Here is a 57,671-nt window from a genome sequence, read left to right as displayed (position 1 = left end):
GAAACCGTTTGCAACTCTTCGAGGGACGAGGCGTAAGCGTATTTTGCCGTCCGAACACCTAATTCCCCCGCTGCTAAATCCCGAATGCGATCGCGGTTCATGGTGTAGTTCGTCGCGGCGGCTGTGGGAATGACTGTAAAACCTTGGCGTTCGAGGTCGAGGAGTTTTGTGGTGCGAATCGCTTCGATTTCCGGCACGATGTAATCAGGTCGGTGCTGTTTGACGAGGCGTTCGAGAGCGTCGCCATCGAGCATGGAAATCACTTCTGAAATATCGGCCACTTGCATCGCAGGGGCGTTCTCATAGCGATCGACCGCAATAACTGTATTGCCGAAGCGCTGTGCGGCGATGACGAATTCTTTGCCGAGTTCCCCAGAACCGAGGAGCATTATTGTTTTAGGTAATTTCACGAGAGTTGCAACAAAAAATTTTGAAAGTTGGCAGTTTTCTAGTATATTGGAGCTTTTATTGACACTTTCGAGAAGCGTGGGATAGCATGGGCATACCCAACACCTTATTTCCTTTGTAACTCGATGAGTTCGGTTAAATCTATAGCCAGATCCGTGGTTCCCGCACCGCTTCGACAACTGATCGGGAAAGCCCAAACGCGGTATCGTCGATCGATCAAAACCTTAAGATTTCAAGCCCAACAAATTCGATATATTGGCGACAACGTGGTTTGTCCGTGTTGTAACGGGCATTTCCGAGAGTTTCGCACGGCCGGAGTCGGACAGCGACCCAACGCGCAATGTCCCCGGTGTACGGCCATGGAACGCCATCGGTTGTTGTGGTTGTATTTGCAACAACGAACCAATTTATTTACCGATCGCCTGAAAGTCCTCCACATCGCTCCTGAAAAGATTTTCTATCATAAATTCATCGAATTAGACAATCTCGATTATCTCACTGCCGATCTCGATTCTTCGCTGGCGATGGTCAAAATGGATATTACCGATATCCAATACGACGACAACAGCTTCGATGTGGTGTTGTGCAACCACGTCCTCGAACATATCCCGAACGATCGCCAAGCGATGCGGGAGTTGTGTCGCGTCCTCAAACCGGGAGGCTGGGCGATTTTACAAGTTCCTCTCGATCTCGATCGCGACGAAACCTTTGAAGATCCCAGCGTCGAGTCTCCCGAGGAGCGAGAGCGCCTGTTCGGACAAAAAGATCACGTGCGCTGGTACGGGAAAGATTACGCCGATCGCCTACAGGAAGCGGGATTTACCGTGAAAATCGACCCCTTCGTCCGCGAACTCGACGAGGCGATCGTGAAGCGATACGCACTGCTGCCCCACCACGACGTTTACTACTGCACGAAAACCGTATAAGGGAAAGGCTAGGGCAGCTTCGCGCCGCGATAGCGTAACTCGTGTTTGACTTCATGGCGGCGGGCGAATTGCGGAATATCTCCCGCGTGTCCCATAACCATCACAGTATCTCCGGCATCTAACATTTCCGATTGCGGCGGATGGGTGAAAATTTCACCGTTGGGACGACGCAAGGCGACGACGAGAAAAATGCCTTTGCCGCGAACTTCTAATTCGCCGATGGTGCGACCGCGCAATAGGGAGTTTTTGCCGATCGCCAGTTCGGTAAACTGCAAGTTAATTTGAGACAGCAAGTCGTTGAGGGTGCTTCGTCCTTCTTCTTGTTCCAAAAACTCGAAGACAGTGGGATGGGTGATGTAATTGCTCATTTGCAACGCGCCGATTTCGGCCGGGAGAACGATGCGATCGGCACCGGCTAACTGGAGTTTTTTACCGGTTGAGGGCAGTTCCCCCCGTGCGAGAATGGTGAGGTTGGGATTGAGTTCGCGAGCGGTGAGGGTGATGAAGACGTTGAGGGCGTCGTCGGAAAGGACGGTTGCCAAACATTTAGCGCGATCGATCCCCACAGATTTTAAGACTTCTTCATCCGCTGCACTGCCCAAACGGACTAAATAGCCTAACGATTCGGCCAGTGCCATGCGATCGGGGTCGTTATCGACGATCGCGAAAGGTTTTCGGGCTTCGTGGAGCTTTTTCGCCAGAATTTCCCCCATGCGTCCGAACCCGCAGACGATCGAATGGCGTTCTAAGCGTTCGATGCCTTGAGTTTTGCGGCGGGATTCAAAGGCGCGGTTGATTTCTCCTTCTGTCACCATTTGGACAAAGCCTCCAACGATGTAAACGGCTGAAGAGGTTCCCGCCACGATAACGCCGATGGTAAAGAGTTTTTCGGCTGGGGTTTCGAGAGGTTGAACTTCTCCGTAGCCGACGCCGAATATGGTGATGATGACCATATAAATGGCGTCGATGAGTTCCCAGCCAAACAGCACGTAGCCGAAAATGGCGATCGCGATCGTTAACAGAAAAAAGATCGCGCCAGTTAGGATACGCTGAAACGACTCGTGCATGAGATTTTGGCGAAACGCGGGGTTGAAAATCGGGTAGCGATCGACCTATCGATTGTTAGACCGAACTGGCAAAATAATCTGCCACGATTTTGACAATTCGTCGAGACGCTCGGCCGTCGCCGAAGGGATTGGTGGCGTTCGCCATGCGTTGGTACGCCGTCGCATCGGTGAGGAGAGTGGTGGCTTCGCTGAGAATGCGATCGCTCGCCGTTCCGACGAGTTTCGCCGTCCCTGCTTCGATGGCTTCGGGGCGTTCGGTGGTGTCCCGCAACACCAACACCGGTTTTCCCAAAGCCGGGGCTTCTTCCTGCAACCCGCCCGAATCCGTTAGCAGGAGCGTACAGCGAGCGATCGCCCCTACTAAGGCGGTGTAGTCGAGAGGTTCGGTGAGAAAGACGCGATCGCGATCGCCCAAAATGGCTTTGAGGGGTTCGCGGACAGTGGGATTGCGGTGAAGCGGAAGCAACAACGCAGCATCGGGAACCGCATCGAGAACCTTCAGAAATCCCGTGGCGATGGATTCGAGGCGATCGCCCCAATTTTCCCGGCGGTGAACCGTGGCTAGCAACACGCGATATTTAGACCAGTCCAAACCCGGAACCTCGCAACTGGGTTTTTGCTGGGCGATCGACAGCAGGGCATCGATGACTGTATTTCCCGTGTGGTGAATTTGGCCGACGACTCCCGACTTTTGTAAGTTTTCCACCGCGCGAGTCGTGGGGGCGAAATGGAGTTGCGTCAGTTGCGAAATCAGGCGTCGGTTGGCCTCTTCAGGATAGGGATCGTAGAGGCGATCGGTTCGCAGTCCTGCCTCCACGTGACCGAGAGGGATTTGTTGGTAAAACGCTGCCAGTGCTGCGGCGAAGGCAGTGGTCGTGTCGCCTTGAACGATAACGAACTGCGGTCGAAGATCGCAAAAAATCTTTTCCAACCCTTGCAAACTGCCACAGGTAATATCTGTCAGCGTTTGTTTCGGTTTCATGATATCGAGATCGCGATCGGCGTTCAGGTCGAACAGTTGCATCACCTGCTGCACCATTTCTCGATGTTGTCCCGTCAAGATTACGTGCGTTTCAAAGCGCGAGTCGTCTTGAAACTGACGGATAACCGGAGCAAGTTTGATCGCTTCGGGGCGGGTTCCCAAGGTAATACAAACGCGAATAGGCATTATTTACAGCGTCTAGATCGTGGATAGAGAGGCCAAAAAAAGGCAACTCGACAATTTTACGAAAATTTACGGTTTACATTGTCCCCTGCGCTTCAGAGACAATAGATAAGATAGAAGCATATAAAAATTACAGCGAATCATTCGATCGCGTCCCTAAGAGTAATCGCATCTATGACACAGTCTAAGCGTCCCCCCGTTCCGCCGCCCCCGCCCGGAGGAGGTCGTCGCACGCCACCCCCTCGTCCCCCAGGCCCTCCCAAAACCGGACAGCGTCCGCCCGCGCCCCCTCCCCCGCCCGGTGCGACTCGTCCGCCCGCCGCACCCCCTCCCCCGCCCGGTGCGACTCGTCCGCCCGCTGCGCCTCCTGCCCCCGCACCGCCCACTCAGGCAGCCATGCCGCGACGAGGTCCCGGCCCGAGTCCCGGCAACCCGACAATGCGCGAAATCGTCAAACGCGCTGAGGAAGAAGGCCACTCCGACGTTCACGTCGGCGTTGGAGAAGTGCCTCGCTACCGCGCTCGCGGCGACATCGTCCCCACAGAATGGCCCGTTACCGACCTCGACACCTTCATGAGTTGGATGCGGGAACTGATGAGCGACGAGGAAATCCGTCAGTTTCAAGAAAACCTGGATTTCGACGGTGCGGCAGATTTAGGCTTCGTTCGGGTACGGATTAACGCGTTCGATACTTTAGCAGGGCCGGCGATGGTGCTGCGTTTGATCGGTGCTGAGATTTTGACCTTGGAACAGTTGCGGCTTCCCGAGGTCTTCAAAAGCATCAGCTTAGACTATCACAAAGGTTTGATTCTCGTGACCGGGCCGACGGGATCGGGGAAATCGACCACGATGGCGGCGATGATCGACTACATCAACCGCAACCAAGCCTATCACATCATTACTATCGAAGATCCCGTCGAATTCGTTCACAAAAGTCAAAAATCCCTGATCAAACACCGAGAAGTCGGAACGCATACTCTGAAGTTCTTTAACGCTCTCAAGGCGGCGTTGCGGGAAGATCCCGATTTGATCCTTGTGGGGGAAATTCGGGATAAAGAGACGATGAATATCGCGCTCAAAGCTGCTTCGACCGGTCACTTGGTCATGGGAACGCTGCACACCAACAGTGCGGTGAAAACCATCGAACGGGTGATGGGGATGTTCCCACCTGCCGAACAACCGGCGTTTCGCGTGGCGCTGTCGGAGTCCCTCGTGGCGATTATCGCTCAAGGATTGTGTAAAACCACAGACGGAAAGCGAGCGGCGTTCCACGATATTTTGATCGCAACTGATGCCGTGAAGGAATATGTCATTCAAGGCAAACTTGAAGAAATTACTCAAGTGATGTTGCGATCGGAATTTGACGGAATGACGACGATGAACAAAGCCCTGTTCGAGCTTTATCAACAAGGACGCATTACTGAAGAAATCGCTCTCGAGAAGTCGCCAACGCCGAACGAGATGGCGCAGTTCTTGCGCGGTCGCGTTTGAGTCGAGGAGTGAGACAGCAAACACCGCTTCTCCAGTCGTTTAAAGGGTTGGCATTGTTTACCCCTGGAGGAGATTTAGTGTATGCCATCGATACGCAGAAACGCGATCGATGGCACTTACAGCTCTGTATTGCGGTTCAGGAAATTCTCGGACTTCCCGAACCGCCTCATTTCTTGATGCCGTGTTATTGTGCGACGGTCGATCGCTATCTCGATCCGAGAACGCAAGCGGTGCGGACGATCGCCGAAGTCGCCCCAGCCGTTTGGCGATATCGAGCGGTTCTCAATGCGGTGTTCGGACTCGAGGGGGTTCGATGGGGAGTCGAGCCGATACCGATCGAGCTGTGCAACCCGTTAGCACTGGCGGGATATCGCGAGCAGTTCCCGCAGTTGTGGACGAATCACAATGCGATCGTGCGGGTGGATGCGGCGGGTGCAAATTTCTACCCCAGAGAAGGAGAAGTGGAAGCAGAAGCTGAAGGCTATATTTTTCGGTTGTTTCTGCGCGGTGACAGTCCGACGACGGAAGATACGTTAGAGCGATTGCACCGAACGCTCGATCGCGCCTTGGGACATCCGTACACGCTCAAGCTCATCGATGTGTTGAAACATCCCCAGCAAGCGGAGAGCGATCGCGTGTCGGCGACGCCGACGTTAATTCGTGTCTGGCCCGAACCGGTACGTCGCATCGTGGGAGAACTTGACGATCTCGATCGCATTTTAGGGCTGTTGGGAAACCGTTAAAAACGGAAAACCGGGAACCGGGAACCGCGAAGCAGTGGAGACAGTTGACAGTTTCTTCCTTGCTTCCCCTCTTCCCCTCTCCCCCTCTTCCCCTCTCCCCCTCTTCCCCTCTCCCCCTCTTCCCCTCTCCCCCTCTTCCCCTCTCCCCCTCTTCCCCTCTCCCCCTCTTCCCCTCTTCCCCTCTCCCCGGCTCCTCACCTTATCTGGCGTAGGGTCGATCCCGTGTATCCCGTTCCTAGCCAGAGAACGGCGCGAACGCCGTCGCGAAGGGATTTTTCGATCGGTTCTGGGTGGGAATTCGAGGGAATGGGAACGGTACGAAAACTGATATCGCGACTTCCGAGAACGATTTCGCCGATGGTGTAGGCGCGGCGCATATGGTAGTCCGAGGTGATTAGGTAAATCGAATTAATATTGCGAGCTTTTAACTCGTCGACGAGGGTGGTGAAGTTGGTGACGGTATCGACGGCGCGATAGTCGAGATGCAGCCGTTGGAGGTCGATTCCCGCTTCGGTAAAGACCCATTCTGCATATTCGGGATTGCTACCGCCAGAGACCCACACTTGGAGGTTGGGGTGAGATCGGGCGAATTCGGCTGCGAAGACTTCTCGTTCGGGTGCGCCTCCGAGGACGAGGATAGCTTGGGGGAGACGTACGTAACGGTAGTACGTCCGCAGTCCCCACCAACCGACACCCGCCAGTAGCAGCGACGCGATCGCACCGAAAAATGCTCGAGAGAGCTGTCTTTTGACTGTAGAGGAACCGACGCGGCGTCGCTCTTGTCGAATCCTGGGGGTGTTCCTAACCGTTTTGCGATCGCGATGGCAGTCTATCTGCATAAATTGAATGGCTCGTGCTGAGAGGCGATCGCCCTCATCGATCGCGAACAAATGGGGGATGTCTTTAGCATACGATGCGATCGAACCTCTCTCACCATCGTTTTGATAGCTAGCGTTCCGACAGGGGCGTATAGGCGCGATCGCGCTGACCCGAGTAAATCTGGGTCGGTCGGAAAATGCGGTTTTCTTCGAGTTGTTCTTTCCAGTGAGCCAGCCAACCGGCGACGCGGGCGATCGCAAAAATGGGCGTGAACAAATCGGTAGGAATGCCCAACTTGCGATACACCAGCCCCGAATAAAAATCGACGTTGGCGTAAATGCCTTTTGACCCCAAGCGATCTTCGACGATGCGCTCTAATTCCAAAGCGATTTCGTAGTAGCGATCGCCGCCGAACTTGGCGAACAGCTTTTCGGCTAAGTCTTGCAAAATCGTCGCACGGGGGTCTTTCACCTTGTACACTCGGTGACCGAAGCCCATGATTTTCTTTTTGTTCTTCACGCAGTCGTCTACGTAAGCCTCGGCATTTTCCGGCGAACCGATCTGTTCGAGCATTTCGATAACTTCTTCGTTCGCCCCACCATGCAGCGGTCCGCCGAGAGTTCCCACCGCCGAAGCGATGACGGCGTAAGGATCGGTGAGCGTCGATGCCGTTACCATAGCCGAGAACGTCGAAGCGTTCATCGAGTGTTCGGCGTGCAGCGTCAAACACACGTCGAAGACGTGGGCGGCAAGTTCGTCCGGTTCCCGCTCGTTGAGCATATACAGGAAGTTCGCCGCGTAGTCGAGATCGTCGCAAGGCTGAACCGGATCGTTTCCTTTTCGCATCAGTTGGAACGCCGCCACCATCGTCGGAATTTTCGCCAACAGCCGCACGACTGCGTTGCGAATATACGTGGGATCGTCGAGCGCCCGTCGTGAGTAAAACAGACCCAACGCAGCTGCGGAGGCTTGCAGGGCGTCCATCGGATGGCCGCTTTCAGGAAAACATTTCATCATGTCCCGAATGCGGTACTTAATCCGTCGGTGATATCGAATGTCGTGTTCGAAGGCACGCAGCTCGCTTTGACTGGGTAATTCTCCCCAAATAAGCAGGTAAGACGTTTCTAAGAAGCTGCTTTGTTCAGCGAGTTTTTCGATGCGAATACCGCGATATTCGAGTAGTCCTTGTTTCCCATCAATAAAACTGATGCTGGACTTCGCGGCTGGAATGCCTTCTAAACCGGGTCTGTACAGCTCGACCGACATGGCTCTCCCACTGACTGAATAGAAACGATACTCAGGCTAACTTACCAGAAACTCGGGCAGTGTGTGTTGTTTTACAGAAAATTTCTAGAAACCCAATCTTTTAGGATACTCGATCTCGACGGAGATAGGGAGGTTTTTTACAGTCACTCGTCGCCAGTTCAGAGATGGGGAGGTGATGAGGCTCAGTGATGCAGAAAACTTTTCGAGATCGGGGATTGACAAAACACATAAAATCTGTTTTGGAATTCAAGCCAGATCCCTGGCATCTCCAAGATGCCGGGGATCTCCGGCAGCCATTTACCGATCCGGGATTTTACGGCCAACCCTTTAATATGGGGTTTTTACAGTCACTCGTCGCCAGTTCAGAGATGGGGAGGTGATGAGATGAGGAGAAACGATTTCCTGTGAACTGTTTTCGTTGCTCGCTGTCAATGTTGGGCGAGATTTTTTTTCGATTGCTGGGGAGGTGTATGAGCTGGAGGTTTGTCGCTAGGTGCATTGTTGTAAGCTGGCTCTTCGTAGATAGGCTCTTCGTATGTCGGCTCGGGTTCTTCGTAGATAGGCTCTTCGTATGTCGGTTCGGGTTCGGGAATCGTGGACTCGACGGGATCGGGGGGTGGGGGAAGTGGCGGAGGTGCGACATCTCGAGACCCTTCGTCGGCGATGTTGGCGCGGATGTTAAACTCTTCGAGATCGGTTTGGTAGGTGGCGTCTCGGGCGGTTTCTAGGGCAGCGCGATCGGCGGCTTCGTTACCACTCGATTGGATGACTTCGTATTCGTATTCGCCGCGATCGTTGCGACGGGCGCGAATGACTGCATCTCGCTCGATCGCCTCGGAATCGTTATCTTCGTAGCGTCCTCGACATCCACTGACACAGGTTGTGTCGGAACCGTCGTCTCCGTCGTTGCTGGGAGCCGGTGGCGGTGGGGTGCGATCGCCCTCGGGTTCGGGGTTGGAGGGGGCGGGTTCTCTCGGGTCTTCCTCGACTTCATCGGTGGATTCTGGATCGCCTTCGCCTGCACCGCCGCCGCTGTCAGAATCGCCACTGTCAGAATCGCCACTGTCAGAATCGCCACTGTCAGAATCGCCACTGTCAGGACTGTCTGGCGTCGAACCGTCTGACGAGGGAGAGCTTGCGGGCGGGTTTTCGTCCTCTGAGGTGGGGCGAGTGTCGTCTTCGATCGCGAGACCGGGTTTTGAGCTGTCGTCTGAGGTACTGTCAGCGGCGGACGATGTTGGAGTCGTCGAGTTGGCTTCTGGTGTAGAGGGAGAGCTTGAGGGCGATCGCGCGTCGGTAGAATCGATCTCTCTCGTCTGGGATCGCGCGAGGGAAGTTCCGCCAGAGGATTCGACGGGTGGGTTTTGTGTCGGGCGATCGGAAGGGGAGTCGGTGGGGGCGTCTAGTGTCGGGGAAGCGGTGCGATCGAGAACGATAATTTCGACAGGGTCGTTGCGATCGATCTCCGATCGCGATCGCATCCACCAGAACGAAAGTACTGCGAACACGACACCGTGAAAGAGTAACGATCCGCTCAAACCGTACAGCAAAATTTTCTTGTGGAGCGTGCGTTTTTTTGAATAAAAATCCTGAGTGACTTCGCTCATATTTTCAAATTGTTTTGAGTGGCTTGATTTTTTGAATATCGATTTGAAAACAAGTCGATCTAAATCGTCAGCCTGGCTTTCTTTGCCGAACGAAGGGGGTAAACCTGCAATCCAACTGGTGTAGAAATAACACTCGCTTCGACACCAAACACTAATTTAATGTTGTCTGGCGTCAGAACTTCACTCGAACTTCCCACTTCGACAAGTCGGCCGTCTTTGACGAGGGCGATGCGATGGCTGTAGCGAGCGGCTAAGTTAATATCGTGAAGGACTGTCACGACGGACAAGCCCTGTTTTCGGTTCAGAGAGTCGAGCAAATCTAACAGTTCGAGTTGATAACAAATATCGAGGAAGGTCGTCGGTTCGTCGAGCAACAAAATTTGAGGATTTTGTGCTAACGCCAAAGCGAGAAACGCCCGCTGTCGTTCCCCTCCCGACAAGGCGGAGACGGCGCGATCGGCGAAGGGAGCAATTTGGGTATACCGCATCGCCAGTTCGACCCAATAGCGATCGTCTTGGCTGAGATCCCAATGCCACCAGGGTTGGTGGGGCGATCGGCCCGCACTCACGAGCTGACGCACCGTCATTTCCTCGGGAAGTTCGGCTTGTTGTTGGGGTAAAAACGCGATCTGCTGTGCGATTTGTCGCGGTGTTAACTGCTCGATCGCCTTTCCGTCGAGCAAGATCGCGCCCCGTTCGGGTTCGAGAAGACGGCTCAACAACCGCAGGAGCGTCGATTTTCCCGAGCCGTTCGCTCCCAAAATCGCGAGCCATTCTCCCGGCGTGACGGTCAGCGAGATATCTCGGACAACTGGATGGTTAGAATATCCTCCAGTGAGCTGTCGGGTCGCAATTGACATTACAAAAATCCCGATCGAGAAAGTGGGAAGACCTTTGAGTTTACCGTTAGGAAAACCACTCGGTCTATCGTAATAGGTTTTGAGATAAGTCTATTGTGAAAGGCGCGGTCGGAACCTGTCAATTGCATTGGATTTTGTTAGCTTGAGTTTGAAAGAGCGTCAAACTTCGAGACTTGGCAGGAGAAACGTCGAAATCTAAATTTGTAACGAATTGTAAATTCATTCGGATATTGCCGAACGGCGTTCTCGAGAGAACCCTTTTCGTGGTACAGTATAGCGAGTCGGTTCTGGTGGGGGTCAGCCACCAGAGGTAACGGGGAAAGTTCGGTGAAAATCCGGCGCTGTCCCGCAACTGTAAGGAGATGCAAGTCTCTAAGTCAGGATGCCCGCCGCCTACAACGTAGCTTTGACAAGCATCTGCGAGGTACAGATGGAAGTGAATTCGAGTCTTTTTCGGTTTTTAATGCTTCGCTGGGAGTCCCAGCACTCGCGAACTCTTGAAACTGCCAAGTGTCGGTCGTTTCGGATGGCAACGCCTCGAAAAAATTGCTAAGTCGCACTGGTCGGTTTAACGTCTAAAAGTATCGTTAGCAGTGCCTTCTTCTCGGGCAAAAGATTGCGTCTGAGAGAGCGAGCGATCGCTCTTTTATAGGCGGCGAACTCTGTTTTGTTTGAATTGTTGTAACCCAGATTAACGGTCGATCGTCCGATCGATCGCTCGTTTTTGTTAATAAAAAAATGTCGAAACCTATCCGTTCGATCTCTCCAATTTCTCTTCATTTTCTGAGTGCGAGTACTGCGATCGGAGCCATGTTCGCCTTCAGTCAGCTTGCAGTACTCGCGTTGGAAAAATCTGTCGAGTCGCCGAAACAAGGTTCGGTATCGTCAGAGATAGCATCGGAATCTTCGAGATCGAAACTCAAAGTGCGATCGCAGGATCTCGACTCCGAGGGAGTGGAAACCCAACGGATGGAGATCGATCGCGATCCGTCAAACCTGACGTTACATCTGGCTCAAACCCCGGAATCCGAGATGGAACCCGAGACAGAATCCGAGACGGAACCCGAGACGGAAGAAACCGACGCCGAAGAAGAGATTCCCGAAGTCGAAATCTACATCGATCGCATTCTCACGCAACCGGTGTTTGCACCGTTTCGCCTCGAAGGAACCCTGCAAGATTCCTCTCGTCCGGTGTACGTGGTTCCCCGCGAACAAATCGAAATCCAGAACGCCGTCACCGTACAGGAAGCCTTACGTTTCGTTCCCGGCGTTCTCAGCGACGGAACCTCTGGCGGACAGCTGGGGGCGACGAGTGCTCAGTTTATCCGAGGGGGGGATTCTTCCCAAACCTTAATTCTCCTCAACGGACGCCCCCTCAACGATTTAGGATTTGGCGATTTCGACTTATCCACGTTCACCACCGACTTCGTGGAGCGTTTGGAAGTCGTTCCCGGTGGAAGTTCGACGCTGTACGGTTCCGGTGGCGTGGGGGGAACCATCAACATCGTCAGCCAAGAGCCGACAGAGGAGCCTCAATTTAGCGTTCGCGGCGGGTTTGGGAGTTTCGGCTACAACCAGCAAAGCGTTCGCAGCAGCGGAACCGTTGGTGATTTCGGTTGGGTTGTCGGCTACAACCGAACCTATTCCGAAAATGATTTTCCCTTCGAACTCGAATCGATCGCCTTCGACGGAACCCGCGACAACGCCGAAGTCAACTATAACAACGTCGATGTCAAACTGACCGCCGACATTGGCGATCGCAACCGTTTGACCTTTACCGGGTTGTATCTCTCCCGCGATTTAGGAATTCCTGGCGGCGTTCCCACCGACGCCGGAAGCCTCGGACAGTTCAACAGTCTGACGCCAGACGCTCAGCAGTACACGGAAAACTGGCTGTTCGATTTATTGTGGGAATCGGAACTCAACGGTGACGGCGACTCCTTACTCACTGCTCGCGTCTACACCGACGTTCTCGACTATACCTTCCGCAATCCCAACACCACCCGCGACGAAATCGATCGCACCGCCTTCGGCTTCCAACTCCAGCATAGCTGGCAACTCGCCGACGCTCACAATTTAACTTACGGCGCAGATTTTCGCACGACTAACTCTGAAAATAACACCTTTAGTTTCTTCACGGGGGAAAGTCAAGAAAACTACGACGACAACATCGACCAAGGTGCGCTTTTTGCCCGCTACGAAGTCGATATTACCCCCGATTTCACCGCTCACGTCGGCGTTCGTCAGGACTTCAACAGTCTCGAGAACGGTTCATTTACGTCTCCCAGTGCGGGGGTGTTGTGGCGAGTGACAGATTCGACCCGTCTGCGAGCGAACTACGCCAGAAGTTTCAACGCACCTTTAATTTCAGAACTAGAAGGTTTAGCCTCCTTCAACGTAGAAGGAAATCCCGACTTACGACCGGAACGGGGTAACAGTTTCGATATCGGACTCGACCAAGAAATTGGCGATTTCGGACTGTTTCGGTTAACTTTTTTCCTCAACCACATTTCCGAATTGGTGGCATTTGAATTCGGTTCGCCCACGAGTACCTATACAAATATCGGAAAAGTAGAAACCATCGGTCTCGAAGCAGATTTAAATATCAAGCTCGCTGAAAACTTCTTTGCGTTCGCTAATTTGACCTTGAACGATACGCGAATCCTCGAAGACCAAAACGAACGTATTGAAGGCAACGATTTGAGTTTTCGCGATGGCGACAGTTTCAATTTAGGCGTCGCTTACGCTCGTCCCAACGGGTTTTACACCGGTGTTTTCCTCCATCATATCAGCGAGGTATTTGTGGATAACGCTAATACGGAAACCTTGAGCGGTTATACCACTGTCGATCTAAAAGCTCAAATTCCCTTTGGCGAGAACGTACAACTCAACGCCAGTTTGAACAATTTGTTTGACGAACAGTACGAAGCCTTTCCAGGGTTTCCGGGGTTGAGTCGGAACTTTCAAGCGAATTTGAGAGTGACGTTTTAGGATTTGGCAGGGTGCGCGTAGGGTGTGTCAGAGGGAAAACCGATAACTGTTCGGATTTCACCGTTAAAGCTGACGCACCTTTGAGGGTGTATTTTATCTAGAAGATCCCCGGAATCTTGGAGATTCCGGGGATCTAGAGCGCAACTCCTAAATGGAAACTCGAACAGCAGTTATTGTAATGTTGGGTTTCGCTTTCGCTCCACACAACTTACCCAAAATCTACTAAAGCTGACTCACCTTTGAGGGTGTATTTTATCTAGAAGATCCCCGGAATCTCCAAGATTCCGGGGATCTAGAGTGTAGGCGTACCAACCAGCGGTGAGTTTACCGTCAACGAATTCCGCTTGCTGGAGGATTTCGCCGATGCGGTGTAACTCTTCGGGAGACAGAAAGTTAGGAATCGTAAAAATCACGATCGCAGCCTTGGAAAATTGAGACTTCTGACGGTGGAAATTGCACAGACAACATTATCCTAGGGGAGAACCAATTCGCCCCCAAACGGAAATAAACTGTTCAATTCCACTTCCGACACCAAACCGAACACCTCCGAGGGCGTTTTCACTGGAGATTCCGGCGAAATTGCCGACGGCCAGGCGGTTTTCAGTTCCTCGAACGTGGCGGCGATGGCCGCAGCGATCGCTGGTGTCGATTTGGTCGGCGACCTGTTGGAACAGCATATCAGCATATTGACGCTCTCCCCCCAACCCTAGCGGGTATGGTCGGAGATTCCTGTTTCACTGGCTCATGCCTAGATAAACGAGCCAGCCCGAATACCCCCGGTCAGAACGCCTTCACAGGCTGTTTGTTTAACGTCCACGATGCGCCCCACCGCAGACCTAAGCGAGAATCAAATTCTCTTGACAACACCAACTGGCGATTTTGTGGTTTACCTCCACCACGGGTTTTTCGGGTGTTGCGAACCATACCCTTAGGATCTTAAAGGGAACCTCGAAAAATTCATTATTTGAGTTCAAAATAAAAAAATAAAATGGTCTTTCACATCTCGAAGACCATCTTTTTTATTCTTCTATATTAAGAGGTATTTTCTTGAGAAAAATCATCTATTTTAGAAGTTTTAGAACGAGAATATTCTGTTATTCTTTTTGAGTTTCCCAGAATATATATCGACGGATATTGTAGGCTAGATTTTTCAAGCCAATGTTGGCGTTAGCTCTAATCTTTCCAATTGAACGTAGAAGTTTTCCGCCCATGCTCATCACCCAAGCCCCAAAGACGTGTTCGACCTTAGCCCGGATTTTTGATTTTTGACGATTATTTGACTTTTGCTCTTCACTTAAAGGCTTATTTCTGTAAGCTCTTTCGTGAATTTTACTGTCAAATTCAAGCTGCTCTAAAACCCATTCAATATCTTCACTTCGATAAGCACTATCACCCCAAATTCGATCGTCTAAATTCTCACCATCGATAATTTTACCTAATGCTTTTGAGTCATGAACTGATGCATCTGTTACATGATAACTTCGGACAAAACCAAATTTTACATCGATGCTAATATGATTTTTATATCCATAGTAACTTTGTCCATTCTTTTTAGTCCAACGAGCGTCAAGGTCTTTTTGGGAAAGGCGATGGGGATTTTTTTCCCATCCTTCTGGAGTTTCTCCTTGGCGAATTTTATCATTCTCTTCCTGGCTATTTCTTTGTTTAGGGACTGGCACGAGAGTCGCATCTACAATTTGCCCTTCCTCAGCTTCATATCCTCGATCTCGCAGATAGTCGTCAAATCGATTAAATAGCTCTTCAATTAATCCGTGTTGGGTGAGTTGTTCTCGAAAAAGCCGGCTCTTCGGAGTTTAGGGTGACAGAAAAACTAACTTCACGAGATTTCAAGGGTTTTGGCTCTCGAATTCTCAATTTTTTGTATTATGGTATACATTTATAACCACAAACTCCGAAGACCCAAAAAGCCAAACCGTTTTTGCATCCGGAATTGAGTCTTCAAGACCGAGATGGAGAAATTTCATAAAGGATAATCGATCGTTGGCTTGATATTCTAATTCATCATCGCCAAGATTAAAGAGTTTTTGTAACACAATTAATTTGAACATTAAGATTGTATCCAAGGGTTTACGACCTGCATTACTGAGGCGAGGCTTTTGATGAATTACTTTGAGGATTGGACGAAATTCTTCCCAGGGTATCAATTCATCAATCTGGTCAAGCAAGATTTTTTATTGCTTAGCTTAGCATGGCGATTTTCCCAATCCCAAAAACCTTTTTGACCCATGGCATTATCCTTGATTTGTACTGTTTAATTATCTCATGATTTGAGTCCAATAGTCAATTAATAGAGATGCCCTAAAGACCGTTTCCGGTAAGGCAATTTTACCAGTTTGTTCGTTTCGGCGCTATCCCCTTCTCTCGCTATCGCATTGTTCAGGGGATGCACCGAAACTCACCGCCGCTTCACCACCAACCAAGCCTATTGGCTATGGTTGGAGCGCTGCGACGAATCTTGGTAGACGGGTGCATCTCAGTTTTGCAAAAACATGAGAATTGGAGGCTGAAATCCTTATTCTCTCGTATAGATTTACATTTTTGAGATGCACCCTGGTAGACGAAGCCTCTCGAATCCTGATATTCGATCGCCTCGACAATTTGACCGTCTACGATCGCTGCTTCGTATTCTTCCGCCGCCGTTCTCAGCAAGTAGTTAATAACCTCGAGAACTTAATTCCAAGCAGTCAAACAGCAAAAACAAACGTTTTATTGAATATTCCAGCATTTGAGACACAGATACCATATCAGTTCTTGAGGGTGCATCTCACTTTTGTTATCGAAACTCCACCCATCCTCCCCGCGAGATCGGGGAGGTGCCGAAGGACGTTCGGCGAGTTCAGTCGAGCCGTCGAGTCGCTGAACGCTCACCGTCGAAGCCTCAGTCGAGGTGCGGAGGGGTCATTCTACCAACTTGAGATTCCCCGTTCTTGACGACCTCAGAACCACAAGTTAACCTATGGAGAAATATAGAAAAATACCGTCGAATATTTTGGCATCATGAATAAGACAAAATCGCTTTCAAAAATTTTGCAAAAACCCAGATTTTTTTATCGGCTGGCTCTAGAAGTTGGCTATGTAAATTTTGTATATCGTTATTTATTTCGAGGGCTTTATAAAATTACAAACACTAGCCAAAAAATGAAGCTTTTTAATGATGTGGAAATAACACTGCCTTCGGATAGTCGATTCGGTACAGAGCTTTTTCTAAAAAGAAGTCAGCTCGATTGGGGTAGTGAGGCTTTATTACTTCGTTTTTTAGAATCTGATAAAAGCTTCATTGATATCGGAGCTAATATCGGATATTATAGCTTACTTGCAGCCCCTATTTCTAATACGGTTTACGCATTTGAACCCGATCCAAGAGTTGCCAAACATCTAGAAAACAATCTTTCTCAGTTTCAAAACTGTTATGTAATTAGAGAGGCACTCTATTCTAAGCTGGGGACAATGAAACTCAACTTGCATTCGTCTTCTGAGCTGAGTTCTCTGGTCAGAACAAATCTTCAAGATAACCAAACGGTAGTTGTTAAGCTGAACACTCTAGATAATTTAATGTTGGAATACCCTTCTCTAAAAGTTTCAGGTATTAAAACAGATGCTGAGGGGGCAGATCTTGATATTTTATTAGGTGGCAAGAATCTTCTCATGCGCGATCGACCTTTGGTATTATCAGAAGCATATCCAGATTCAAGGCTGCTCAGGTTTATCGAATCGATCGGGTTTTCCTGTTTTTGTTTTGCCAAGCCTAAAGATAAATTTCATCTTCCCGCAAAATTCATAAAGATTGAGAAGCAACCTGTCAATTACCGTATCAAAATGATTTTCTTAGTTCCTTCTCGACTCTTGCCAGAATTTGAAAAATTGGCATACGATCTAAAACAGTAACTTCAGAACGGGTGCATCTCAATTTCGTAGAACGACCCCTCCGCGCCTCGACTGAGCGCTCGCCGAATGTCCTTCGGCACCTCCCCGATCTCGCGGGGAGGATGGGTGGGGTTCCGGGTGCAAAAGTGAGATGCACCCTTCAGAACTACCATAAAAAACGGGAAAGCCCATCGACTTTCCCGAAAAGAGGAGTTATCCGGTTTTGAGAGAAGAGACTTAACGATTCAAGCAGGCGGCCAAATCTTCATCCGGCGTCGTAATCTTCTGCAAATGGTAGGTTTGCGACAACAACTCGAACACCTTGGGCGAGATAAACGCCGGAAGCGTCGGACCGAGGCGGATGTTTTGAATGCCCAAATACAGCAGCGTCAGGAGAATCGAAACCGCTTTCTGTTCGTACCAGGACAACACCATCGACAGGGGTAACTGGTTCACATCCGTATCGAACGCGTTCGCCAACGCCAGGGCGATTTGAATGGCGGAGTAGGCGTCGTTACACTGTCCCACGTCCATCAGTCGGGGGATTCCGCCGATGTCGCCCAAATCTTTATCGAAGAAGCGGAACTTCCCGCAAGCCAGGGTCAACACCACGCAGTCGTCGGGAACGCGTTCGACGAACTCCGTATAATATCCCCGTTCGGTTTTGGCTCCGTCGCAACCGCCTACGAGGAAGAAATGGCGGATTTTGCCTTGTTTTACTGCTTCGATGACAGTATCGGCGACGCTGAGAACCGCGTTTCGGGCGAATCCGGTGGTGACGGTTTTAATGTCGGCAGCTTTTTCAGTAAAGCCAGCCATCGCTGAGGCGATATGGATGACGGGGGTTAAATCCTGCCGTTGTAGGTGTTTGAGGTCGGGATAGCCCACCGCCCCCAAAGTAAACACGCGATCGCGATAACTGGATTTCGGCGGCATCAAGCAGTTCGTCGTCATGACGATGGGGCCGGGAAACTCGTTAAATTCGCGAGTTTGGTTTTGCCACGCCGTCCCGTAATGACCGTACAGATGGGGATATTTCTGTTTTAGTTTCGGGTAGCCGTGGGCGGGTAACAGTTCGCCGTGGGTGTAAACGTCGATGCCTTTTCCGGCGGTTTGTTGCAGCAAGGCTTCGACATCGGCTAAGTCGTGACCGGAAATCAGAATCGCTTTTCCGGGGCGAGGCGTGATGGGAACCTGCGTCGGAACGGGATGTCCGTAGGTTTCGGTGTTGGCGGCGTCGAGGATTTCCATGGCCACCAGGTTGATTTCACCGAGTTTTAAGGCAATCTGTACCCAATCGTTGAGGTCGAGGTCGCGGCGTCCGAGGGCAGCTAGGGCATCGTAGAAGAAATCGTACACGCGATCGTCGTGGTAGCCCAATTCGGCGGCGTGGTGAGCGTAGGCGGCGATGCCTTTCAAGCCGTAGAGAACGGTGAGTTTCAGGGAGAAGACATCCACATCGCCAGTTCCTTGGCTGATGAAGTTGTATTCGGCGTCTTTGCCCTGTTGGACGAGTTTTTCAAGGCTGTCGGCGGGTTGGAAAATCGCCACGTCCGACCATTCTAAGTCTGCTGGAAGTACGGTTTTGAGGGAGTCGCGGAGTTCGACGGTTTCTCGAATGTATTCGATAAAGCGATCTTCGTCGAAGTTGACGTTGGTGAGGGTGGCGAAAAGGGCTTCGCAGGCGAAATGTCCGGCTTTGGCTTGTCGAACGCCGTGGCGATATGCGGTGACGGCGACTTCGGCTAATCCCCGCAGGGCGTGGGTGAGGAGGTCTTGCAGGGCGTCTACGTCGGGGCTTTTTCCGCAAGCTCCCCAGATAAAGCAACCTTCGCCTCGGGTGGTTTGTTCGCATTGGGTACAGAACACGGTTTTTGTCTCCTCTCGTTCGGTCTATGCTTACTCTACGAAGTGGAGACCTGGGGCGTCTTTGACTTAAATCAAGAGACTGAATTTTCTTAGAAACCCGAGTTCTGTGAAGCGTGAAGAAACAGTTCGCGGTCTACAAGGTTTGCGGTTTGCTGCCAAGAAGGGCGATCGCCTTTTCTAAAACTTTATTACTATTTCGATCCTATCGAATTCAGAATAAAATGCTATCGTCTGAGTGTTTTTTATGCGCGATCGCTATTTTTACGTTTAAGCTGCGATCTATCGATCTTCTTCAATCTCGTTTGATGGTTATGCATTTATGCTTATCGATACCGCTACCATGTCTCTCGTCGTCAGCGTGTCGTCTTTACTTCATGCTCTTGTTTTAATTTTTCTTGGATCGATCGTCTATCGATATCGTGGACTTAAGATTTATACGGTCGGTACAATTTTATCGGCTGCTACTTTTTTGTTTTTTTTGATTCGATGGTTTTATCCGAATCTTCTTGTTCTGCGTTTTTTAGGAAATGTATTTTTGACAACATCTCGCATTTTTTACTTTTTTGGAATTTCTCGATTTATAAATCGCAATGAATTTCAATTTTTATGGGTAATGTTAATTGGAATAGAGATTGTATTGCAATTTTATTTTACTTACATCAACAGCAACTTTTTAGCTAGAAATATCAGCGTAATATTAGTAGTTGGCTTCGTACAAATATTGACTTGTATTTATTTATTTTCAAGTCGTCAAAGAAGTTTTTCAAAAACAGCATATTTTACAGCATTTATTTTGATAATCGATTCTTTCTTTTTGTTTTTTAGAGCGATCGTTATTCCTTTTTTTAATGTTCGACATTTATTTCATTCTAATATTGTTAATGCTACTACATTTTTCTTGATGTTCGTGACCGATCACTTGCGAAATTCTGGTTTTACGATGATGGTTATTCAGCGTTTGTACGGAGACTTAGAAAGTCGAGCAAATCTTGATTTTTTAACACAAACCTTCAACCGAAGAGCCATGAACGGCTATTTGAGTCAAGAAGAAGAGCGCTTTATTAAAAACGATAAAATTTTCTCTTTAATTTTATTGGATATCGATCGCTTCAAGCAAATTAACGACACTTACGGACATGATAGTGGGGATATTGTCCTCAAACATATTTCAAAATTACTCGAATGTCATTTGAGAGAAGGAGATTTCTTGAGCCGTTGGGGTGGAGAAGAGTTTTTAATCCTCTTACCCAATACAGATTGTCAAAACGCCTTTGCGATCGCCGAACGACTCAGGCAATGCGTGGCCAACAATCCTTCAGCAAATGGCACGATCGCTCATACAATTAGTTTAGGAGTGGGAACGTTTCAGCAACACGCTCAAACGGTTAAGGATTTAATAATTGCAGTTGACAAAGCCTTGTATCGTGCAAAAAAAATGGGACGAAATAAGGCGATGATTGCCATTACAGCCAGCGCTTCAAACGCTAATATGAAGGATAATGTTAATGATAATCTGAGCTGTACAGATTAGTCACACAGGTCAAACTAACTTAAGGCGAATCTAATGGACGATCGCACGATTTTTGAAACGGGATTGTTTGAAGGACTTCCCCCGGAACACATAGAATGGATGGCTCAAATCGCTCGACTTCAGAAGTATCGCAAAGGCGAACCGATTTTTTTCGAGGGAGACGAGTGCAAAGGCTTTTTTATCGTAAAATCAGGACGAGTCAAAGTGTTCAAAACTTCTCCCGACGGGAAAGAGCAGATTTTGCACTGGTTCGAGGATGGGGAACGCTTTGCAGAAGTTCCAGCCTTCGATGGCGGAGACTACCCCGCCTCGGCGTCTGCGGTGGAAAAAACGGAACTGCTGTTTTTCCCCAAAGATTCGATCGTTGAGTTGGTTCAAAAGCATCCCACGTTGGCGTTGAACTTGCTGGCGGCGTTGTCGCGACATTTACGCCGTTTCGCCAAACTCATCGACAATCTGTCGTTTAAGGAAGTCCCCAGTCGCTTGGCGGCGTATTTGTTAAAGTTGAGCGATCGCTCGGACAACGCCGATGTGGTGAAATTAGACGTGACGAAAGGTCAGTTGGCGGCGTTTTTGGGGACGATTCCCGAAACCCTCTCGCGAGCTTTTGCGAAACTGGCTCAAGAAGACATTATCGCTGTTGAAGGTGCCGAAGTCACGTTGCGCGATCGCTCCCGTTTGGAACGGTTGGCGTCGGGAGAAAAGCCGATCTGAAGGTTATATAGCAGTCCCAAATGAGTCGTCAAAACTTAAAACACCAGAAAAAACCTTATTCCCGATTCCCGATTCCCCGTTCCCCGTTCCCCGTTCCCCGTTCCCGATTTTGTCAAACAACTGACTTAGAGTTGCTATGGAAGTGCGATCGCAAAAATCGACTTCGGTAATCGACCGCGAACGCCTTTACGGGGACGGTTCACCGCTTGAACGATTTGGAAATCCACCGCCAAACTGCACAAAACATAGGCGTCGTCGGGACTCAAACCGAGAAATCGTTCCAAAATGGCGATCGCTTGCGTCACGGCGTCTTCTAAGGCTTTATCGAGGGTTTCGCCAAACCCCATCACCACCCACTCCTCCGGCGTTTCCGCCAGCGGTGCAGTCAGAGACAAGTTACGGTGTAAATACAGTTCGATCTCCCCTCGCATCGAGGTTTCGATCGCCGTCACGTTCACTTCTCCATCTCCCTGAGCCCCATGTCCGTCGCCGATGGAGAACATCGCCTCGGGAACGAAGACGGGAAGAAACAGTCGCGAACCTGCTTGTAAGAGTTTGTCGTCGATATTTCCCCCATACTCCCCAGGGGGAATCGAGGAACGTACTGTGTCTGTGGCGACGCCGAGAATTCCGAAAAACGGTGTCAGGGGAATTTGGATGTTGGAACCTCGGGGAAATTCAGCGGTTCGGCGTTCTAAATCCAACTCCACGAAGTCCACTCGCGACTGACTGAAGCGTTCGGGAAGAACTCCCCAAGTTCGACGAACGGCGTTAAATCCCACTCGAAGACTCGGTTCGATGGCGTTGAGACGAACTTCGAGAACGTCTCCCGGTTTTGCACCCCGAACGGCGACGGGCCCCGTGAGGAGATGAGAACCGCTGCTGACGATGCGATTTTGGGGGAGATTTTTGCGAATTTCGGCGAGTTCGGGAGGAACGAACGCCTCGGGAGCATTATCGCACAGGTAAAATCCGGTGTAGGTTTCGACGGCGATCGTGTCGCCAGATTCGACGGTTAAGGCGGGGGGAAGATGGGGTGAAAATCCCCCCACGTGGACGGTTTCACAGGTGGCGTTGAGGTGATGTTTTGCCATTGTTTTAATAAATGGTCATGTAGCTGCGATCGGGCCCCGTCGGAAGTCGTATTAACTGCTGTTTTTGTAAGTCCAGTTCGATTCCCAAGGCTTCGAGGGGAATGACGCCGAGTAAGGGATCGCGTCCGCCGGGAAGTTCTAAACAGTCGAAGGTTCCTTCTCGTCCGAGAACTGAAATTTTCGCATCTTGAAAAATACGAGCAGTTTCGAGTCCGGTTGCGGTTTGAACGGCGACTTCTCGGAGAAGTTTTAAACCCAAGGCGGCGATCGCATCAGGAGGTAAACAGAGGGTCGTTGCACCGGTATCGACTAAGACGTCGTTTAAGGTTATCGCTCTCACTCGATCTTCAGGAATTAAGCCATCCTCTGCTTTACCTTGGTCGAGACGATTGACAATTGTTACAGTTGTGGTAACTTGCCCCATTGTTCCTCGATCTAGAATTCTAATCATTTTAACCTCTTTGGAGAATTTTTTGCTGAAAATCTGCGATTTTATTTTAGATTTCTCTCCAATCGTCGATCGCACCGATTTGTTCTAGAGTATGTTCGTATTTTTCTAGGTTTTCCTGCTCTCTATAAAGTCTTGCAGCCCTTTCAAAGTCTGCGATCGCTCGTTCGCGTTCTTGAAATTCGTTATTTAAAATTGCGCCGCGATTGAAATACGCATCGGCGTAAGTGTCGTCGAGTTCTATGGCTGTTGTAAAATCCGATAAGGCTTCTCTAAATTTATTGAATTCAGCATAAGCTGTACCGCGATTGAAATAAGTAAGAGCATCACCAGAATCGAGAGCGATCGCTCGAGTATACGCCTCGATCGCTCCTTGTAAATCTCCCATTTTTGAACGAACTAACCCTAAGCCAAAATAAGCGTTAAAATTCGCACTGTCGAGTTGTAATGTTCGATTGTAATCGGCGATCGCGCCCGGATTGTTTCCCAACTCTCGTTGAATATCGCCGCGAATTAGATAAGCTTCAAAATAGTTAGAGTCGAGTTGAATCGCTTCGGTCACATCGACTAAGGCTTCGAGAGATTCGTCGCGATACTCGTGGCGAATTAAACCGCGATAAACGTAAGGAACGGGATCTTCGGAATCGAGGGCGATCGCTTGTGAGAAATCGGAAAACGCCGCCTCGATATCTCCCTGCTGGTACAAAACAAATCCTCGATAGACATAGGCTTCTGCATAAGTGGGATCTCGGCGAATCGCAGCGGTGAAAGCCTCGATCGCCTCGAGAAAATTTCCCTGTTGGTGATGTTGGCTTCCTCGCAGGTAGTCTTCGACGGTGTCGGTGAGAGACACATCGCTGGCGACGACGAGATTTGTCAACACCAAACTACTGAGGAAAATGAGATTCCCGAAGTATCGTTTCATGGGAGCGATCGCAGGTGGTTTTGCTTCGATGGTAGATCGTCGCGATCGCCTCCTGGGAGGTTTCCCCAGACTCGCACAACTCCAAAATCCACAAAACCCCGGCTTCATCAGAGAAACCGGGGGTCTTCCCTCGAAATCTAAAAACAACCTAAAGTTGAAGGCGAGATTTAATTGGCGTTCGCCGTCGCTCCATCGACCGGCATCGCTTGATTATAGTAAATAACCTGAGTCGGATAAGCAATATCGATATTGCGGGCGTCGAAGGTGCGTTTGATCTCGAAATTCATCTGCTGCTGGGCGTCCATATATTGGTTGTAATCGCTGCTATCGACGTAGTAGACGACTTCGTAGTTGAGGCTGAAATCCCCGTAGGACAAGAAGTGTGCGCGATCGAAGGTCACGTTTTCGGTGGCTTCGACGATCGTTTGAAGAAGCGTCGGGATTTCCTCGAGTTTGTCGAGTCCCGTTTCGTAAGTCACGCCGAGGCTGAAGACGATGCGTCGCGTTTGCATATGTTTGTAGTTGCGAATCCGCGATCCGGTCAGATCGGTATTGGAGAGAACTAGCCGTTCGCCGCTCAAACTCTTCATATGTGTGGTTTTGATCCCCACGTGTTCGACAGTTCCCACGAAGTCACCCACGACGATGAAGTCGCCGATCTCGAAGGGGCGATCGAGCAAAATGGAGAAGTAGCTAAACAGATCTTGCAACAGCCCTTGGGAGGCTAAGGCGACCGCGATCCCCCCAATTCCCAAACTCGCGACCACTGCGGACACATCAAATTGCAGGTTGTCGAGGAGGAAAATCAGTCCGATCGCCCAGACGACAACGCGAATTGCAGGGAGAAGCGAGCTGAGAGTTGGCTCGATATTCGGGTTGTTTGCTTTGATCCCATATAGGATTAGGACGTATTCAATGAGGGCGACGATCGCTCGAATGACGATAATCGTAAACAGAATCGTACAAACGACATCGACGGCGCGATCGAGAATTGGATGTAAATTGAGGTTGGCGATCGCTAAATAAAATACGCCGAGGTAGAGAACGGGAACTAACGCTCTTTCGACAATTTTAAGGAAAGAATTATCGAGATCGCTGGCAGTTTGTTGAACCCATTTCCTCAAACTTTTAATAACGAGCGATCGCACGACTTGAACGACGATAAATCCGAGGACGACAATTCCGACGGCAATGAGATAATCGGCAACTTGATTTCCTAGAAATTGCAGTTGAAAGAATTTGTCTGGCATAGTGGCTTTTTCCTGAATGTCATGAAATTTTAACACTGAAGACTTGCGATCGCTCTGCGATCGATGTCTTTCGCAAGGCTAGAACCTATATCCAGCCTGGATTCTAGCGTTCTCGAATTGGAGTAGCATACAATGCGTATACATTGTTAGTACATCATACACATGATGTATGATATAGTAGAAAGAGCCATTCGGTTAAAAGTCAAGTAAAAGACGAAAAACCATGACTACGACAAAAGATCGGAAACTGACATCTACGTTGTCAATCCAAGGCACGCCGGTCGAATTTACAGAGAAACCTCACACTGTGAAAATCAAGCACTATCTCACCGCAGCAGTTGACTTATTTTTTGACGTTTTAGTTCAAATCGAACGGAATTTAGAAATCACTTGATCGCGTTGTCTATGGCGTGTACGCTTCGTTCTCGACGTCACGCAACGTTTGAACCTATCTCTGAAAACGAATACCGACGCCGGTTCGATCGCATTGCTCGATCGCGATCGACCTCCCTCGTTCGCATCTCAATTGAAAACAGATGAATGTGAGCGATCGTTCCGATACCTCTGACCCCGTCGCTTTTGCCGACATTGCGGGGGCGGCCGAACAGTTAAACGGCATCGCCCACCGCACCCCCGTCTTCACCTCTCGAACGGTAGACAGACGAGTCGGCGCTCGCGTTTTCTTCAAATGCGAGAACTTCCAGCGCACGGGGTCTTTTAAATTTCGCGGGGCGTACAACGCCCTATCAAGAACAGCTCAGTACTGAGCGCCATAATCTCTGATTTGGCTGGTGGTGTAGGGCGCGTGGATTGAGCGGCTCGATGCCGCGAAAATTCACAATCTACACAACTTTTTGTTATAGTGTAGGTATGCTGAACCTGACGTGGGAATTCAAACTCGAACCGACTGCCGAACAAGTTTCAGAGATCGAACACATTCTTGATGTGTGCCGCCATGTCTGGAACTTTGCGCTGCGGGAACGCAAAGACTGGCTAAAGTCTCGCAAGTCTCCTGTAAATGCGTGTTCTATCGTGCAGGAATATATTCTGCTTGCGGACGAACCATTCCCCAGTTACCATGTCCAAGCCAAACGGTTGACGGCAGCTAAGGCTGAATACCCGGCATTAAAGACCGTCAACGCTCAGGTTTTGCAGCAGGTTTTGAGGAAGCTAGATGGTGCTTGGGAATCGTGGCGATTAAAGCGTTCGGGATTGCCTCGGTTCAAGAAGCCGAATCGAATGCGGTCGTTCGTTTTTCCCCAGATGCTCAAAAACTGCATCCCCCTCCGCCCCCCTTAGTAAGGGGGGTTGGGGGGATTAAGCTTCCCCAACTGGGTTGGCTCGAAGTTCGCTGGTCGCGCCGCATCCCGGAGATTTTTCAGGTCAAGCAGGCTCGTATCGTTCGCAAGGCATCGGGTTATTTTGTCCTGTTGAGCCTTCAGGCTGATGTCGAAGTTCCCGATGTGATGCCTCACGGACATCCCGTGGGAATTGATGTCGGACTCGAGTACTTCCTGTCAAGTTCTGACGGCGAACCAGTCAAGCGTCCTCGCTTTTTCGAGAAGCTGCACCGTAAGTTGAAATCGACGAGCGACCCCGCGCCGTCGCACGGCGCTAGGGAACGCGCGAGTTGCTACAACGCAGATTGAAGAATAAGCAAAAGGGTTCTGCTAACTGGCTGAAACTCCAGAAGAAAATTGCCAGAGTCCATCAACGGATTGCCGATACGCGAAAAGACTGGCATTTCAAGCTGGCTCATCACCTCTGTGATGGTGCAGGGATGATTTTTGTCGAAGATCTCATCCCCCCAACCCCCCTTTCAAAGGGGGGCGAAGGGGGGATAGGAATGCTAGGCAAGCATACCCTAGATTCCGGATTGGGTCAGTTTACCAACCAGATTCTGCCTTGGGTGTGTTGGAAACGAGATGTGTATTACGAGAAAGTCGATGCCCGTGGCACGTCCCAGGAATGCCCAGATTGTGGCACCCAAGTTCGCAAAGATCTCAGCGTGCGAGTCCATCAATGCCCGGAATGTGGGTCAACTAAACCTAGGGATGTTGCCGCAGCACAAGTCATTTGTACCCGTGGACAACGGGGAATTGAAAATGCCTGTGGAGTCAAAGCGGCGGGGGCTGAGGTCACTCAGTCTAGCTGGCGGGCTGTGAAGCAGGAAATCTTTGGGGCGACCCAAGGAATCTCCCAGCATACCCATTAGGGTTGCTGGGAGAGGATGTCAAACACCGTAAAAAACCCCGATACCGTGGCGGACGGGGCGAGAACGCCGAGTTTAGGCCGAATTACGTTTCCGTTGGTGTTGCACTACGTTTCAGAAATGGCGGCCGTCTCGGAAGGGGCGATCGCGAGATCGATGTTTTTTCTGTGGGAACGAATGAAGCTTGTTGTCGAACCGACGGGGGCGTTGGCGGCGGCTGCGTTACTCGAAGGCGCGATCGTCCGGCCGAACACTCGTGTCGGCGCGATCGTGACTGGGGGAAACGTGGCGTTGTCTCAACTTCCTCACCTTCTAAGTCTCGCAGGGAAATAGTTTGAAAATTCCGTGGAGACTCAGTTTAGGCGGTTTCGAGCCAATCGAAGATGCGATCGAGTTGGTCGATCGTAATCAAGCCGTACTGCCACAACACCATTGAGAAGGTATTGGGGGAGTTTTCGCCACGACGTAAGGCTAAATCGATCGCCGTGGTGGGAACCGATAAATCGTCTTGTAAAAAGCGGATTAGTTTCGCGAGTTTGTTAAATTTCATTGTTTTATTCCGACCCGTCGTGCAACATTAACACTATGCGATGAATTTTATCTCCAATCTGCGATCGACATAACCTTTAGCGTGTGATCTCGATCTCCCGAGCAGGCGATCGCCCTCAAAGGCTTCCTTCTCTGAAACGGCTCGATCTCGTGCGATCCCCGCACTGTATAGCTTATGGATTGTCAGAGACGGCTAAGGTTTTGATTTGATTTCATCGTTAAGTTTTTTCAATCTCAACGATAATTCTCAACACGATTCGTTACAGAAATCACCAGTTTTTTTTAAACTTTAGATAAAGGATTGTCAATCTTTCAAATGGCGTAAGTAACACCACTGAGAAGCTTGAGAACCACTTCGTAAACTGTCCGCATATTCCGCAAGGAATAGAGCGGTTGCAGATAGGCTGAGGGAAAATATACCCCCATAGCGGTAAGATTCCCATGAAAGACATGGAAAACACCCCAAAACTGCACAGTAGCGGCTGGATCTTCCAAACCTGGATGTCGTTTGTCCTATCCATTTCTGTAACGTCGATCGGAATTTTCTATCTTCCGGTCGATAGCTGGCAGAAAGCCTTTTTAGGGATGGGACTGCTGTTTTCCGTCGGTTCGACACTGAACGTCGCGAAAGTGACTCGCGATCTACACGAATCGAAGCGAATCACGTCCCGACTCGACGAAGCTCGTATTGAGAAGCTTCTCAGCGAACACAATCCGCTGTCTTAGCTCCCTCGGCGAGAAGCCCCGCGCTGTACCGAAGGTCAGCGTCGGGATGATAGCCGAGCGGCAAGGTATAATCGAGATGGTCAACGACCCGCCCGACCGTATCGAACAGACAGGCTAACTTCAAAGTAGAGCTTGGACTCTTGCCGCAGATAGATCGGCAGCTCGGGGAAGCTGTTTCCTTCAACGTTCACGGTATCCGTAAGTCCAAAAGGAGACAAGCGGCAAATATCGACCTGTGGAAGACGGGTTGCTGCCAGGGTAACGCGATGCGTTACGGGAGTCAGGGCTGTCACTTGTGGCAAGTCAAACCTCCAGAGGCTAGGTAAGACGCAGTCTTCGCAGCTCTCGGAGCTTGCATCCGAGAGAACGAAGACCCAAACTGGGTTCGCTCGGTGGCGGCACTGGCCGGTGAAACTGGAAGCCCGTGCTGTATGCGAAGCATCAGCGTCGGGTACTTCACCCGATGGCGATTAGGAAGATGTGGCAAAAGGGCGGTCGTTACACCGCCCTCTTTCAATCGGGATGACTGGATTCGAACCAGCGGCCCCTTCGTCCCGAACGAAGTGCGCTACCAAGCTGCGCTACATCCCGACTTGGGTTGACTATTCTAACACAAACAAGATATCACAAGATCGAAACGGAAGACAGCTTTTTGGAAATCTTTTTTGAAATCCCTGCCATCGATCGAGTCAAACCCCCTTCAACCGGGAACGCTATACGTTGTCGGAACCCCCATCGGAAATCTGAACGATATGACGTTTCGTGCGGTGGCGACGCTGAACGCTGCCGACGTCATCGCCGCTGAAGATACGCGCCATACGGGGAAGTTGTTGCAACATTTCCAGATTGCGACGCCTCAGATTGCTTACCATCACCACAATCGATCGCAGCGGATTCCAGAAATCCTCGATCGCCTGCACCGGGGAGAGGCGATCGCGCTGGTGACGGATGCGGGAATGCCGGGAATTTCCGATCCCGGATACGAGTTAGTAAAAGCCTGTGCGGAAGCGGGGGTTCCCGTGGTGCCGATTCCGGGGGTGAGTGCCAGCATTACGGCGGTAAGCGTTTCCGGTATTGAGTGCGATCGCTTTACCTTTGAGGGGTTTTTACCGACGAAAGGGAAGGAACGCCGAGAACGCTTAGAACAGTTGTCGGGAGAAATCCGAACCCTGATTTTTTACGAAGCCCCCCATCGATTGCGGGAAACGTTGGAGGATTTGGCGTCGGGGTTGGGGAATTCCAGGGCGATCGCCCTGGGGCGAGAGTTGACGAAGCGGTTCGAGGAGATTTGGCGGGGAACGTTAGCCGAGGCGATCGATCTCTATCGGGAACGAGAACCGAAAGGGGAATATACGATCGTCGTGGCGGGGGCGAGTGCAGAAGGGATGGTGTTATCGGAAGAGGCGTTGAAAGCCGAGTTACAGCAGTTAATGGCGTCGGGGTTGTCGCGTTCCCAAGCCAGTCGAGAGTTGGCGCGATCGTCTCAGTTGTCTCGCCGTCAGCTTTATCAGTTAGCGTTGGCGATCGAGGAGTGAACTGGATTAGACGAGGTTGAAAAAATACGCGATCGATCGTGAATTAATCGAGATCCCCAAAGTCCAATATCCTAGCGCGAGGCAACCGCCCCCACAGCTACCGTTCGGACGTTCGGCGAGTTCAGACGTTCGGCGAGTTCAGACGAGCCGCTGAGTTCACAGCAGAATCCCTAACGGCTAGGGTGCGGGGCTTCCCCGATCCCTTTCCCAAAACCCGAACCTCCATCACCGTCGCGCCACCTCGGGAATTTGCTATAACGATCGGTAAGAGGTTTCACGCTCCTCCTCACTACTGCGTTATGTTATGGCTCCCAATCCCCAAATTATCGATGCTGTCGAGCAACTGAACTACCGCGCCACCGTTGGCGACGTAGCCAGCCAAGCCGGACTCGAGGTTAACTTCGCGCAACAGGGACTCCTCGCCCTCGCCTCGGACGTGGGGGGACACCTACAGGTCGCTGAAACAGGAGATATCGTCTATCAATTTCCGAAAAACCTCCGCGCCGTACTCCGCAACAAATTTTTTCGCCTGCGCCTTCAAGCCTGGTGGGAAAAAATCTGGCGCGTGTTGTTTTATCTGATTCGCATTTCTTTCGGAACTCTGCTGATTTTGTCGATCGTGCTGATTTTCGTGACGATCGCCGTTCTCGCCTTTGCCGCTAGTTCGAGTCGCGACGGTGACGGTGGCGGTGGCGGAAGTAGCGATCGCGGGGGGGGTGGCGGCGGTTGGCTGTTCGTACCGCGATTTTGGATTTGGGATTGGTTCTGGTTTTACGATCCGGCAGCGTATCGTTCTCAACGGACGACGCAACGCACGAAACCCTCGAAACGCTCCGAGAAAGACTCCGATCTCAACTTTCTCGAAGCGGTGTTTTCGTTCCTTTTCGGCGATGGAAATCCCAACGCAGATTTAGAAGAACGCCGCTGGCAAGATATCGCGACGGTCGTTCGCAACCATCGAGGTGTCGTCGTCGCCGAACAGATAGCCCCTTATCTCGACGATTTGGGCAGTCAGTTCGATCGCGAAACGGAAGACTATATGCTGCCAGTGTTGGCGAAGTTCGACGGCTACCCGGAAGTCAGTCCCGAGGGACAATTGGTGTATCGCTTCCCCGAACTCCAAGTCACGGCGAAAGAGCGATCGCCTCAGTCTGTCGAACCGTACTTACAAGAACGTCCCTGGCAGTTCAGCCGCGCCAGTTCGGGTCAAATCTTGCTCTCGACGGGACTCGGCGCCCTCAATATCATCGGCGCGTTAATGTTGGGGTCGTTATTGCAAGATCGAGCCTTGGTGGCCGAACTCGGCGGACTCGTGGCGTTCGTCGCCTCGATTTACGGCATTTTGTTAGCCTACGGTACGGCGTTTTTAGCAGTTCCTTTAATTCGCTATTTTTGGATACAGTGGCGCAACGGCCGCATCGGCGATCGCAACGAAGATCGCAAAGCTCGAGCTTTAGCGTTCGATCGCGCGAAACCTCAACTTCAACCCAAGTTAGATTACGCCCGTCAATTCGCCGCAGAAACCGCAGTATCTCAGGAAGATTTGGCGTACACGACAGAAAAAGATTTGCTACAACAGGAGTTCGAGCAGTCCGATAAAATCGACGAAGAATGGCGTAAACGTTTGGAATCGGGATCTTAGATCGACCGAGGGGAGTAATGAGGAGTTAATACTACTTTGGTCGGGTGCATCTCAATGGATGTAAAAATACGAAGCTCTGGGTAGGTTAGACTTCGGCAACGCTGCCGTCCACGGGTGGAACGGAGTGGAACCCAACAGCCGATCGATCGAGTAGGTCAGCTTGTATCCGATGAATTTACATTTTTGAGATGCACCCCTTTGGTTTGTGAATCTTTGCCACGAAAGGATTGTGACTGGCCAGTATTATTAGAGTGCAGAACGACCGGGAGTACTTCAGTTTTCTAACACTGAGGCACTCCCTTTAAGTTAAGTATTTTTTTCTTGAATATACTGCCTTGGCGTTACCCCAACTAACCGTTTAAAATGTCGAGTTAAATGGCTGTTATCTACAAATCCAGTTTGAGCCGCCACATCGGAAGCCGAACATCCTGCCGAGAGAAGATTTTTCGCACGATGAATGCGAACTTGAATGAGATAAGCGTGAATCGACAAACCTAGTTCTTTTCTAAAAACACGAGATAAATAAAAAGGACTCAAGTGAGTTAACTTGGAAACTTCATCTAAAGAAATATTCCAAAAATAAAAAGAGTTGATATACTCCTTAACTTGCTTGACCGCTTTGTGTTCGAGATCGAAAGATGGATGAGTTACGTGAGGATCGGCATATTTTGAAAACAAAAAAGAGAAAGTATTACGAATTAATATTTCTTGCTGAGTTTTGATACTTCCGCAATCTAGGCTTTTATGAAGCTGTTGAATAAGTTGGTAAAGCTTTACATCATTAAAAATCGGTCTTTCAATAAATGGAATTCCTCGTTCTCGATCGACTAGCTCTGATATAATACGTTCGACTGAATTTGCTTTGAGATATAACATTTTGTAAGCACCCTCAACACTCTCATTTGAGTGAACTTCTCCACAGTGTAATATAATGACGGAACCTTCAGATACGGGATAATAAGTTCCTCGATAGTTTAAGTCAGCTTTTCCTCGCTCCATAATCCCAATACAAAATTCTTCATGTAGATGTGGAGGGAACCGGCGAGACTTATAGGAAGCTTTTAAAAGTTCTACAGTTCCGAGGGTTTCGCAATTCCAGAAATTTACAACTGCTTGTTGATTCGGCATGAAACAATAAACTCCATTCAATTCAACCTAGAACAACAATATAGCAATCCTAAATCAATTGTGAATTCTCGATCTAGCGATGACAAGGGTTTAGGTGTCTCGATCTTTTCACGACGCATCTAGGATTGCTATAGTTTCTTTTTGACTCACTGATTTATTTTAATATCAGTGAATCAATATTCTTTACTTTTGAGAATGTATTGATAAAAAATACCAAAATTATCAGTGCATTTGCGATCGATCGTTTTAAGTCCTGCTCGCTCGATCGATGCCAACCACCGAGGAAGATCCAAAAAGTAATCGTATCTTTCAGCGACAGGAGCATAAGCCTTATCTAGTTGTCCTAGACACCACTGATTAATAATGCTGTACCAACGTTCGGCCATTCCATCACCATCGTCTTGAATTGCCTCAGCATCTAAGAGAAGAGAAAATCCAACACGCCGCACGTAAGCTTCTATTAAATTATTGACTAAAAGGGGATGTCCAGAAGGTAGACCCAAATCCGAGTAAAAATCAGCTTCGTTAAGAATTCCCAATCCTTGTCGAGGCTTGAGTGCCTTTGCGATCTCTTGAAGGATCTCGAGTTTGCCAGACCCTTCAAGACCATGATTTCTGCGTTCGTTAGCATCCATACCAGCTACATGGTGAAGAATCAAACTGCATACGACTGCATCTGCTTCTCCAAGCTCTACGGTTTCGACTGGTGCTTGAATTGAAACTAGGGAAACGCCAGGTGGCAGTTTCTGACGAACCTGCTCGTGAACTTCCGAAGCAGGATCTACGACCACTAATTCTCCTTCATCTTCTAAGTTCAGCACGTAAGACCAAAGTCTTCCATCTCCTCCCCCAATGTCTATGACTCGCCACTGACGACGGCTTTGCAACCAATTTCTCAAAATAAGAGCATTGCTGGTGTAAAGTTGGTGCATTAACGTACAACGCGTCCAAGCAGCAAATAAAGAATCTCCGTTAAACTGAGTGTTCCACTCCTCTTTTTGGGCAGGAATATTAAAAATCGAACGTAGCTTCGCTGCTGCCTCAAACTGCTCGTGAGGAGGTAGAGTTAGTAAGTTACGAAAAGCTTGTCCGAAATCGAGAGAGGTTTGAGTGGGTGTTGGATGTATACCGTACATACAAAAGCTCCTAAATTGCTAGTTGTTTTAATTTCTACAAACAAAAGAGTAAAAAAATATCTAATGAAAGCAAAATCAAAAAAAATTCATATCCATTGACTAACCTCCGATCGTTTTGTTCTGAATTTAGATTTAAATTAACATATTTTTTTAAACTATCAATACAAAAAAATGAAATATTTCTAAACAGTTTTTGTTTTTTATGATTTTTAGCTTGAATATTACTTTTGTTAAAAAAGCAATAGACAAAACCAAAGTAAATCATGACTTAAAATCACAACTTAGGCTAAATTAAAATTCTGTTATTTCACCTTCTTGAGGTGTGAAATGCCATTTTGCTAGATCGACTATCCAATATTTCTTCGGTTTGATAATTCCATTAATGTTGTAACCTGCTTTACGCTCCCATTCTCCCAACTCATATTCTGTAGTCACTTCTAATTTGGATAACCCTTTGACATTTTTATATCCATATAATCCAAAATCTAATAGTCTTAATGGATACCCTTGTTCTATCGGCAGAACTTCACCATCAACTGAGTGGATTAACATCGTTCGCCTATTTATTGCACTTTCTAAAGGAATTGTAGCTTCGTAAACTCCCTTTTCCGGTGTTCCTATACTCGTTTGTTTTAAAAAAAGTTTTTCTGGCTCTAATACACCAGCAATTTTGATGATTTCAGATAAAAGCACCCCCTGCCAAGTTCTCCGAATACTCCAATTACAGACACAAACCATGCGACGATTTTCTTCAACTTGAGGCAGCTTTAAAATATCTGTATAAGAAAACGCCATTGTTTTTTGAACGAGACCCGTTATCTGTAATCTCCAAGTTGTTAAATCGATCGAAGTTGGAGGTCCATCTTGATAGTATCGTAAGGAAGAAGGTTTGCGATGTAAATTTTTTGTTGGAATTAGATCGCTCATAGTTAAAACTTGGTAATTTCATTAATTACACATCGAAAGCCGACGAGGTTATCTCTGAGAGATGCTGGATAGTAATCACGACTAGCACATCTCAAAAATTCTTCATTGTGTAATCCACATCCTCCTTTAACGATGTGGTCTTCTTCTTCTTTAGTCCAAAAAATTGGATTGTGTCCTGTCAAATCCCAGTCATAATTGATTGACGCATTGTCAAGACACCATTCAGCTAAATTACCAACTAAATCCAAACATCCAAAATTCGATTTATTTTTGGGATGAGCGTACACTGATGTCGCTTTTCGATCGAGTTCTTCTGGATCGCAATCTATGGCAAAATTAGCATATTCTAAGGTTGGAAGTTCGTTCCCCCAAGGATAAACATAACCGTGTTTTCCTTTACAAACATATTCCCATTGAGCTTCTGTCGGTAAGGTTTTTTCAACGAATTTTGCATAGGCTAGAGCCTCCCACCAACTTACACCCGTTACCGGAAAATCATCTTGATTCCAGTTTCTATCCAACCAGTAGTTAGGCATACTGATTTTATTTTTTTGAATATATTCCCATCCTTTAGAAGTCCAGTATTTTGAATTTTGATAACCTCCTTTTTCGATAAAGGTGCGAAATTGTCGATTCGTTACAGGTGTAATATCGATCGCAAAAGAGTCTAGCGTTACATTTTTTTTGGGTTGCTCTTCTGGCGAGTCATCGCTGCCTCTCAGAAACGTGCCAGATTCGATGACGATCGTTTGATGTAATTTATTCATGAGTTAAGTACACTTGCTTTTCGAGCTGTCATCTTAAAAGAGGCATATTTCCAGTCAGTTTACTGACTTTCTTTTTGTTTCCTAATACTGCAATCCCCAAGTAGCGTAATTCTTCAGTGGGATGTTGCGATATCTTTTGGCTGTAGTCTTCGTAGTTTTTTGTACTTTGAGCGACGTCAGAAAAGTCCACTACAAAAAAATCGAGAAAATCTTCTTCATAAAGCTTATTTCTGATTTCTTTGATTTGCTCTCGATCGGCTTTCAAAATAGGAATGGGAACGGTTGTTATACCAACGTGAATACGACCTGACATATCGTAGAGATCTGAGCCAATAATGCCTTCTATTTTAGCTCCTAAGGTTAGAGACAAAACAGCGGCTGTATTTGCAATCAATCCCGTAGGCAGATCGGCATCTACAATAGTCACACATTTGGTTTTAGATGGTTCTATTTTCATATTTTCGATCTCCATGTTTTATTTTTTAAAAGACAAGCCAAATATCGAAATGAAGTTGAAACTCAACAGTTTTTGAGGCTCGATAGAACGTTAACTCAAACAAGACAAGATTGTCAAGAAAGAAGGTTAAAATAATTTCGATCGCACTCCACAATCTTTGAGTTTATCAGATTAAATCTAAATCGAACAAAAAGTTGTCTTCTTGGTTTTTTCTGAGAGCAAACACCGACCAAAGCATACAAATCGGTCGCAGTCTGGACATAAATTCTAGACCATATCGATCGACGGCATTCATATTAGTCAAACACAAATCCGAGTCTCCTTTTATTACTTGGATTGCTGCTTCACTGGTCGAATTAACTTCGACGATTTTGTAACTTTTGACGACCTTATCACTAAACCAGGGAATCAAACTAGATGGAGCATGATGAGTTGCAATTTTTAAAGGGCGATCGTCTACAAGTTGACTCTCTTTTTTCTTAGCCAATCCATATAATGGCGTTTCCCACATGAAACTCAGTAAAAGTTTGAGATTTGCGTTCATATAAATCTTATCGATCGCCTTATAAGCATTCGCGACTAGCAACAGGTTTGCAGGTCCGATCGAAAGATTATCACAAGCCTCCTCATACGAAGAAAACAACAAGTAGCTCGTCGGTGTTTTTTTTAAAGTTTTCAACAAATAACACGCTGCGGCCTCACTGCTAGTTCCTTTAGGTCCTAATGTGGCTATATGGATGTTGCTTGAATTTTCAAGACGCTCGACAATTTTCTTCGACCTGTCAAAATACTCAATCAACTTCGATGTGCTGTTATTAATCTGAGTAGAGATCGAATTTGTTTGTGTTTGATTTGTCAGCGTTATGGAAAATCTTTTCTGCCTAAACATAGCTCTATCCCCAATGGTTGTAGGACTAATTTTCCAGGCTTTGCCGAACTGGACACTCTGAAGGTTCCTTAAAACTTGGCGGCACGATTCCAACCCAAGCTCACACCCGATCGCTTGAAACACTGTTGTCAATAGTTTTCAAGTTTACGTGCTGCGGATGGTTTATTTGGGTATGGCTTGCGATGATAAATTTTGGTTATGGGTGACAGAAGCCCAGTGTTGCGAGGAATACAAGTCGATTGCTGTGGAGTAGCTATCGTAATCTCCCTATTTCTTTAACATAAGTCCAAGAGACTCGAATATGGGTTTCAGTCATCTCTCATAGGAGTTCGACGAACGAGAAATCGAGCGTTTTCAAAAAAAATTATCTGGACTCTCGATCGCCAATATGACGATAACATCCATCAGGTGAAACAACTTGTACGATCTTGCTCTTTCGATCGCACGAGTACTTCGATCGGTATTTAGGCGTGTGAGGATGAAAAAAACAGAAAAAATCGGGGTAATGCTGCGTTCTAACGATCTTAGTCTGCCAAAAACCTAAGATGACAGGGATTTGAACGCAAAAGCAGCATTACTTTTCATGGTAATACTCGCATCTTTTCACAGCGAGCAGTGAAGACAGGTAACAGTGTCTCCCCCTTTCCCTATCTCATCACCTCATCTTCTCCCGACATAGCCGCCAAAGATGGCGAACCCGTAATATTTCCAGGGAACGGCGATCGCATCGAATCCGGCACTTTTCAACATCTCCAAGTGTGCCTCGAGGGTGGCCAGGCGATCTTGTCCTGAATGGCCTTGAGGCTGGCTGGTACCGATTTTTGCTCGTACTGCTTCGAGCGTCGTTCCTTGTTGTGCGGCCCACTTTTCGCGAACAGTTTTGTAGACTTCCGCCAGTTGCGGTGTCTCCGGTAACACGGGATCGACGTTCCAGAAACAGCCACCGGGTTCGAGAATCGACGCAATCCACTGAAACAGCGTCAGTTTCATCTCGTCGCTGAGGTGGTGAATCGCCAGAGACGAAACACAGGCTTGGGTGCTTTGAATAGTGTGTTTGTCCTGGGTTGGCGTGGCGAGATCGCCGAAATCTCCGTAGATGGCGTGCCAGCGATCGCTATATCCGGCACCGGTGACTTTGGCACGGGCAAATTCCACCATTCGCGGCGAGTAATCCACGGCGAGAACTTGCGCCTCGGGGCAGTGTTGGAGGATTTTGAGGCTCAGTTCTCCGGTGCCGCAACCGAGATCGATTACGGTTTGGCAATTGCTGGGAACGCAGGTCGTTACGGCCTCGAGCATTTCGTCGTAGCGAGGCAGCAGTTGGCGAATTCCACTGTCAAAGTCGGCGGTGTTGGTGAAGACTTCACCGGGGTAAATGGTTTGGGTCACGATCGCGTTGGGTTGAAACTACGGTTTTATATTTTAAGGATGAAAATACTTGCAGTTCAAAAATTATTTTAAAATTTAAACATTATGTATTTTTTTAAAAATTGATATTTTTGAGCGATCGCGTTCCCTTTAATTATATTACAAAACTCTGTTAGAGTGAACGTGTAAGTTCCGAATGAGTTACCATCGTTGCTGGAGTCGTTGCTGTGTCGACCGATCGCATTTCTCAGGCTTTACAAGATTTCGTCCCCGACGCCTACCAAGGCAGCGACGAATATCTCGATATTATTACCTGGAACGTCCGCTTCTTTAACGACCTCGACCCCGAACGAGTTCGCATCGTTCGCCAGATTTTCGAGGAACTGAACGCCGATATCTTCGTATTGCAAGAAGTCGCCGAAGGCTCTCTCGACGGAATCGCCGACGAACTCACCCAACGGGGAGCGGGATTTTACGAAACCATCTACGGCCTCAGCGGCGGCGATATCCGCGTGGCGTTCCTGTACGATACGGAGTGGGTTCGCGCCACCACCGAACCCGAGGAACTGTTTGCAGAAGATTCGCCGACGGTGCAAGTGGGACGAGTTCGCAAACCCGTTTTTCCCCGCTATCCCCTCCAGACGCGGTTTGTAGCCTTGTCTGCACCGGGAAGTCCCGAACCGCCGTTTGACTTTCATCTGGTGGGGGTTCATTTGAAGTCGCAGCGGGATTCTCGTCGGGGACATCGCAGCGAGGAACAGCGGACGGCGGCGGCGAAGTTGCTGGCGGAGTGGCTGCAAAACGAAGCAGTGGATGAGGATGTCATTATCGCGGGAGATTGGAACGCTTCACCGTTTCAGTCGGAATGGGAAGTGTTGCGGAATTTGGAAGCGGCGGGACAGCTTCGTTTTGCGAACTGGAACCACGACAGCGAAGGAAGTCACTTTTTCTCCAGCGGGTACAGTTCTCGGTTAGATTTTATTGCGGTGACGTCTCAAGTCCAAGGTGTGGAGACGTTACAGGAGCGATCGAAAGTCATTAACTGGAACCTGTTGCTGGAAAATGGGGTATCGCAGTCGTTGCGGGAACAGTTGCGATCGAAAATTAGCGACCATCTCCCCGTGTTGACGCGGTTCTATTTTACCGAGAGCGATCGCGACGAGGAAGTTGTCGAACCGCCGTCGGAGTCGGTGGAGTTTCCCAGCGTGGCGGTGTTAGGAAGTGTGAAAATCGTGGCGGCAAACGTCAATCCTGCGGGAAAAGAAGCGGGACACGAAACGGTAACGCTGTTGAATTTGTCGCCGGATACGGTGGATTTGTCTGGCTGGGGAATTCGCGATCGCCTCGGCCGCCAGCATAGCATCGAAGATTTGACGGTTCCCGGCGGCGAGACGGTACAGGTGGTGTTGAAAGCGAGAACGGCGCAGTTATCGAATCGCGGTGGTTCGATTATTTTGGTGAACGATCGCGACGACGAGGTGCATTCGGTAACGTACACCGGCCAGCAAGCGTCGAAACAAGGTTGGTCGATCGCATTTTAGGGTTGTATTTTCCTCGTTTTTCTCGTTTTTCCTCGTTCCCAGCTTCTAGCGGGGAATGCCTTCCGCGAGGCGGCAGCCTCGTCTGAATTCTTGTCTTGAGAATACTTGCTAATTGAGAAGCCTATCTCAACGCGATCGCGATCGCGTCTCTCGAAGTGGCTGAATGACGCTACGAACCCGAAGAACTTTCTGAATTGGTGAATCGGGAAGATTTGCTCGATCGTTACCTTAACCCGCGAGAAGGCTCGCGCTCTACCCGAGAGGGTGAGCTGTCCGTTTCGCCGTCAAACTGGCGAGATGCACCCCCTCTGAGCGCCTACATTTACTTGAATTTTTTCCAAAATCTTGTCAGGCTTATTATCTTCTAACTTGAAGATAGACTCGATTAATGCTCGTTAAAATTACATCTAATCTCCCTGATTTTTAGGGGGGGGGAATTCCCCAAACCAATTTTGAGCCGTTTTTTTGGGTGGGAACAGTTTGACTTGCCCATTCCTCAACCGATTTTTCTCTAAGATGTCATTTTTACCCGAATTTTTCTTTTTTCTCGGTCTTAATCCCTAACCAACTCCCGACTAATTTCATCCCCTTCTCATGCTACTTGGTGTACTACAGGTTGAAGTGCGGAATGTGGGTTTTAACCGTTAAAATAGAAGACTCACCCTTGTCAACACAGAGACTATGACCGTGAATACCCCCGTAGAATTTCAAGACGAATTTGATGTGGTCGTCGTGGGGGCAGGACACGCCGGATGTGACGCTGCCCTCGCCTCGGCGCGACTGGGTTGCCGTACCCTGTTGCTGACGCTGAACCTGGATAAAATCGCGTGGCAACCCTGCAACCCCGCTGTCGGCGCTCCGGCGAAGTCCCAGTTAGTCCACGAAGTCGATGCCCTCGGCGGCGAAATCGGCAAAATGGCCGATCGCACCTACCTACAAAAGCGCGTCCTCAACGCCTCGCGAGGACCGGCGGTGTGGGCGCTACGGGCGCAAACGGACAAGCGGGAGTATGCTGCCATCATGCGGCGCATCGTGGAAAACCAGGAAAACCTGTCGGTGCGCGAAGGTATGGTGACGGACATCGTTTTGGGGAAAAACGACGAAATTATCGGCGTTCAAACCTATTTCGGCGTCGCCTTCGAGTGCAAAACGGTTATCCTCACCACCGGAACCTTCCTCGGTGGCGTGATTTGGGTGGGAAACAAATCTATGCCAGCCGGACGCGCCGGAGAATTCGCCGCCGTAGGACTGACGGAAACCCTGCAACAGATGGGGTTTGAAACCGATCGCCTGAAAACGGGAACCCCGGCGCGAGTAGACAAGCGATCGGTCGATTACAGCAAAATGGAACCGCAACCGCCAGACGAGGAAGTACGCTGGTTCAGTTTCGACCCAGAAGCCTGGGTGGAACGGGAACAAATGAACTGTTACCTGACGCGGACGACGGCCCAAACCCACAAAATTATTCAAGATAACCTGCACCTGTCCCCAGTTTACGGCGGTTGGGTGGACGCGAAAGGCCCCCGTTACTGTCCCAGTATTGAGGACAAAATCGTTCGCTTCGCCGACAAACCCAGTCACCAAATTTTCATCGAACCCGAAGGTCGGGATTTCCCCGAACTCTACATTCAAGGATTTTCCACGGGACTGCCGGAAAACCTGCAATTGCAGATGTTGCGAACGTTGCCGGGGATGGAAAACTGCGTGATGCTGCGTCCGGCGTATGCGGTGGAATACGATTACCTTCCAGCGACACAGTGTTTCCCCACGATGATGACGAAAAAAGTCGAGGGTCTGTTCTGTGCTGGACAAATTAACGGCACGACGGGATACGAGGAAGCAGCGGCACAGGGTATCGTGGCGGGAATCAACGCAGCGCGATTCGTCCGGGGTCGAGAGATGCTGGTGTTCCCCCGCGAGGGAAGTTATATCGGCACGTTACTCGACGACCTCTGTACGAAGGAGTTGCGGGAACCCTATCGGATGTTAACGTCGCGATCGGAGTATCGGTTGGTGTTGCGATCGGACAATGCAGACCGCCGTTTGACGCCGTTAGGACGAGAAATCGGTCTGATCGACGATCGCCGTTGGAAACTGTTCGAGAGCAAGCAAGCCAACATTGCGGCGGAGAAGGAACGGTTGCACAAAACCCGCGTCAAGCAACACGACGAAGTCGGACAGCAGATTATCGACGCCACCCAACAGGGAATCAAGGGTTCGGTGACGCTGGCGGAGTTGTTGCGCCGTCCCAAGTTCCATTATGTGGATCTCGAGCGCTTCGGGTTAGGAAATCCCGATCTCGCGTTAGCGGAACGAGAAGGCGCGGAAATCGACATTAAATATTCGGGATATCTGCAACGCCAGCAAAACCAAATCGACCAGATCGGTCGGGAAGCCAACCGTCCGCTTCCGGCGGATTTAGATTACGACGCCATCGAAACACTATCGAAGGAGTCGCGAGAGAAACTGTCTAAAGTTCGTCCGATGACTATCGGTCAAGCATCGCGCATCGGTGGGGTGAATCCGGCGGACGTGAATGCGTTGTTGATTTACTTAGAAACCCGCCATCGCAAGCAAGCGGTGGGGGTTGGAAAGTAAATCTTAGGGGACGTGCTTTACAGTAACAGTGAGCAGTGTAACGCGAAGCAGTGTTTCAGTCACCAGTGAAGACCGGGAACGGGGAATAGGGAACGGGGAATAGGGAACAGTTAATAGTTTCTCCCCTTCTCCCCCTCTCCCCTTCTCTCCCTCTCCCCTTCTCCTCTCCCTACCCGAAATGCAAACCCCCCTCAGCCTCAGCACCCTCGCCATCCGGCAACATATCGGAACCCTGGTTCTCACCGTGGCGGTTATCGTCTTGGGGTGGTTCGTCGTGGCGCGAATGCCCGTAGATTTGCTGCCCAGTATCACCTATCCTCGCATCGGTTTGCGGGTTGACGCGCCGGGAATCGTCCCCGAAGTCGCCGTCAACGACATTACCCGCCCCCTCGAAGAAGCCCTCGCCGCTACGGAAGGGGTGGTGCAGATTTTCTCGCAAACCCGAGAAGGGCGACTCAGTATCGACTTGTTCTTTCGTCCCGGTGACGATATCGATCGCGCCCTCAACGACGCCACCGCCGCTTTAAACCGCGCCCGCGATCGCCTTCCCGACAATCTGGAAACCCCCCGCCTGTTCAAATTCGACCCCTCCCAACTCCCGGTTTACGAAATCGCCTTAACCTCAACGGCGTTGCGTCCGGTGGATTTGCGGATTTTCGCCGATGAAGAACTCGCCCGAGAACTGACGCGGGTTCCCGGCGTCGCCAACGTGGACGTATCCGGGGGCGTGCGGGAAGAAGTGCGGGTGAACCTGGATTTAGAACGGTTGCAAGCGGTGGGGCTGAACATCTCTGATGTGGGGGACGCCCTGCGGGAACGCAACCAAGACACCTCTGGCGGCTTGATTCGCGGCGGCGAGTCCGAAGCCTTAACTCGCGTGGCGGGACGGTTTCAGGAGGCTGGAGAAATTCGGCGAGTTGCCCTCGACGACGGCGATCGCAACGATGCGAGATCGACGGGTAAACTCTACGTGGAAAACGTCGCCCAAGTGGTGGACGGAACGGAAGAACAACGCATTTTCGTCACCCTCAACGGACAACCCGCCGTCAAAGTCAGCGTTCAGAAACAACCGGACGCCAATACGGTGGAAGTCGTCGAGGGCGTCGTCGCCAAACTCGAGGCGTTGCGGGCGTCGGGGCTGATTTCGGAGGATATGCAGTTAGAAACCACCCTGGACGAATCGCGATTTATTCAAAATTCGATTCGCAACGTGGTGACGGCGGGATTGTCGGGTTCGGGATTGGCGGCGATCGCGGTTTTACTGTTTTTGGGGTCTCTGCGTCAAACCCTCATCGTCGTGTTGGCGATTCCCCTAGCAACGCTGACGGCGACGATTTTAATGGGATCGTTTGGACTGTCGCTGAACGTCTTCAGTTTGGGCGGTTTGGCGTTGGGGGTGGGGATTGTCGTAGACAACGCGATCGTCATGTTGGAGAACATCGCCCAGGGCGTCGAAACCGCTGAGGTGGCGTCGTCGGGAACGCCTCAAACACAGAGTCGAAAGCAACAGTTCGCCCGACGAGTGCGAGAACAAGCGGAAACCTCCGCCCGCGAGTTGGAATCGGCGTTGTTAGCCTCCACGAGTACCAACTTGGTGGCGGTGTTGCCGTTTTTGATGTTGGGGGGCTTTATCTCCCTGCTGTTCAACGAATTGATTTTGACGATTAGCTTCGCCGTCGCCGCATCGATGGCGATCGCTCTCACGGTGGTTCCCGCCTTAGCTGCCCGATTGCTCGCCATTCCGGTATCGAGTCGTTTTGACCGTTTTCCACCAATTTGGCTGTTCGGACGCTTCGTGCGCTTTCTCACTGCCCTCTATCGGCAAATTTTGGCGGGGGTGTTGCGGCTTCGCTTGCTGACGATCGCCCTCGCCGTCATCGTCCTCGGCGGGAGTAGCATTTGGATGGCGGCGCGACTGCCCCAGGAGATTCTACCCCGCATCGACACGGGACAAGCGCGACTGGTGGCGCAGTTTCCCCCCGGTACGCCGTTGCAAGACAACCGCCGGGTGATGTCTGCGATCGACGAGATTCTTTTGGCGCAACCCGAAACCCAATACGCCTTTAGTACCGCTGGAGGCTTTCTCTTCGGCAGTTCCACCAGTGCCAACGCCCTGCGAGCCTCGAGTACCATTGCGTTATTACCCGGAAGTAACGTTTCGGGGTATGTCGATCGCGTCAACCAGCAGATTCAGCGAGATATTCCGTTAGTGGATACCTCGATCCGAATGCGTCCGGAATCCGTGCGGGGCTTAATTCTTAGCAACTCTCCCACCCGCGACGACATCGACGTGATGTTACAGGGGACCGATACGGAGAAATTAGACGAAGCGGGGCGCATGGTATTGCAAGCCTTGGAAGAACGGGCCACCCTCGCCCGCTATCAACCTGACGCCGCCGAACCGCAACCGGAAGTTCAAATTCGCCCGGATTGGGAACGGGTGGCGGATTTGGGGCTATCTGCGCGAGCGATCGGGGATACGGTACAGACGGCGTTAGACGGAACGGTGGTGACGCAACTGCAACGGGACGATCGCCTGGTAGACGTGCGGTTGCGCTTGCCCGTCGGTACGGTACAACAAAAAAGTCGGTTGCGATCGATCCCCTTATTTAGCGAAGGCAACGAACTTGTCAAATTGGGAGATGTTGCTAACATCGAACCTGGCATCGCCCCCGGAGAAATTCAACGAATCAACCAGCGTCAAATCGTCTTAATTGAAGGCAGTTTGATAGAAGGGGCGAGTTTGAGTGCCGCCCTCGAGGAAGTGGACACCATTTTGGCAGCGTTGCAACTTCCCGAAGGGGTGACGCGGATTCCCAGTTCCGTCGCGGAAACTAACGAACAGTTACAGCGATCGCTGCAAATTCTCGGCGGTTTAGCTACGTTTTTGGTGTTCGTGGTGATGGCCGTTCAATACAACTCGCTTCTCGATCCGTTGGCGATTATTTTGACCGTTCCCTTAGCCTTAGCTGGGGGAATTTTGGGTCTGTACGTCACGAATACCGCCGTCGGTGCCACGGCAATTGTGGGAGCAGTTTTACTCGTGGGAATTGTGGTGAACAACGCTATTTTATTAGTGGAGTTAGCCAACCAAATTCGCGAGAAAAAGCGGTTGAGTCCCTACGAAGCCATGTTAGAAGCCGCTCCGCAACGGTTGCGTCCGATTTTGATGACGACGGTAACGACAGTGTTGGGGCTGTTACCGTTGGCGTTAGGAGTTGGAGAAGGTTCGGAGTTTTTACAACCGTTGGGAATTGTGGTATTTTCAGGATTGTCACTAGCAACGTTTTTAACTTTATTTATCGTTCCCTGTTTTTATACGTTGTTGCATCGTTCCCAACGTCCGCGAAAGCCCAATTTTCCCCGTCGAACCTGGGATACTTCGAGAGTTGAGGAAGCGATTTCTAGTGGAACGCGAGATTAAGCTTTGGGTTGTGAATAGAATCGAGGCGATCGCGAGGTTTGATGTAGAACGTGGGAGAAGATATGGCGTTAGATGTCGTCATCTCAGAGTTTGTGATCTTGCTCAACGGCATTTTGACAAGTTTTTGTCAGTTGTTAGCGTTGTTTGTGATTGCCATTGGGGTTACGAGAGCGTTAATTATTTTCCTCAAAGATGCCTTGTTTAGTCCTCAAACCTCCGATGCGTTTCAACGTAGCCGTTTGGTGATGGGATATTCGTTTTCCTTGGCGTTGAGTTTTTTGATTGGGGCGACGATTTTGAAGACGATGATTTCGAGTCGTTGGGATGACATTGCTCGTTTGGCGACGATTATCGCCGTTCGTACTGTACTGAACTATCTTTTACTACAGGCGATCGATCGATCTAAGTCTGATGTGAGTGCGTCGGCGGCGCAGTCGTAGACAATTCTCAGTTTTTCGATCCGTAAAACTCGAAATTCGTTGTATCTTGTATAGCCGCTATCCCCGCCCAGAGACGGAGATTTCGTCTCTGGCGGTTCAAAACATTGGGTTGGAGAGTTGAATTAGGCGATCGCCCGATGTTTAGCGATCGCAATTCTGGCGATCGTTACCATTTTTTGTAGGGCAAAAACTTTCCGCACATGACGATCTGCACGCGATCGCCTTTGGGATCTTCGACTTTTTCAACTTCTACAGAAAAGTCGATAGCGCTCATAATGCCATCGCCGAACTTTTCGTGAACCACGCTTTTAATTGGCATTCCGTAAACCTGCATGATTTCGTAAAACCGATAAATTAGCGGATCGGTGGGAATCACGGGGTCTAAAGAACCTTTGACGGGGCATTCCGTTAAGATTTCTGCCTCCTCTGCACCTAACCCCAAGGCTTCGACAAGTTTCTGAGCTTCCTCTGGCGAAGCACTAGCTTGGCGATAAACCACCGCAGCAATCCAGACTTCATCTCGCCCAATTGTAGATTCTAAATCGGCAAAAGTTAGACCTTTTGCTTTTTTTGCAGCTAGAATTTTTTCGGTAATTTCCGGAAGTTTCACGAGTGTTTTAGGAAGAACATCGAGGCTTATCGTATCACAAAGATTTTTAGTTCGTGCAAGCCATTTTATTTTTTTGAAGACTTTACAAAAAAATGTTTCTTTAGAAATTCAGTCAGAATATCCCGTTCGTTCGTGACTAATTTGTATGGAATGTTACAAAATTATCTCGATTGTCAAATAGAGACTCGGGCGATCGCCTGCAAATCCAGACCTGCTGGCAATTTGAGCGACGATCGCTGCCACATCAATTCCAGCAAAATGCGCTTTTAGTAAAATTTCTATGCGTTTTTTGCATGGCTTTGTAAAAAATAGTATTTATTTACACAAATCTATAAAACTTCATCTTTTAGGATGCGATCGACCTCGTTTGCAAGCTGTCACAACAGCAAACCGCACGTTTTCGATCGCGGTGTTTTTGCCGTGGCTGTCTTGTATTTACTGCTATCCCAAAACGCCAAACCAATGTCATTAACTCGTATAAAAAACGCAGATTGCAGTGACTTTAAGTCCAAATCTCAACATTAGCTGCACTCCATAGGTTGACTTGCGATCGCAAAATCTGTGAGAAAGCTGCCTCCAGTTTTTAAAAACAACGGGGAATTCGATCGCCCCTCAGCCCCGTCACCGTGGGAAAACCTTGCCGAAACAATTACCCGAGTCAACCGTTTCCCCACCGGCGATCGCCTTACAAATTTCTGAATTAAACCCTTAGCCTCGCGCTTCTCTAGCACCAAAACGCTCGTTCGACTGATTCACTTTCAACTCATTCACTTTCAAACGGGAGAAAAACACTCGTGGATTACAACGCCCCCCCCGAACTCGTCGCAGCGGCCGTCAAGGCTGGCGAAAACAAAGCTCGCCTCTCCGTGAAAAACCTCTTGATGCGCGGCTTTTACTCCGGCACGATTTTGGGAATCGGCATCACCCTGGCCGTCACGACGATGGTGCAAACCCAAATCCCCGTTCTCGGGGCAATCATCTTTCCGTGGGCATTTTGCAGCATCGTCATTTTTGGCATGGAACTGGTAACAGGGAACTTCGCCCTCATGACCACCGCCATGCTAGCTCGTCGTACCAACCTGACGCGCAGCGTTCGCAACTGGCTGTGGGTTTACTTGGGTAACTTCCTCGGTTGTGCCTTCGCCGCATTCCTAATTAGCTTCTCCCTCAGCAACGGCGGAACCCTCGCCGAACCCAACGCCGTCGCCGAAAAGCTCATGGCGATCGCGATCGCCAAATCCGTCGCCGTCCGCGAAATGGGCGCACCGGGTTTTATGCTTTTCATCGTGCGCGGTATCCTCTGCAACTTACTGGTTTGCGTCGCCGTCCTGTTGGGAATTGCCAGTAAATCCGTCCCCGGTAAAATCCTGGGTTGCTGGTTCCCCATTGCCACCTTCGTCGCCCTCGGCTTAGAGCACATCGTCGTGAATATGTACTTCCTCAACGTTGGTGTTATGCTCGGCGCTCCGATTTCTGCGATCGATATAGTGTTCTGGGATTATCTCCCCGTTACCATTGGCAACCTCATCGGCGGCGGCTTGTTCGTGGGTTGTCTGTTCTACATGACCCACAACCAACAAATTCCCCTGCGTCCTGCGGGATTAGACAACGTTCGCGAAGAACGTTCGCCCGTGGTTCGGTAAGAAGAATGGGTCGGCGGCTTTTGCCGCCGTATCGATTTTTATCCTTACTCGGATTTGGAATTTCAAGAGTCGTCGTGAGTTCGGCGAGTTAATTGGCTGTAAATTCGCGATCGCGGCGGACGATTTCTAGCAGCAGTGTTTTGAGGAGCGATCGCAGGCGATCGAGTGTAGACAGGGTAATTACTGAAAATAGGGTTTAAGTTGGCAGTTTTCCAAAAATCGCGGCGGCGTTCGAGACGGTTAACGTCACGAGCGTTTCATTGTCGTAATGGAACTCTATTTTCTACTTTCGCCAAAAGTTATACCAGAAGTACGATCGTTTCCCTGAAATGGAGAAATTTTAGCTAAAACTTCCTTCTCTTTGTACAGAGCTTGGTAAAGTTCCCACGCTTGTTGTAAGTTCAACCAAAACTCAGCACTGTTACCCAAAAAGGTAGACAGTCGAAGTGCTGTACTGGGGGTAATGCCACGCTTACCGTTAACCAGCTCGTCAATCTGCTGGTAGGGAACGTGAATCGCGTCAGCTAGTTCGGGTTGTGACAGTCCGAGAGGTTCTAGAAATTCAGTTAACAAGATTTCCCCAGGGTGGGAAGGGGCGCGTTTTGTGGGAATTCTCATGGTTTCAATCCTCTAATGATAATCAACAATCTCAACATCTTCAGCTCCCTGTGTCGTCCACCTAAAACAGATGCGATATTGGCGATTGACTCGAATACTGTACTGTCCTTCGCGATCGCCTTTGAGGGCTTCTAGCTTATTACTGGGAGGAATTCGCAGATCGTCTAAGGTGGTGGCAGAGTTCAACAAGTCGAGTTTACGTTGCGCTCTCGCCCAAAGAGTCTTCTGGCAAAGCTTACGCGCAGCCTTTGAGTCGTTGCCATCGAAGATATCTTCGGTTCCTCTATTTTTGAACGAGAGAATCATATTAACATGATAGCCGGGAGATCGTGTTAATACCAGAGCGATGGGTAAAAATTGAATCAGACTGTTACAGAGATAGAGAATTGACTGCGAAAGTGTTCGATTTTTCCTAAAATATATTGTTTTAGCTTGTACTAGCTCTCTCAATTTCTATTTTAAATCCCCATACTCTTTCGCGAAGTGTTCCCGTAGGAGAGCGTGAACGAAGCGATAGCCACCGCCAACCCGCTGGAGAAAACCCCGTTCGGTGCAGTAGCGAAGAAATGTACGGTAGTTCCAGGGGCTGTAACCAAAAAGCCAAAGGGTAATGCGGAGAGCTAAATGATCGATCGCATTCAATATACTATTACCCAAGGGACTTAAAGTTCCTAATGCAAAGCTTAAACCAATACCTTGCCCTAAAATCTCTTTATACTTCATGGGAGCATACAAAAAGTGAATCGATATAGGAATTAACATACATAGTGGTATTAGAAGAAGACTTGAGGTCAATGATTTTATTAGTGGATGGTAAATATCCTGATTTTCCACAAATCTACTTGATTTTTTCTCGGAGGTTGACAATATTGCAATCCCAACACTGAATGCATAAAAAATACCATATATTAATCCGTGTAGGACTCCTAAAATTGAATAAAACATCAAAACAAAAAACAAGATACAAACCAGAGAGAAAACAAGGATATATATTGCCTTTTTCAAGATCTTCTTCAAATTAAAATTCCAGTACAAACTCTTGCATTCAATAGTTTTAAAATCTGGAGTTTCTTGGATACCTTTTATAAAAAAAATTAATCCCCAAAATAACCCCCAAACTAGACCATGAAGGAAATTGAAGAAAAGAGAAGTAACCAGGGCGACGAACAATCCAATAACTAGCCCATAAACCAAGCCAATAGTAAGTCCATAAACAATTTTTTGACGACGACTCTCTATATAGTAAGGCTGTAGTTCTTCAATGAAAAATTCGGTGTCATACTCCTCAATCAACCGCACTGCCAGCCAGCCCAACCAATACTTCGTTTTTTTGTCTTTCTCGTAAGGCTTTCGACCGTGTTGTGTTGCAGGTAAATTAGCCCCACCCCGATACGGTCGTTGCAACCTCGCATCAATATACGCCTCGAACAAGATTCGTCGCCGCTCCGTCACGCTTTCCTGCTGCTTCCACAATTCAACAGGTAATTTATCGCTGGATAACACCAAAATCGTCAGCAACAATGGCGATCGTGCCAATCCCGTTTTTGCATCCATAACGTCCGCGTCGATCCGAACTGCATCCCAAAGCCAGTCACACTTCGCACTACGCAAGTACGTTTCAATTTGTCTGTCCGTCAACGGTTGTAAAATCACCGCACCGTTCAGCCCCAAATTCGTCTCGTAAAGCTGATATTCTTCCAAACGGGAACACACCACCAACGGCGTACCGCTCCAAGTCGGTAAAAACTCGTTGAGCGCCTGCACGCAAGTTTCCTGACGCTGGGACATCAACTCGTCTAAACCGTCGAGGAGCGGTAAAATTCGCCCCTCTTCAATCCATTTTTCGGTGATATCTTTCCGCACCCCGTATTTCAGCTTCAAATCGGACACCATCCAACTGGGGATGTCTCGAAACTCCGACTTCCACGCCGACAGGTTGAGCAACACGGGAACGGGATAAGCGGCGTTTTCCTGTCCTCGTTTGACTAATTCCTCCGCCAGTTGCAACAGCATCGTGGTTTTTCCCGAACCCGGCGCACCCAGGACGAGCAAACGTCCGCCGATTTCCGCTCTGTCGAAGATATCGACGATGTGGATTCCCTCGGGACATCGTTGGCTCGACGCATTCCCGAGTTTTACGTCCAGGCTCCAAGGGGGTACAACTTGGGTGGAATCTTCGGTTTTGTCGAGTTCCACGTAAACGCGCTGGTGGAGGGATTGCGCCAACCGTCCCGCCACTTCGTTTTTTACGGCGTCGAGTAGTTTGGTTTCAGTTCGGTCGCGCGATTCGGGGGGTGCGAAGTGCTGCACCACCTGCGCGATATCGACCTTCGTGCTGTCGTTGGCGTTGATGCCTTGCTGTTTGCGATCGCCCGTCATCGCCGTTCTAGCTGAAATTTTGCTCGATTTTTTGGTTGAAGTTCGCCGTGGCGCTGTCGTTTATCACGATACCTTGTTGCTTGCGGCGATCGATCTTAATTTCAATAGGCGGAAGTTGCGCCTCGACTTCCTCCACAACCGCCGCCATTTCAGGATCTTCGACTTCCACTTCTACCATTTCCGCCAACAGTTCCGGATTGTCGAAGGGGTTTGCTTCCGCCGGAAGCCGCTTCTGTACGCGATCGCCGAACTGACTCACGCGATCGCGCAACTGCGTCGAGAGTTTTGTGGCGGCAGACTTGACGGGAGGCAACGCCGCCGCCAGCATATCTTTAGTCACCGTCTCGCTGGTAGTTTCAGCGGCTTTTTTCAACATCACCGCCGCGATCGCCACCAGTCCCCATTCGATCGGTTCCATCGGTTCTCTCTCGCACTTACAGCACTTTAGCCCCAGCATAACCGCCGACACTGAGAAACTGGCGAACCTCCCACCCTACCTGATTTCCGTCTGACATCGAGCAAAATTCCCTTGACCGTGCGTCAGTCTGAGAGAATTTCCCAGTTAAGTCGATCGCCGGGCAGCATCGACACGAGTACAATAGCGATCGACCAGGATGTCGATTCCCGTAATCGCCGTTCCCACCACCACCGCATCAGCACCGATCGCGATCGCCCGTTCGGCCATGTCTGGCGAAGCAATCCCCCCTTCACACACCAGGAATCCATCGAGCCGCCGCACCATCTCTGCTAACAACTCGAAGCCGGGAGGTTTCAAGTGTTGCGTCTGCGGTGTATACCCGTACAGCGTCGTTCCGATAATATCGACTCCCGCCTCGGTTGCGGCGATCGCGGCCGCGATCGAATCGATATCTGCCATCACCCGCTTCCCCAACTCCTCCCGTACCCGTTTCGCGATGTCCGAAAACCGTTCTCCCCCCGGACGCGGGCGCAACGTGGCATCAATGGCAATAATATCGGCTCCCGCTTCAGCCACCGATCGCGCGTGGTGAAACTGCGGCGTAATATAAACTTCGGAATCGGGAAGTACTTGTTTCCACAAGCCAATTATCGGCGTGTCGGGGAGGCGATCGCGTACGGCTCGGATATGTTCCGGGGAGTCGATGCGAACCGCCACCGCCCCGCGCAACACCGACGCCTGCGCCATCGCAGCAATAACATAAGCATCGTGAAGCGGAGAGTCCGCCGGAGCTTGACAGGAGACGATCGTACCGCGAAGTCGAGAATCGAGCATAACCAGGTGTCCGGTGACGTGACGGAGAACGCCCTCTATTGTCTCAAAAAGTCGCGATCGCCCCTCTGCAATTCCCACGATCGCCGCATTGAAATTAATTTAACTAGGGTTTACTGAAAAAGGCGGTTGGTCGAGGTTGGGAACAGGAAACACCGGCTCGGGGAACAGTTGGGAGAATTGGCGATCGTTTAATTTCCAGAGGTGAGAAAACGATCGGGCTAGGTTCACAGATACCTCCCCATAACAACCCTAAATCAGTTGTGTGACAAAATTGAGACAAAAAGGGAATCGGGAATGGGGAATCAGAAATTTTTTATTTTTAATAACCGAATTCCTCTCTCCTCTCTGTGTCTCTGTGGTGAAGAAAACCACTCAAACTAATCCAAATATTTACTCATCCACTGTGTCAAATCTCGTCGCTGAATCGCCGCCGCCATCAACTCGGGAAACAAATCCGGCGTACAGGCAAAACTGGGAACCCCTAACGCGGACAACCGTTCGGCATTGGCATGAGAAAACTCGGGAGCGCCATCATCGTTCAGTGCCAAAAGCACGACGACGCAAACCCCAGACGCCACCAATCGTTCGACGCGATCGAACAGAGCCTCAGCATTACCCCCTTCAAACAAATCGCTCACCAACACTAAAACCGTATCGAGCGGTCGGTGAATCTGAGTTTGACAGTAGGCCAGCGCCTGTTGGATATCCGTTCCGCCGCCGAGTTGCAATCCGAACAGCACCTCTACGGGATCGTCGAGATCCTCCGTCAAATCGACGACCGACGTATCGAACGCCACCAGACGGACGTTCGCGGCCGAGAGAGAGGCCAAAACTGCCCCGAAGACGCTAGCATACACCAACGACGTGGCCATCGACCCACTCTGGTCGATACACAGCACGATATCCTGAAGAGAAGACCGTTTTCGACCGTACCCGACTAGCCTTTCGGGAATTATCGTGCCGTATTCGGGTCGATAGTGCTTCAAGTTGGCGCGAATCGTCCGGTTCCAATTAATTTCTCGGTAGCGGGGTCGGCGGTTTCGCTGGGCGCGATCGAGACTTCCGACAACGGCTTGGCGGGTGGTTTCTGCCAAACGGCGGTTGAGATCTTCGACGACCCGACGTACTACCTGACGGGCAGTTTCTCGGGTTTCGACGGGCATGGTGTCTTTGAGGGCGAGTAAGTCTGCCACCAAGCACACGTCCGGTTCCACTTGGTTTAACAGTTCCGGTTCGAGGAGCATTTGCCGCAAATCCAGACGCGAAATTGCGTCTTGCTGCATCACTTTCACCACAGAATTGGGAAAATAGGATCGGATGTCGCCGAGCCAACGGGCAACGTGTGGAGAGGAACTACCCAAGCCTCCCCGACGGTCGGAATCGTAAAGAGCAGACAGGGTGCGATCGAGTGCTAAATCTCGAGTGTCGAGCGTGCTGCTGTCAGTCGTCGAATCCTCGTCAGCATCGGAGCCGAGAACCAGACGCCAACGACGCCAACGTTGTGGGTCTGAAGTTGAAGTCACAGGCAATATTACTTGAGTAAAGTATTAATTGTTGTGGGGTGCGAGTTCCGAATTCCCGTTAAATCTATACAATTTAGGCAGTAGGTATACTTCGATACGCGATAGGTTTCCCCTTCCATCGGTGCATCTCGTTTCTGTTCCAGACTGGTCGTCTTCTTCCACTCCGGCATGAAATTACGCAAAAAAACCTTACTCATCGTCGGTGCGGCGTTGGTGGCGCTCAATTTAATGTTATACGCCACCTCTTCGTTCGTTTTACTGCGCGACTTCGATCGCCTCGAAGAACGCTACGTTCGCCAAGATGTTGTCCACGCCCTCGGCGCGATCGCCTCGGAAATTGCCAGCACCAACACCATGGCCCGCGACTATGCGGAGTGGGACGATACCTATGAGTTCATGCAAACCGGCAATCGAGAGTACGTGAGATCGAACCTCGTCGATTCGACGTTTTCCTATCTCAATCTTAACGTAATGGTTTTTGTCGATCGCGAGGGAAACATTCAATTTAGTAAAGGGTTCGATCGCCGGAGTCAAACTGCCGCCCCCCTTCCCGAAGGCTTGACGAGTCACTTACGACCCGAAAGTCCCCTACTCCAACACGAGGAGGCGAACGACAGCGTCTCTGGACTTCTCAAACTGCGCGATCGCGTGATGACCGTCGTGTCGCGTCCGATCGTCACCAGTAGCGCCACCGGGCCGGCGCGAGGCACCTTAATCGTCGCGCGGGATCTCGACCGACCCGAAATCCAGCACATCGGCAACCGCACGCAACTGTCTCTGAACGTCTACGACGTGGACGATACCGACCTCCCCGACAACGCCAGACAAGCGCTCGAAAGCATCGATCGCGGCGTGGACATCTCCCAAAACTTCGCTCGCTCGGGCAATCTCGAACTCGACGGCGCGATCGCCATCACTCCCCTAGCCGAAACACCCGATCGACATCCCTCCGAACCGGGCGATCGCGCCACTGACACCGCTGTTTTTCGCTCGTCTCTGCCACCGACCGATCTCGCGTTTTCGACCACCGACTCGATCGCCGGATATACCCTCCTCAACGATATCTACGGCCGTCCCACCCTGTTACTACGGGTCGATTCTCCCCGCGTCATTTACCAACAGGGCCAGGCGAGTCTGAAGTACTTTACCGCGATCCTCTCGGGGGTGGGTGTTGCCTTTAGTGGGTTAACGTTACTCCTGGTCGAAAAATTGGTGCTGGCGCCCCTGGCCGCGTTAACCGAAAGTGTCAGTCGCGTCGGCGATCGCGGCGATCTCGAAATGCGTCTCGAACCCATCGGTCAAGACGAACTGTCGAGCTTGGCTCAGAGTATTAACAAAATGCTCGACGCCTTGGGGCGATCGCAGTCCGAACGGCGAGAAACGGAAGAACGCTATCGCCTGATGGCGGAAAACTCCACCGACCTCATCGCTCGCCAGCGTCCCGACGGTACGTTTCTCTACGCCTCTCCCGCCTCGGAAGTGTTGTTGGGATACACACCCGAAGACCTCTCCGATAAAGCCGCTCGGGATCTCGTCCATCCCGGAGACCTCGAGAGTTTCCTGTCCTCAACTGTCGAGGCGCTCTCGTCTCCGGCCGCCCTCACTATCAGTTACCGCATCCGCCACAAAGACGGTCATTACGTGTGGTTCGAGACCACCAGTCGCGCCGTTTGCGATCCGAAAACTCAGGAAGTGCGGGAAGTCGTCACCGTGTCTCGGGATATCACCGAGCGCAAACTGGCCGAAGAAGACTTGCGAGAAAGCGAAGCCTCCATTCGCGCGATTTACAAAGTGACTTCGTCGCGCCAGCTCGATTTCGAGGAGCGACTACAGGGGTTGTTGGAGTTGGGACGCCAGCGCTTCGGTATGGAAATCGGGATTCTCTCTCGTATCGAGGGCGATCGCTTCGAGGTCGTCGAAGTCCAATCTCCCAACGACGCGATCGCGATCGGCGACGTTCTCAATTTGGAGGATACCTACTGCTACCGCACCATCGAGGCGCAAGATCCCCTGTACTTCGAGTTTCTGCTCATGTACGGGACGAACGCACCACCGAGATACGGGCCGTTTCGCATTCAAGCCTATATCGGGACGCCGCTGGTGGTGGCGGGAGAAGTCTATGGAACCCTGAGTTTTTCGAGCCGCACGCCGTTACGAGATCCGTTTAAACCAGTCGATCGCGAAATTCTCAAACTCATGGCGCAGTGGATCGGCGGAGAGCTCGAACGCCAACAAACCGCTGCCGATCTCGCCCGAACTCGCGATCGCGCCCTAGCTGCCACTCAGGCCAAAAGCGAGTTTCTGGCCACCATGAGCCACGAAATCCGCACCCCCATGAACGCCGTCATCGGCATGACCGGCTTGTTGTTGGATACGCCCCTGTCGCCCGAACAGCGAGATTTCGTCGAAACGATTCGCAGCAGCGGCGACGCCTTGCTGACGATCATTAACGATATTCTCGACTTCTCTAAAATCGAATCCGGTAAGCTCGAACTCGAACAACATCCCTTCGATTTGCGGGCTTGCGTCGAGCAGTCTTTGGACTTGTTGGCCTCGAAAGCCGCTGGAAAAGGTCTAGAACTGGCGTATCTGATGGACGATAACACCCCCGTCGGCATTTGCGGCGACGTGACGCGGGTGCGACAAGTGTTGGTGAACTTGCTCAGTAACGCCGTGAAGTTTACCGATATCGGGGAAGTGGTGGTGTCGGTCAAGGCCGAACGCCTCGACGAAGCGACTGAGGTAGGCGCTCGTAACGGCCAGGGCGCGATGGACTTTCCCTCGTACGAAATTCAATTTTGCGTGCGCGATACCGGTATCGGCATTCCGTGCGATCGGATGCACCGCCTGTTTCGATCGTTTACCCAAGTCGATTCCTCGACGACTCGTCAGTACGGGGGAACGGGGTTAGGCTTGGCCATTAGCAAGCGCCTCGCCGAGATGATGGGCGGCCGGATGTGGGTCGAAAGCATGGGGGTTTGTACGGGAGATCCTCCCGACGGCTTTACCCTCACCACCGGCATCGAAGATCGCGGTTCGATTTTCTACTTTACGACGGTTGCTCGCATTTCGGCAGCGCCCACGGCCTTGAAGGATTGCTCGCCTGAAATCGAACTGCGAGACAAGCGGTTGTTGGTCGTGGACGATAACGAGACGAACCGTAAAATTCTCAGCGTGGCCGCTCGACGTTGGGGTATGGAAGCCTGTGCTGTGGCGGACGGGTACGCGGCGTTAGAGGTGTTGGAATC

55 protein-coding genes, 1 tRNA gene, 1 pseudogene and 1 riboswitch (2 of these 58 running past the window's edge) are annotated in these 57,671 nt (G+C 50.1%); of the genes and pseudogenes, 22 read left to right on the top strand and 35 right to left on the bottom strand.

The annotated features are described in order from the left end of the window. Positions 1–410, bottom strand: partial view of a formate-dependent phosphoribosylglycinamide formyltransferase gene (gene purT / locus GEI7105_RS0101520; protein WP_071591938.1) — the beginning only. The gene continues 754 nt to the left of window position 1, outside the view; 410 of the gene's 1,164 nt are visible here — the first part of the coding sequence; it begins with the start codon at positions 408–410; the stop codon falls past the left edge of the window. A gap of 123 nt (positions 411–533) precedes the next feature. On the opposite strand from purT, the gene GEI7105_RS0101515 reads away from it, so the two are divergent. Then, positions 534–1,334, top strand: coding sequence for a class I SAM-dependent methyltransferase (locus GEI7105_RS0101515; protein WP_071591937.1), 801 nt, complete (start codon positions 534–536; stop codon positions 1,332–1,334). Positions 1,335–1,342: 8 nt separating this feature from the next. On the opposite strand, the gene GEI7105_RS0101510 is transcribed toward GEI7105_RS0101515, so the two are convergent. Then, on the bottom strand, positions 1,343–2,401 hold the full coding sequence (locus GEI7105_RS0101510) for a potassium channel family protein (RefSeq protein ID WP_017658725.1): 1,059 nt from the start codon (positions 2,399–2,401) through the stop codon (positions 1,343–1,345). A gap of 55 nt (positions 2,402–2,456) precedes the next feature. Then, positions 2,457–3,569, bottom strand: a complete 1,113-nt coding sequence (gene wecB, locus GEI7105_RS0101505; protein ID WP_017658724.1) for a non-hydrolyzing UDP-N-acetylglucosamine 2-epimerase — start codon at positions 3,567–3,569, stop codon at positions 2,457–2,459. Between the two features lie 171 nt (positions 3,570–3,740). Between wecB and GEI7105_RS0101500 the strand changes: the two genes are divergently transcribed. Together GEI7105_RS0101500 and GEI7105_RS0101495 are read left to right on the top strand one after the other, a co-directional pair. After that, on the top strand, positions 3,741–5,057 hold the full coding sequence (locus GEI7105_RS0101500) for a type IV pilus twitching motility protein PilT (RefSeq protein WP_026097348.1): 1,317 nt from the start codon (positions 3,741–3,743) through the stop codon (positions 5,055–5,057). Positions 5,058–5,065: 8 nt separating this feature from the next. Beyond that, on the top strand, positions 5,066–5,800 hold the full coding sequence (locus GEI7105_RS0101495; RefSeq protein WP_026097347.1) for a circadian clock KaiB family protein: 735 nt from the start codon (positions 5,066–5,068) through the stop codon (positions 5,798–5,800). Between the two features lie 194 nt (positions 5,801–5,994). On the opposite strand, the gene GEI7105_RS0101485 is transcribed toward GEI7105_RS0101495, so the two are convergent. The 4 genes from GEI7105_RS0101485 to GEI7105_RS0101470 all read right to left on the bottom strand — a co-directional run bounded on the left by GEI7105_RS0101485 (position 5,995) and on the right by GEI7105_RS0101470 (position 10,352). Then, a complete protein-coding gene (locus GEI7105_RS0101485; protein WP_017658720.1) occupies positions 5,995–6,690 on the bottom strand; it encodes a YdcF family protein in 696 nt (231 codons plus the stop codon). A 58-nt stretch (positions 6,691–6,748) separates the two neighbouring features. Further along, positions 6,749–7,885: a citrate synthase gene (locus GEI7105_RS0101480; RefSeq protein ID WP_017658719.1), complete on the bottom strand. Its 1,137-nt coding sequence runs from the start codon at positions 7,883–7,885 to the stop codon at positions 6,749–6,751. A gap of 428 nt (positions 7,886–8,313) precedes the next feature. Next, positions 8,314–9,492, bottom strand: coding sequence for a hypothetical protein (locus GEI7105_RS0101475; RefSeq protein WP_020480341.1), 1,179 nt, complete (start codon positions 9,490–9,492; stop codon positions 8,314–8,316). A 59-nt stretch (positions 9,493–9,551) separates the two neighbouring features. Further along, a complete protein-coding gene (locus GEI7105_RS0101470) occupies positions 9,552–10,352 on the bottom strand; it encodes an ABC transporter ATP-binding protein (protein WP_017658718.1) in 801 nt (266 codons plus the stop codon). A 265-nt stretch (positions 10,353–10,617) separates the two neighbouring features. Continuing rightward, a riboswitch (cobalamin riboswitch) is annotated at positions 10,618–10,760 on the top strand. Between the two features lie 330 nt (positions 10,761–11,090). Here GEI7105_RS0101470 and GEI7105_RS0101455 point away from each other — a divergent pair. Beyond that, positions 11,091–13,343 (top strand): TonB-dependent receptor, encoded by a 2,253-nt coding sequence (locus GEI7105_RS0101455; RefSeq protein WP_144053629.1) that lies wholly within the window; start codon positions 11,091–11,093, stop codon positions 13,341–13,343. Between the two features lie 233 nt (positions 13,344–13,576). Here GEI7105_RS0101455 and GEI7105_RS38955 read toward each other — a convergent pair whose 3' ends face one another. The 5 genes and pseudogenes from GEI7105_RS38955 to GEI7105_RS41325 all read right to left on the bottom strand — a co-directional run. Next, a complete protein-coding gene (locus GEI7105_RS38955) occupies positions 13,577–13,756 on the bottom strand; it encodes a hypothetical protein (RefSeq protein WP_017658714.1) in 180 nt (59 codons plus the stop codon). A 59-nt stretch (positions 13,757–13,815) separates the two neighbouring features. After that, positions 13,816–14,028 carry a 4-helix bundle domain-containing protein gene (locus GEI7105_RS0101445; protein WP_144053628.1) on the bottom strand — a complete coding sequence of 71 codons (213 nt, stop codon included), beginning with the start codon at positions 14,026–14,028 and terminating at the stop codon, positions 13,816–13,818. Positions 14,029–14,437: 409 nt separating this feature from the next. Next, complete coding sequence (locus GEI7105_RS41205) at positions 14,438–15,109, bottom strand: IS5 family transposase (RefSeq protein WP_245555356.1); 672 nt, start codon at positions 15,107–15,109, stop codon at positions 14,438–14,440. Between the two features lie 105 nt (positions 15,110–15,214). Continuing rightward, on the bottom strand, positions 15,215–15,529 hold the full coding sequence (locus GEI7105_RS41200; RefSeq protein WP_017658711.1) for an IS5 family transposase: 315 nt from the start codon (positions 15,527–15,529) through the stop codon (positions 15,215–15,217). A 370-nt stretch (positions 15,530–15,899) separates the two neighbouring features. Continuing rightward, positions 15,900–16,022: pseudogene (locus tag GEI7105_RS41325) on the bottom strand (4-helix bundle domain-containing protein); the annotation flags it as partial. A gap of 339 nt (positions 16,023–16,361) precedes the next feature. Here GEI7105_RS41325 and GEI7105_RS0101430 point away from each other — a divergent pair. Then, the gene (locus GEI7105_RS0101430; RefSeq protein WP_051044104.1) at positions 16,362–17,249 is read left to right on the top strand and encodes an FkbM family methyltransferase; all 888 of its coding nucleotides are present in this window, start codon (positions 16,362–16,364) and stop codon (positions 17,247–17,249) included. A gap of 216 nt (positions 17,250–17,465) precedes the next feature. Here GEI7105_RS0101430 and hcp read toward each other — a convergent pair whose 3' ends face one another. Next, the gene (gene hcp, locus GEI7105_RS0101425; protein WP_017658709.1) at positions 17,466–19,097 is read right to left on the bottom strand and encodes a hydroxylamine reductase; all 1,632 of its coding nucleotides are present in this window, start codon (positions 19,095–19,097) and stop codon (positions 17,466–17,468) included. Between the two features lie 340 nt (positions 19,098–19,437). On the opposite strand from hcp, the gene GEI7105_RS36500 reads away from it, so the two are divergent. Beyond that, complete coding sequence (locus GEI7105_RS36500) at positions 19,438–20,628, top strand: GGDEF domain-containing protein (protein ID WP_158413142.1); 1,191 nt, start codon at positions 19,438–19,440, stop codon at positions 20,626–20,628. A gap of 33 nt (positions 20,629–20,661) precedes the next feature. Next, positions 20,662–21,342 carry a Crp/Fnr family transcriptional regulator gene (locus tag GEI7105_RS0101415; protein ID WP_017658707.1) on the top strand — a complete coding sequence of 227 codons (681 nt, stop codon included), beginning with the start codon at positions 20,662–20,664 and terminating at the stop codon, positions 21,340–21,342. A gap of 134 nt (positions 21,343–21,476) precedes the next feature. Here the strand turns inward: GEI7105_RS0101415 and GEI7105_RS0101410 are convergent, their stop codons facing one another. From GEI7105_RS0101410 to GEI7105_RS0101395, 4 genes are all read right to left on the bottom strand, one after another. Then, on the bottom strand, positions 21,477–22,436 hold the full coding sequence (locus GEI7105_RS0101410; protein WP_017658706.1) for an acetamidase/formamidase family protein: 960 nt from the start codon (positions 22,434–22,436) through the stop codon (positions 21,477–21,479). A gap of 4 nt (positions 22,437–22,440) precedes the next feature. Further along, a complete protein-coding gene (locus GEI7105_RS0101405; RefSeq protein WP_017658705.1) occupies positions 22,441–22,860 on the bottom strand; it encodes an aspartyl protease family protein in 420 nt (139 codons plus the stop codon). Between the two features lie 73 nt (positions 22,861–22,933). Continuing rightward, on the bottom strand, positions 22,934–23,809 hold the full coding sequence (locus tag GEI7105_RS0101400; protein WP_017658704.1) for a tetratricopeptide repeat protein: 876 nt from the start codon (positions 23,807–23,809) through the stop codon (positions 22,934–22,936). 167 nt (positions 23,810–23,976) lie between these two features. Further along, positions 23,977–25,059, bottom strand: a complete 1,083-nt coding sequence (locus GEI7105_RS0101395) for a mechanosensitive ion channel family protein (protein WP_051044108.1) — start codon at positions 25,057–25,059, stop codon at positions 23,977–23,979. A 223-nt stretch (positions 25,060–25,282) separates the two neighbouring features. Here GEI7105_RS0101395 and GEI7105_RS38115 point away from each other — a divergent pair, with 223 nt between their 5' ends. From GEI7105_RS38115 to GEI7105_RS34180, 6 genes are all read left to right on the top strand, one after another. After that, positions 25,283–25,453 (top strand): hypothetical protein, encoded by a 171-nt coding sequence (locus GEI7105_RS38115; protein ID WP_158413141.1) that lies wholly within the window; start codon positions 25,283–25,285, stop codon positions 25,451–25,453. A gap of 142 nt (positions 25,454–25,595) precedes the next feature. Beyond that, positions 25,596–25,826: a pyridoxal-phosphate dependent enzyme gene (locus GEI7105_RS0101385; protein ID WP_017658701.1), complete on the top strand. Its 231-nt coding sequence runs from the start codon at positions 25,596–25,598 to the stop codon at positions 25,824–25,826. A 103-nt stretch (positions 25,827–25,929) separates the two neighbouring features. Next, positions 25,930–26,358, top strand: coding sequence for an RNA-guided endonuclease InsQ/TnpB family protein (locus GEI7105_RS41195; RefSeq protein WP_071591935.1), 429 nt, complete (start codon positions 25,930–25,932; stop codon positions 26,356–26,358). After that, complete coding sequence (locus GEI7105_RS41190) at positions 26,250–26,708, top strand: hypothetical protein (RefSeq protein WP_245555353.1); 459 nt, start codon at positions 26,250–26,252, stop codon at positions 26,706–26,708. Before GEI7105_RS41195 ends, GEI7105_RS41190 begins: the two co-directional genes overlap by 109 nt. Beyond that, a complete protein-coding gene (locus GEI7105_RS41185; protein ID WP_017658700.1) occupies positions 26,705–27,274 on the top strand; it encodes an RNA-guided endonuclease InsQ/TnpB family protein in 570 nt (189 codons plus the stop codon). Before GEI7105_RS41190 ends, GEI7105_RS41185 begins: the two co-directional genes overlap by 4 nt. 15 nt (positions 27,275–27,289) lie before the next feature. After that, a complete protein-coding gene (locus GEI7105_RS34180) occupies positions 27,290–27,604 on the top strand; it encodes a pyridoxal-phosphate dependent enzyme (protein WP_017658699.1) in 315 nt (104 codons plus the stop codon). Positions 27,605–27,629: 25 nt separating this feature from the next. Here GEI7105_RS34180 and GEI7105_RS0101370 read toward each other — a convergent pair whose 3' ends face one another. Beyond that, positions 27,630–27,821, bottom strand: a complete 192-nt coding sequence (locus GEI7105_RS0101370) for a DUF2949 domain-containing protein (protein ID WP_017658698.1) — start codon at positions 27,819–27,821, stop codon at positions 27,630–27,632. Between the two features lie 440 nt (positions 27,822–28,261). Here GEI7105_RS0101370 and GEI7105_RS0101365 point away from each other — a divergent pair, with 440 nt between their 5' ends. Further along, positions 28,262–28,546 (top strand): YiaA/YiaB family inner membrane protein, encoded by a 285-nt coding sequence (locus GEI7105_RS0101365; protein WP_017658697.1) that lies wholly within the window; start codon positions 28,262–28,264, stop codon positions 28,544–28,546. 80 nt (positions 28,547–28,626) lie between these two features. Here GEI7105_RS0101365 and GEI7105_RS36490 read toward each other — a convergent pair whose 3' ends face one another. Next, complete coding sequence (locus GEI7105_RS36490) at positions 28,627–28,848, bottom strand: hypothetical protein (protein WP_144053625.1); 222 nt, start codon at positions 28,846–28,848, stop codon at positions 28,627–28,629. Between the two features lie 215 nt (positions 28,849–29,063). Next, positions 29,064–29,137, bottom strand: a tRNA-Pro gene (locus tag GEI7105_RS0101360). 74 nt (positions 29,138–29,211) lie between these two features. Here GEI7105_RS0101360 and rsmI point away from each other — a divergent pair. Both rsmI and GEI7105_RS0101350 read left to right on the top strand, forming a co-directional pair. Next, positions 29,212–30,081, top strand: a complete 870-nt coding sequence (rsmI, locus tag GEI7105_RS0101355) for a 16S rRNA (cytidine(1402)-2'-O)-methyltransferase (protein ID WP_017658696.1) — start codon at positions 29,212–29,214, stop codon at positions 30,079–30,081. Between the two features lie 304 nt (positions 30,082–30,385). Continuing rightward, positions 30,386–31,723 (top strand): hypothetical protein, encoded by a 1,338-nt coding sequence (locus GEI7105_RS0101350; RefSeq protein ID WP_017658695.1) that lies wholly within the window; start codon positions 30,386–30,388, stop codon positions 31,721–31,723. Positions 31,724–32,029: 306 nt separating this feature from the next. On the opposite strand, the gene GEI7105_RS0101345 is transcribed toward GEI7105_RS0101350, so the two are convergent. The 7 genes from GEI7105_RS0101345 to GEI7105_RS0101315 all read right to left on the bottom strand — a co-directional run bounded on the left by GEI7105_RS0101345 (position 32,030) and on the right by GEI7105_RS0101315 (position 38,416). Then, positions 32,030–32,851: an AraC family transcriptional regulator gene (locus GEI7105_RS0101345; RefSeq protein ID WP_071591933.1), complete on the bottom strand. Its 822-nt coding sequence runs from the start codon at positions 32,849–32,851 to the stop codon at positions 32,030–32,032. A gap of 173 nt (positions 32,852–33,024) precedes the next feature. Continuing rightward, the gene (locus tag GEI7105_RS0101340; RefSeq protein ID WP_017658693.1) at positions 33,025–33,987 is read right to left on the bottom strand and encodes a class I SAM-dependent methyltransferase; all 963 of its coding nucleotides are present in this window, start codon (positions 33,985–33,987) and stop codon (positions 33,025–33,027) included. Positions 33,988–34,278: 291 nt separating this feature from the next. Then, entirely contained in the window at positions 34,279–34,914 is a 636-nt protein-coding gene (locus tag GEI7105_RS0101335; RefSeq protein WP_026097342.1) for a molybdopterin-dependent oxidoreductase, read from the bottom strand. A 2-nt stretch (positions 34,915–34,916) separates the two neighbouring features. Next, the gene (locus tag GEI7105_RS0101330) at positions 34,917–35,681 is read right to left on the bottom strand and encodes a formylglycine-generating enzyme family protein (RefSeq protein ID WP_017658691.1); all 765 of its coding nucleotides are present in this window, start codon (positions 35,679–35,681) and stop codon (positions 34,917–34,919) included. Between the two features lie 28 nt (positions 35,682–35,709). After that, on the bottom strand, positions 35,710–36,138 hold the full coding sequence (locus tag GEI7105_RS0101325) for a DUF2000 domain-containing protein (protein ID WP_017658690.1): 429 nt from the start codon (positions 36,136–36,138) through the stop codon (positions 35,710–35,712). A gap of 166 nt (positions 36,139–36,304) precedes the next feature. Further along, positions 36,305–37,159 (bottom strand): hypothetical protein, encoded by an 855-nt coding sequence (locus GEI7105_RS28540; RefSeq protein ID WP_144053624.1) that lies wholly within the window; start codon positions 37,157–37,159, stop codon positions 36,305–36,307. Between the two features lie 528 nt (positions 37,160–37,687). Then, positions 37,688–38,416 carry a class I SAM-dependent methyltransferase gene (locus tag GEI7105_RS0101315; protein WP_017658688.1) on the bottom strand — a complete coding sequence of 243 codons (729 nt, stop codon included), beginning with the start codon at positions 38,414–38,416 and terminating at the stop codon, positions 37,688–37,690. 206 nt (positions 38,417–38,622) lie between these two features. On the opposite strand from GEI7105_RS0101315, the gene GEI7105_RS33005 reads away from it, so the two are divergent. The 4 genes from GEI7105_RS33005 to GEI7105_RS0101295 all read left to right on the top strand — a co-directional run bounded on the left by GEI7105_RS33005 (position 38,623) and on the right by GEI7105_RS0101295 (position 46,398). Continuing rightward, entirely contained in the window at positions 38,623–39,936 is a 1,314-nt protein-coding gene (locus tag GEI7105_RS33005) for an endonuclease/exonuclease/phosphatase family protein (RefSeq protein WP_017658687.1), read from the top strand. Between the two features lie 681 nt (positions 39,937–40,617). Then, positions 40,618–42,534, top strand: coding sequence for a tRNA uridine-5-carboxymethylaminomethyl(34) synthesis enzyme MnmG (mnmG, locus tag GEI7105_RS0101305; protein WP_017658686.1), 1,917 nt, complete (start codon positions 40,618–40,620; stop codon positions 42,532–42,534). A gap of 178 nt (positions 42,535–42,712) precedes the next feature. After that, a complete protein-coding gene (locus GEI7105_RS0101300) occupies positions 42,713–45,958 on the top strand; it encodes an efflux RND transporter permease subunit (protein WP_017658685.1) in 3,246 nt (1,081 codons plus the stop codon). Positions 45,959–46,008: 50 nt separating this feature from the next. After that, positions 46,009–46,398 (top strand): DUF1622 domain-containing protein, encoded by a 390-nt coding sequence (locus tag GEI7105_RS0101295; RefSeq protein WP_017658684.1) that lies wholly within the window; start codon positions 46,009–46,011, stop codon positions 46,396–46,398. Positions 46,399–46,564: 166 nt separating this feature from the next. On the opposite strand, the gene cynS is transcribed toward GEI7105_RS0101295, so the two are convergent. Continuing rightward, positions 46,565–47,008, bottom strand: a complete 444-nt coding sequence (gene cynS, locus GEI7105_RS0101290; protein ID WP_017658683.1) for a cyanase — start codon at positions 47,006–47,008, stop codon at positions 46,565–46,567. 521 nt (positions 47,009–47,529) lie between these two features. Further along, positions 47,530–47,739: a hypothetical protein gene (locus GEI7105_RS36485; protein ID WP_144053623.1), complete on the bottom strand. Its 210-nt coding sequence runs from the start codon at positions 47,737–47,739 to the stop codon at positions 47,530–47,532. A gap of 63 nt (positions 47,740–47,802) precedes the next feature. On the opposite strand from GEI7105_RS36485, the gene GEI7105_RS0101285 reads away from it, so the two are divergent. Continuing rightward, on the top strand, positions 47,803–48,651 hold the full coding sequence (locus tag GEI7105_RS0101285) for a formate/nitrite transporter family protein (protein ID WP_017658682.1): 849 nt from the start codon (positions 47,803–47,805) through the stop codon (positions 48,649–48,651). Positions 48,652–48,927: 276 nt separating this feature from the next. Here the strand turns inward: GEI7105_RS0101285 and GEI7105_RS0101280 are convergent, their stop codons facing one another. From GEI7105_RS0101280 to GEI7105_RS0101255, 6 genes are all read right to left on the bottom strand, one after another. Next, the gene (locus tag GEI7105_RS0101280) at positions 48,928–49,269 is read right to left on the bottom strand and encodes a HigA family addiction module antitoxin (protein ID WP_017658681.1); all 342 of its coding nucleotides are present in this window, start codon (positions 49,267–49,269) and stop codon (positions 48,928–48,930) included. A gap of 12 nt (positions 49,270–49,281) precedes the next feature. Then, positions 49,282–49,575, bottom strand: a complete 294-nt coding sequence (locus GEI7105_RS0101275) for a type II toxin-antitoxin system RelE/ParE family toxin (protein WP_017658680.1) — start codon at positions 49,573–49,575, stop codon at positions 49,282–49,284. 147 nt (positions 49,576–49,722) lie between these two features. Beyond that, the gene (locus GEI7105_RS0101270; RefSeq protein WP_017658679.1) at positions 49,723–51,648 is read right to left on the bottom strand and encodes an NACHT domain-containing protein; all 1,926 of its coding nucleotides are present in this window, start codon (positions 51,646–51,648) and stop codon (positions 49,723–49,725) included. Between the two features lie 7 nt (positions 51,649–51,655). Beyond that, positions 51,656–52,066, bottom strand: a complete 411-nt coding sequence (locus GEI7105_RS0101265; RefSeq protein WP_017658678.1) for a hypothetical protein — start codon at positions 52,064–52,066, stop codon at positions 51,656–51,658. A 144-nt stretch (positions 52,067–52,210) separates the two neighbouring features. Next, positions 52,211–52,900, bottom strand: coding sequence for an N-acetylmannosamine-6-phosphate 2-epimerase (locus GEI7105_RS0101260; protein ID WP_017658677.1), 690 nt, complete (start codon positions 52,898–52,900; stop codon positions 52,211–52,213). A gap of 377 nt (positions 52,901–53,277) precedes the next feature. Continuing rightward, a complete protein-coding gene (locus GEI7105_RS0101255) occupies positions 53,278–54,423 on the bottom strand; it encodes a VWA domain-containing protein (RefSeq protein ID WP_017658676.1) in 1,146 nt (381 codons plus the stop codon). Positions 54,424–54,591: 168 nt separating this feature from the next. On the opposite strand from GEI7105_RS0101255, the gene GEI7105_RS0101250 reads away from it, so the two are divergent. Next, positions 54,592–57,671, top strand: the 5' portion of a protein-coding gene (locus tag GEI7105_RS0101250) for a response regulator (protein ID WP_017658675.1). 1,135 nt of this gene lie beyond the right edge of the window; only the first 3,080 of its 4,215 coding nucleotides appear in the window; the start codon lies at positions 54,592–54,594; the stop codon falls past the right edge of the window.

Source organism: Baaleninema simplex PCC 7105 (assembly GCF_000332355.1).
Lineage (GTDB): Bacteria > Cyanobacteriota > Cyanobacteriia > Cyanobacteriales > Geitlerinemataceae > Baaleninema > Baaleninema simplex.
The sequence above is the reverse complement of the archived record's forward strand: the minus strand, read 5'-3'. Positions and strand labels throughout refer to the sequence as shown.

Excerpts from the sequence above, each read along its gene's own strand:
- GEI7105_RS34180 (WP_017658699.1), top strand. The coding sequence starts at position 27,290 with ATGTCAAACACCGTAAAAAACCCCGATACCGTGGCGGACGGGGCGAGA.
- wecB (WP_017658724.1), bottom strand. The coding sequence starts at position 3,569 with ATGCCTATTCGCGTTTGTATTACCTTGGGAACCCGCCCCGAAGCGATC.
- GEI7105_RS0101455 (WP_144053629.1), top strand. The coding sequence starts at position 11,091 with ATGTCGAAACCTATCCGTTCGATCTCTCCAATTTCTCTTCATTTTCTG.
- GEI7105_RS0101345 (WP_071591933.1), bottom strand. The coding sequence starts at position 32,851 with ATGCCGAATCAACAAGCAGTTGTAAATTTCTGGAATTGCGAAACCCTC.
- GEI7105_RS0101410 (WP_017658706.1), bottom strand. The coding sequence starts at position 22,436 with ATGGCAAAACATCACCTCAACGCCACCTGTGAAACCGTCCACGTGGGG.
- GEI7105_RS0101385 (WP_017658701.1), top strand. The coding sequence starts at position 25,596 with ATGAATGTGAGCGATCGTTCCGATACCTCTGACCCCGTCGCTTTTGCC.
- GEI7105_RS0101335 (WP_026097342.1), bottom strand. The coding sequence starts at position 34,914 with ATGAGCGATCTAATTCCAACAAAAAATTTACATCGCAAACCTTCTTCC.
- GEI7105_RS0101340 (WP_017658693.1), bottom strand. The coding sequence starts at position 33,987 with ATGTACGGTATACATCCAACACCCACTCAAACCTCTCTCGATTTCGGA.
- GEI7105_RS0101270 (WP_017658679.1), bottom strand. The coding sequence starts at position 51,648 with ATGACGGGCGATCGCAAACAGCAAGGCATCAACGCCAACGACAGCACG.
- GEI7105_RS0101480 (WP_017658719.1), bottom strand. The coding sequence starts at position 7,885 with ATGTCGGTCGAGCTGTACAGACCCGGTTTAGAAGGCATTCCAGCCGCG.
- mnmG (WP_017658686.1), top strand. The coding sequence starts at position 40,618 with ATGACCGTGAATACCCCCGTAGAATTTCAAGACGAATTTGATGTGGTC.
- GEI7105_RS41195 (WP_071591935.1), top strand. The coding sequence starts at position 25,930 with ATGCTGAACCTGACGTGGGAATTCAAACTCGAACCGACTGCCGAACAA.
- GEI7105_RS0101395 (WP_051044108.1), bottom strand. The coding sequence starts at position 25,059 with ATGCCAGACAAATTCTTTCAACTGCAATTTCTAGGAAATCAAGTTGCC.
- GEI7105_RS0101325 (WP_017658690.1), bottom strand. The coding sequence starts at position 36,138 with ATGAAAATAGAACCATCTAAAACCAAATGTGTGACTATTGTAGATGCC.
- GEI7105_RS0101510 (WP_017658725.1), bottom strand. The coding sequence starts at position 2,401 with ATGCACGAGTCGTTTCAGCGTATCCTAACTGGCGCGATCTTTTTTCTG.
- GEI7105_RS0101370 (WP_017658698.1), bottom strand. The coding sequence starts at position 27,821 with ATGAAATTTAACAAACTCGCGAAACTAATCCGCTTTTTACAAGACGAT.
- GEI7105_RS0101275 (WP_017658680.1), bottom strand. The coding sequence starts at position 49,575 with ATGATTCTCTCGTTCAAAAATAGAGGAACCGAAGATATCTTCGATGGC.
- GEI7105_RS0101280 (WP_017658681.1), bottom strand. The coding sequence starts at position 49,269 with ATGAGAATTCCCACAAAACGCGCCCCTTCCCACCCTGGGGAAATCTTG.
- GEI7105_RS0101405 (WP_017658705.1), bottom strand. The coding sequence starts at position 22,860 with ATGGGGCAAGTTACCACAACTGTAACAATTGTCAATCGTCTCGACCAA.
- GEI7105_RS0101470 (WP_017658718.1), bottom strand. The coding sequence starts at position 10,352 with ATGTCAATTGCGACCCGACAGCTCACTGGAGGATATTCTAACCATCCA.
- GEI7105_RS0101365 (WP_017658697.1), top strand. The coding sequence starts at position 28,262 with ATGAAAGACATGGAAAACACCCCAAAACTGCACAGTAGCGGCTGGATC.
- GEI7105_RS0101300 (WP_017658685.1), top strand. The coding sequence starts at position 42,713 with ATGCAAACCCCCCTCAGCCTCAGCACCCTCGCCATCCGGCAACATATC.
- GEI7105_RS0101445 (WP_144053628.1), bottom strand. The coding sequence starts at position 14,028 with ATGCTGATATGCTGTTCCAACAGGTCGCCGACCAAATCGACACCAGCG.
- GEI7105_RS0101265 (WP_017658678.1), bottom strand. The coding sequence starts at position 52,066 with ATGGAACCGATCGAATGGGGACTGGTGGCGATCGCGGCGGTGATGTTG.
- GEI7105_RS0101500 (WP_026097348.1), top strand. The coding sequence starts at position 3,741 with ATGACACAGTCTAAGCGTCCCCCCGTTCCGCCGCCCCCGCCCGGAGGA.
- GEI7105_RS0101515 (WP_071591937.1), top strand. The coding sequence starts at position 534 with ATGAGTTCGGTTAAATCTATAGCCAGATCCGTGGTTCCCGCACCGCTT.
- GEI7105_RS0101350 (WP_017658695.1), top strand. The coding sequence starts at position 30,386 with ATGGCTCCCAATCCCCAAATTATCGATGCTGTCGAGCAACTGAACTAC.
- GEI7105_RS0101400 (WP_017658704.1), bottom strand. The coding sequence starts at position 23,809 with ATGAAACGATACTTCGGGAATCTCATTTTCCTCAGTAGTTTGGTGTTG.
- GEI7105_RS0101330 (WP_017658691.1), bottom strand. The coding sequence starts at position 35,681 with ATGAATAAATTACATCAAACGATCGTCATCGAATCTGGCACGTTTCTG.
- GEI7105_RS0101430 (WP_051044104.1), top strand. The coding sequence starts at position 16,362 with ATGAATAAGACAAAATCGCTTTCAAAAATTTTGCAAAAACCCAGATTT.
- GEI7105_RS36500 (WP_158413142.1), top strand. The coding sequence starts at position 19,438 with ATGTCTCTCGTCGTCAGCGTGTCGTCTTTACTTCATGCTCTTGTTTTA.
- GEI7105_RS0101415 (WP_017658707.1), top strand. The coding sequence starts at position 20,662 with ATGGACGATCGCACGATTTTTGAAACGGGATTGTTTGAAGGACTTCCC.
- GEI7105_RS38115 (WP_158413141.1), top strand. The coding sequence starts at position 25,283 with ATGACTACGACAAAAGATCGGAAACTGACATCTACGTTGTCAATCCAA.
- GEI7105_RS0101475 (WP_020480341.1), bottom strand. The coding sequence starts at position 9,492 with ATGAGCGAAGTCACTCAGGATTTTTATTCAAAAAAACGCACGCTCCAC.
- GEI7105_RS0101260 (WP_017658677.1), bottom strand. The coding sequence starts at position 52,900 with ATGCTCGATTCTCGACTTCGCGGTACGATCGTCTCCTGTCAAGCTCCG.